At 73.4% G+C, this 56,790-nt stretch carries 50 protein-coding genes and 2 pseudogenes (2 of these 52 running past the window's edge); 22 read left to right on the forward strand and 30 right to left on the reverse strand.

Annotated features, from left to right (window positions below; translation table 11 throughout):
• On the forward strand, positions 1–148 hold the 3' portion of the coding sequence (gndA, locus tag MF406_RS17185; RefSeq protein ID WP_256463908.1) for an NADP-dependent phosphogluconate dehydrogenase. The gene continues 1,406 nt to the left of window position 1, outside the view; only the last 148 of its 1,554 coding nucleotides appear in the window; the start codon falls outside the window, past its left edge; the stop codon is at positions 146–148.
• Positions 149–246: 98 nt separating this feature from the next.
• On the opposite strand, the gene purD is transcribed toward gndA, so the two are convergent.
• Together purD and MF406_RS17195 are read right to left on the reverse strand one after the other, a co-directional pair.
• On the reverse strand, positions 247–1,521 hold the full coding sequence (gene purD, locus MF406_RS17190) for a phosphoribosylamine--glycine ligase (RefSeq protein ID WP_242895820.1): 1,275 nt from the start codon (positions 1,519–1,521) through the stop codon (positions 247–249).
• A 118-nt stretch (positions 1,522–1,639) separates the two neighbouring features.
• Positions 1,640–2,182 carry a putative immunity protein gene (locus MF406_RS17195; protein WP_242895821.1) on the reverse strand — a complete coding sequence of 181 codons (543 nt, stop codon included), beginning with the start codon at positions 2,180–2,182 and terminating at the stop codon, positions 1,640–1,642.
• 246 nt (positions 2,183–2,428) lie between these two features.
• Here MF406_RS17195 and MF406_RS17200 point away from each other — a divergent pair, with 246 nt between their 5' ends.
• Entirely contained in the window at positions 2,429–2,728 is a 300-nt protein-coding gene (locus tag MF406_RS17200; RefSeq protein WP_242895822.1) for a DUF2249 domain-containing protein, read from the forward strand.
• A gap of 510 nt (positions 2,729–3,238) precedes the next feature.
• On the opposite strand, the gene MF406_RS17205 is transcribed toward MF406_RS17200, so the two are convergent.
• Positions 3,239–5,227: a phosphoenolpyruvate carboxykinase (GTP) gene (locus MF406_RS17205; RefSeq protein WP_242895823.1), complete on the reverse strand. Its 1,989-nt coding sequence runs from the start codon at positions 5,225–5,227 to the stop codon at positions 3,239–3,241.
• Between the two features lie 124 nt (positions 5,228–5,351).
• Here MF406_RS17205 and MF406_RS17210 point away from each other — a divergent pair.
• Positions 5,352–6,471 (forward strand): annotated as a pseudogene (locus MF406_RS17210) (helix-turn-helix domain-containing protein).
• Between the two features lie 133 nt (positions 6,472–6,604).
• Here the strand turns inward: MF406_RS17210 and MF406_RS17215 are convergent.
• Positions 6,605–7,891 (reverse strand): adenylosuccinate synthase, encoded by a 1,287-nt coding sequence (locus tag MF406_RS17215; RefSeq protein WP_242895824.1) that lies wholly within the window; start codon positions 7,889–7,891, stop codon positions 6,605–6,607.
• A gap of 429 nt (positions 7,892–8,320) precedes the next feature.
• Between MF406_RS17215 and MF406_RS17220 the strand changes: the two genes are divergently transcribed.
• Positions 8,321–8,680, forward strand: a complete 360-nt coding sequence (locus tag MF406_RS17220) for an STAS domain-containing protein (RefSeq protein WP_242895825.1) — start codon at positions 8,321–8,323, stop codon at positions 8,678–8,680.
• A gap of 258 nt (positions 8,681–8,938) precedes the next feature.
• On the opposite strand, the gene MF406_RS17225 is transcribed toward MF406_RS17220, so the two are convergent.
• Positions 8,939–11,158, reverse strand: coding sequence for a SpoIIE family protein phosphatase (locus MF406_RS17225; RefSeq protein ID WP_242895826.1), 2,220 nt, complete (start codon positions 11,156–11,158; stop codon positions 8,939–8,941).
• Between the two features lie 105 nt (positions 11,159–11,263).
• Between MF406_RS17225 and MF406_RS17230 the strand changes: the two genes are divergently transcribed.
• Positions 11,264–11,857, forward strand: a complete 594-nt coding sequence (locus tag MF406_RS17230; protein WP_242895827.1) for an STAS domain-containing protein — start codon at positions 11,264–11,266, stop codon at positions 11,855–11,857.
• A gap of 80 nt (positions 11,858–11,937) precedes the next feature.
• On the opposite strand, the gene fbaA is transcribed toward MF406_RS17230, so the two are convergent.
• Both fbaA and MF406_RS17240 read right to left on the reverse strand, forming a co-directional pair.
• Positions 11,938–12,960 (reverse strand): class II fructose-bisphosphate aldolase, encoded by a 1,023-nt coding sequence (gene fbaA, locus MF406_RS17235; protein ID WP_242895828.1) that lies wholly within the window; start codon positions 12,958–12,960, stop codon positions 11,938–11,940.
• A 190-nt stretch (positions 12,961–13,150) separates the two neighbouring features.
• On the reverse strand, positions 13,151–13,801 hold the full coding sequence (locus MF406_RS17240) for a TrmH family RNA methyltransferase (RefSeq protein WP_242897864.1): 651 nt from the start codon (positions 13,799–13,801) through the stop codon (positions 13,151–13,153).
• A gap of 484 nt (positions 13,802–14,285) precedes the next feature.
• Here MF406_RS17240 and MF406_RS17245 point away from each other — a divergent pair, with 484 nt between their 5' ends.
• A complete protein-coding gene (locus MF406_RS17245) occupies positions 14,286–15,059 on the forward strand; it encodes an HAD-IIA family hydrolase (RefSeq protein WP_242895829.1) in 774 nt (257 codons plus the stop codon).
• A 1-nt stretch (position 15,060) separates the two neighbouring features.
• Here MF406_RS17245 and MF406_RS17250 read toward each other — a convergent pair whose 3' ends face one another.
• The 3 genes from MF406_RS17250 to MF406_RS17260 all read right to left on the reverse strand — a co-directional run bounded on the left by MF406_RS17250 (position 15,061) and on the right by MF406_RS17260 (position 17,175).
• Positions 15,061–15,678, reverse strand: coding sequence for a LemA family protein (locus MF406_RS17250; protein ID WP_242895830.1), 618 nt, complete (start codon positions 15,676–15,678; stop codon positions 15,061–15,063).
• A 132-nt stretch (positions 15,679–15,810) separates the two neighbouring features.
• Positions 15,811–16,380: an orotate phosphoribosyltransferase gene (gene pyrE, locus MF406_RS17255; protein WP_242897865.1), complete on the reverse strand. Its 570-nt coding sequence runs from the start codon at positions 16,378–16,380 to the stop codon at positions 15,811–15,813.
• Between the two features lie 12 nt (positions 16,381–16,392).
• Positions 16,393–17,175, reverse strand: coding sequence for an SDR family oxidoreductase (locus MF406_RS17260; RefSeq protein WP_242895831.1), 783 nt, complete (start codon positions 17,173–17,175; stop codon positions 16,393–16,395).
• A 38-nt stretch (positions 17,176–17,213) separates the two neighbouring features.
• Between MF406_RS17260 and MF406_RS17265 the strand changes: the two genes are divergently transcribed.
• Positions 17,214–17,999 carry an exodeoxyribonuclease III gene (locus tag MF406_RS17265; RefSeq protein ID WP_242895832.1) on the forward strand — a complete coding sequence of 262 codons (786 nt, stop codon included), beginning with the start codon at positions 17,214–17,216 and terminating at the stop codon, positions 17,997–17,999.
• A complete protein-coding gene (locus MF406_RS17270; protein WP_242895833.1) occupies positions 17,996–18,709 on the forward strand; it encodes a septum formation family protein in 714 nt (237 codons plus the stop codon). The genes MF406_RS17265 and MF406_RS17270 overlap by 4 nt, the downstream gene beginning before the upstream one ends.
• An 81-nt stretch (positions 18,710–18,790) precedes the next feature.
• Here the strand turns inward: MF406_RS17270 and MF406_RS17275 are convergent, their stop codons facing one another.
• Both MF406_RS17275 and clpB read right to left on the reverse strand, forming a co-directional pair.
• Positions 18,791–19,603 carry a serine hydrolase gene (locus tag MF406_RS17275; protein ID WP_242895834.1) on the reverse strand — a complete coding sequence of 271 codons (813 nt, stop codon included), beginning with the start codon at positions 19,601–19,603 and terminating at the stop codon, positions 18,791–18,793.
• 110 nt (positions 19,604–19,713) lie between these two features.
• Complete coding sequence (gene clpB / locus MF406_RS17280; protein WP_242895835.1) at positions 19,714–22,392, reverse strand: ATP-dependent chaperone ClpB; 2,679 nt, start codon at positions 22,390–22,392, stop codon at positions 19,714–19,716.
• Between the two features lie 225 nt (positions 22,393–22,617).
• Here clpB and MF406_RS17285 point away from each other — a divergent pair, with 225 nt between their 5' ends.
• Positions 22,618–24,540, forward strand: coding sequence for an HNH endonuclease signature motif containing protein (locus MF406_RS17285; protein ID WP_242895836.1), 1,923 nt, complete (start codon positions 22,618–22,620; stop codon positions 24,538–24,540).
• A gap of 183 nt (positions 24,541–24,723) precedes the next feature.
• Here the strand turns inward: MF406_RS17285 and MF406_RS17290 are convergent, their stop codons facing one another.
• The gene (locus tag MF406_RS17290) at positions 24,724–26,172 is read right to left on the reverse strand and encodes an amidase (RefSeq protein ID WP_242895837.1); all 1,449 of its coding nucleotides are present in this window, start codon (positions 26,170–26,172) and stop codon (positions 24,724–24,726) included.
• Positions 26,173–26,220: 48 nt separating this feature from the next.
• Here MF406_RS17290 and MF406_RS17295 point away from each other — a divergent pair, with 48 nt between their 5' ends.
• The 4 genes from MF406_RS17295 to MF406_RS17310 all read left to right on the forward strand — a co-directional run bounded on the left by MF406_RS17295 (position 26,221) and on the right by MF406_RS17310 (position 30,007).
• Positions 26,221–26,661 (forward strand): VOC family protein, encoded by a 441-nt coding sequence (locus tag MF406_RS17295; protein WP_242895838.1) that lies wholly within the window; start codon positions 26,221–26,223, stop codon positions 26,659–26,661.
• 161 nt (positions 26,662–26,822) lie between these two features.
• Positions 26,823–27,005: an antitoxin gene (locus MF406_RS17300; protein WP_242895839.1), complete on the forward strand. Its 183-nt coding sequence runs from the start codon at positions 26,823–26,825 to the stop codon at positions 27,003–27,005.
• 137 nt (positions 27,006–27,142) lie between these two features.
• Positions 27,143–29,473, forward strand: a complete 2,331-nt coding sequence (locus MF406_RS17305; protein ID WP_242895840.1) for a prolyl oligopeptidase family protein — start codon at positions 27,143–27,145, stop codon at positions 29,471–29,473.
• A 90-nt stretch (positions 29,474–29,563) separates the two neighbouring features.
• Positions 29,564–30,007 (forward strand): HIT family protein, encoded by a 444-nt coding sequence (locus MF406_RS17310; protein WP_242895841.1) that lies wholly within the window; start codon positions 29,564–29,566, stop codon positions 30,005–30,007.
• Between the two features lie 34 nt (positions 30,008–30,041).
• Here the strand turns inward: MF406_RS17310 and MF406_RS17315 are convergent, their stop codons facing one another.
• From MF406_RS17315 to MF406_RS17355, 9 genes are all read right to left on the reverse strand, one after another.
• The gene (locus tag MF406_RS17315) at positions 30,042–30,764 is read right to left on the reverse strand and encodes a creatininase family protein (protein ID WP_242895842.1); all 723 of its coding nucleotides are present in this window, start codon (positions 30,762–30,764) and stop codon (positions 30,042–30,044) included.
• 9 nt (positions 30,765–30,773) lie between these two features.
• On the reverse strand, positions 30,774–31,688 hold the full coding sequence (locus MF406_RS17320; protein WP_242895843.1) for a phosphotriesterase: 915 nt from the start codon (positions 31,686–31,688) through the stop codon (positions 30,774–30,776).
• 16 nt (positions 31,689–31,704) lie between these two features.
• The gene (locus tag MF406_RS17325; RefSeq protein WP_242895844.1) at positions 31,705–32,967 is read right to left on the reverse strand and encodes a PTS ascorbate transporter subunit IIC; all 1,263 of its coding nucleotides are present in this window, start codon (positions 32,965–32,967) and stop codon (positions 31,705–31,707) included.
• Between the two features lie 2 nt (positions 32,968–32,969).
• Complete coding sequence (locus MF406_RS17330) at positions 32,970–33,251, reverse strand: PTS sugar transporter subunit IIB (protein ID WP_242895845.1); 282 nt, start codon at positions 33,249–33,251, stop codon at positions 32,970–32,972.
• A gap of 4 nt (positions 33,252–33,255) precedes the next feature.
• Entirely contained in the window at positions 33,256–33,699 is a 444-nt protein-coding gene (locus MF406_RS17335) for a PTS sugar transporter subunit IIA (protein ID WP_242895846.1), read from the reverse strand.
• Positions 33,689–34,453, reverse strand: a complete 765-nt coding sequence (locus MF406_RS17340) for a GntR family transcriptional regulator (protein ID WP_242895847.1) — start codon at positions 34,451–34,453, stop codon at positions 33,689–33,691. Before MF406_RS17340 ends, MF406_RS17335 begins: the two co-directional genes overlap by 11 nt.
• Positions 34,454–34,771: 318 nt before the next feature.
• A complete protein-coding gene (locus tag MF406_RS17345; RefSeq protein ID WP_242895848.1) occupies positions 34,772–36,364 on the reverse strand; it encodes a GMC family oxidoreductase in 1,593 nt (530 codons plus the stop codon).
• A 327-nt stretch (positions 36,365–36,691) separates the two neighbouring features.
• Entirely contained in the window at positions 36,692–38,608 is a 1,917-nt protein-coding gene (locus tag MF406_RS17350) for a glycoside hydrolase family 2 protein (protein WP_242895849.1), read from the reverse strand.
• Positions 38,609–38,836: 228 nt separating this feature from the next.
• A complete protein-coding gene (locus MF406_RS17355) occupies positions 38,837–39,931 on the reverse strand; it encodes a LacI family DNA-binding transcriptional regulator (protein ID WP_242895850.1) in 1,095 nt (364 codons plus the stop codon).
• Positions 39,932–40,043: 112 nt separating this feature from the next.
• On the opposite strand from MF406_RS17355, the gene MF406_RS17360 reads away from it, so the two are divergent.
• From MF406_RS17360 to MF406_RS17375, 4 genes are all read left to right on the forward strand, one after another.
• Entirely contained in the window at positions 40,044–41,138 is a 1,095-nt protein-coding gene (locus MF406_RS17360) for an ABC transporter substrate-binding protein (RefSeq protein ID WP_242895851.1), read from the forward strand.
• A gap of 33 nt (positions 41,139–41,171) precedes the next feature.
• Positions 41,172–41,405 carry a hypothetical protein gene (locus MF406_RS17365; RefSeq protein WP_242895852.1) on the forward strand — a complete coding sequence of 78 codons (234 nt, stop codon included), beginning with the start codon at positions 41,172–41,174 and terminating at the stop codon, positions 41,403–41,405.
• A gap of 33 nt (positions 41,406–41,438) precedes the next feature.
• Entirely contained in the window at positions 41,439–42,419 is a 981-nt protein-coding gene (locus tag MF406_RS17370) for a carbohydrate ABC transporter permease (protein WP_242895853.1), read from the forward strand.
• A gap of 76 nt (positions 42,420–42,495) precedes the next feature.
• On the forward strand, positions 42,496–43,386 hold the full coding sequence (locus MF406_RS17375; protein WP_371744679.1) for a carbohydrate ABC transporter permease: 891 nt from the start codon (positions 42,496–42,498) through the stop codon (positions 43,384–43,386).
• Between the two features lie 76 nt (positions 43,387–43,462).
• On the opposite strand, the gene MF406_RS17380 is transcribed toward MF406_RS17375, so the two are convergent.
• The 4 genes from MF406_RS17380 to dnaK form a co-directional block, all read right to left on the reverse strand.
• Positions 43,463–43,912: a heat shock protein transcriptional repressor HspR gene (locus tag MF406_RS17380; RefSeq protein WP_256463909.1), complete on the reverse strand. Its 450-nt coding sequence runs from the start codon at positions 43,910–43,912 to the stop codon at positions 43,463–43,465.
• 89 nt (positions 43,913–44,001) lie between these two features.
• Entirely contained in the window at positions 44,002–44,982 is a 981-nt protein-coding gene (locus MF406_RS17385) for a DnaJ C-terminal domain-containing protein (protein WP_242895854.1), read from the reverse strand.
• A gap of 99 nt (positions 44,983–45,081) precedes the next feature.
• The gene (locus tag MF406_RS17390; RefSeq protein WP_242895855.1) at positions 45,082–45,831 is read right to left on the reverse strand and encodes a nucleotide exchange factor GrpE; all 750 of its coding nucleotides are present in this window, start codon (positions 45,829–45,831) and stop codon (positions 45,082–45,084) included.
• Complete coding sequence (gene dnaK / locus MF406_RS17395) at positions 45,828–47,690, reverse strand: molecular chaperone DnaK (RefSeq protein ID WP_242895856.1); 1,863 nt, start codon at positions 47,688–47,690, stop codon at positions 45,828–45,830. Before dnaK ends, MF406_RS17390 begins: the two co-directional genes overlap by 4 nt.
• Before the next feature lie 498 nt (positions 47,691–48,188).
• On the opposite strand from dnaK, the gene MF406_RS17400 reads away from it, so the two are divergent.
• The 5 genes from MF406_RS17400 to MF406_RS17420 all read left to right on the forward strand — a co-directional run bounded on the left by MF406_RS17400 (position 48,189) and on the right by MF406_RS17420 (position 54,021).
• Positions 48,189–49,310, forward strand: coding sequence for a type IV toxin-antitoxin system AbiEi family antitoxin domain-containing protein (locus MF406_RS17400; protein ID WP_242895857.1), 1,122 nt, complete (start codon positions 48,189–48,191; stop codon positions 49,308–49,310).
• Positions 49,311–49,397: 87 nt separating this feature from the next.
• Positions 49,398–50,246, forward strand: coding sequence for a nucleotidyl transferase AbiEii/AbiGii toxin family protein (locus tag MF406_RS17405; protein ID WP_242895858.1), 849 nt, complete (start codon positions 49,398–49,400; stop codon positions 50,244–50,246).
• A gap of 110 nt (positions 50,247–50,356) precedes the next feature.
• The gene (locus MF406_RS17410) at positions 50,357–50,947 is read left to right on the forward strand and encodes a hypothetical protein (protein ID WP_242895859.1); all 591 of its coding nucleotides are present in this window, start codon (positions 50,357–50,359) and stop codon (positions 50,945–50,947) included.
• Positions 50,928–52,121 (forward strand): ImmA/IrrE family metallo-endopeptidase, encoded by a 1,194-nt coding sequence (locus tag MF406_RS17415; RefSeq protein ID WP_242895860.1) that lies wholly within the window; start codon positions 50,928–50,930, stop codon positions 52,119–52,121. Before MF406_RS17410 ends, MF406_RS17415 begins: the two co-directional genes overlap by 20 nt.
• A gap of 1,051 nt (positions 52,122–53,172) precedes the next feature.
• Positions 53,173–54,021, forward strand: a complete 849-nt coding sequence (locus MF406_RS17420) for an NmrA family NAD(P)-binding protein (RefSeq protein ID WP_242895861.1) — start codon at positions 53,173–53,175, stop codon at positions 54,019–54,021.
• A 26-nt stretch (positions 54,022–54,047) separates the two neighbouring features.
• Here MF406_RS17420 and MF406_RS17425 read toward each other — a convergent pair.
• The 4 genes and pseudogenes from MF406_RS17425 to MF406_RS17440 all read right to left on the reverse strand — a co-directional run.
• Positions 54,048–54,245: pseudogene (locus MF406_RS17425) on the reverse strand (WhiB family transcriptional regulator); the annotation flags it as partial.
• A 436-nt stretch (positions 54,246–54,681) separates the two neighbouring features.
• The gene (locus MF406_RS17430; protein ID WP_242897868.1) at positions 54,682–55,878 is read right to left on the reverse strand and encodes an APC family permease; all 1,197 of its coding nucleotides are present in this window, start codon (positions 55,876–55,878) and stop codon (positions 54,682–54,684) included.
• 68 nt (positions 55,879–55,946) lie between these two features.
• Positions 55,947–56,342: an arsenate reductase ArsC gene (locus tag MF406_RS17435; RefSeq protein ID WP_242897869.1), complete on the reverse strand. Its 396-nt coding sequence runs from the start codon at positions 56,340–56,342 to the stop codon at positions 55,947–55,949.
• A 115-nt stretch (positions 56,343–56,457) separates the two neighbouring features.
• Positions 56,458–56,790, reverse strand: partial view of an ABC transporter permease gene (locus tag MF406_RS17440; RefSeq protein ID WP_242895863.1) — the 3' end only. 522 nt of this gene lie beyond the right edge of the window; 333 of the gene's 855 nt are visible here — the last part of the coding sequence; its start codon lies beyond the right edge, outside the window — the gene reads right to left on this strand; the stop codon is at positions 56,458–56,460.

Here is a 56,790-nt window from a genome sequence, read left to right on the forward strand (position 1 = left end):
CGACGGCGTGCGGGCCGAGCGCCTGCCGGCCGCCCTGATCCAGGCCCAGCGGGACTTCTTCGGCGCGCACACCTACCGCCGGGTGGACGCCGACGGCGTCTTCCACACCCGGTGGTCCGGGGACCGCGGGGAGGAGCGGCAGGACTGAGGAGGCCGGGCGGCGCCGTAGAACGACGGCGCCGCCTGTGCCCGCCGGCGTCGGCGCGAACGGGCCGCCGTCGTCGGTGAGCCGCGCCGGCGCTGGCGTCAGCGGCCGGCGGCGATGTCCGTCCGCAGCTGGGCGCCGGGCAGGTCGATGCGGGCGGCGCCGGCGTAGGCGGCGGCACGCGCGGCGGCGAGGTCGGCGCCGATGCCCACCACCGACAGCACCCGCCCGCCGGCACTGACCAGCCGGCCGCCGTCGTCCCGCGTGCCGGCCTGCAGGACGTGCACGCCCGGGACCTCCTCGGCCGCGCCGACGCCGGTGACCGGGTCCCCGGTGCCGACCTGCCCGGGGTACCCGCGGGCGGCGAGGACGACGGTGACCGCCGCCGCGTCGTGCCAGCGGGGCTCCGGCGCCGCGCCGAGCCCGCCGGTGGCCGCGGCGCGCAGGAGCTGGGCCAGCGGGGAGGCGAGGCGGGCCAGGACCACCTGAGTCTCCGGGTCGCCGAAGCGGACGTTGAACTCCACCACCCGCACCCCGCGCGAGGTGAGCGCGAGGCCGCAGTAGAGGACGCCGGTGAACGGGGTGCCGCGGGCCGCCATCTCGCGGACGACCGGCCGGGCCACCCGGTCCAGCACGTCCTCGACCAGGCCGGGCGGCGCCCACGGGAGCGGGGAGTACGCGCCCATGCCGCCGGTGTTGGGCCCGGCGTCGCCGTCGGCGAGCCGCTTGTAGTCCTGGGCGGGCGCCAGGGGGACCACGTCGGTGCCGTCGCACAGGCAGAAGAGGGAGACCTCCGGGCCGTCCAGGAACTCCTCCACGACGACGGCGGGCGCCCCGCCCGTCGTCGGGTCCCCGCCGTCGCGGGCCAGGCAGGCCCGGGCGTGGCCGAGCGCCGCGTCCCGCTCGGGGGTGACGACGACGCCCTTGCCGGCGGCCAGCCCGTCGTCCTTGACGACGTAGGGCGGGCCGAAGGCGTCCAGGGCGGCGGCGACCTGGTCCAGGTCGGTGCACACGTGCGCCATCGCCGTCGGCACACCGGCCGCGGCCATCACGTCCTTGGCGAAGGCCTTGGAGCCCTCGAGGCGGGCGGCCGCGCCGGTCGGGCCGAAGCACGGGATCCCGGCGGCCCGCACGGCGTCGACGACCCCGGCGACGAGCGGGGCCTCCGGGCCCACCACCACCAGGTCCGCCGCCATCCCCTGGGCCGCGGCCGCCACCGCCGCGCCGTCGAGGACGTCGAGGTCGAGGTTGGTGGCGACGGCAGCGGTGCCCGGGTTGCCCGGCGCGACGACCAGGGCGGTGGTGGCGGGGTCGGCGGCCAGGGCCCGGGCCAGGGCGTGCTCGCGCGCGCCGGACCCGATCAGCAGGATCCTCACGCCGGCGAGGGTAGCGGGCGGTCGCGGCGGCCCGCGGCGGCGCCCACCGGGGCCGGCGCCCGGCCGCTGGTCCGCCGGTCCTTGGGGGCATCGGGCTCTGGGCGGGGAGCCGGCCGGCCTACGGATGCTGCCGCAGCACGGCGTCCAGCGTCTGCATCAGCACGCCGAGCCGGCTGGTGCTCCGGGGCGCCGCGGGGTAACGCCGCAGCACGTCGATCACGGTTGGCGTGGCGCGCCGGCGGGCCTCGTCGATAGCCACCACCGCCGCGGTGCTGCTGTTGCTCGCACCCAGCTCGGCGACGCGGACAGCGGCGGCTGCCGCACGCAGGATGTGGCCGACCTGGGTCGCCTTGGCGATCGGGTGGAGGTAGGCGGCTGCGGCAGCGTCGCCGGCAGCCAGGGCGGCAAGCCGGGCGGGCTCGGTGGCCGCCTCCTTGGCCGCTCGGTGCGCGTCAAGCGCGGTGACGCGCTGCAGCCTCGTCCGGTCCGCGCCGCTCGCGAAGTCCCGGGCGGCATCGAGCGCCACGCGGGGCCGGGGGTCGTCCGGGTACACGTCCTCGAACGCTGGTAGGACCGGCTCCGCGCTCTCCAGGGCGTACCGGGCGACGGCCCGGAGCTCCTTGAGCGTCAGGTCAAAGTCGCCGGTGCCGGGTGTCGTCATGCCTGTGGTCCTTCTCGGCGTGCTCGTCGTGCTCGCGGTGATCGTCGTGGCGCTGCTGCAGGGCCGGCGCGCGCACCGGACGACCGCCGGCGGGCGACCGGCGTCCGGGTCTGCCGCAGCCCGCGGTCAGCGTCGGGGCCTGCCGCAGCCCGCGGTCAGCGTAGGCGTTCACACCGCCACTTTTTCACGGAATTCTCCTTGTCTACCGTGGACGTGGACCATCCCCGAGCACGAAGGACCACTCCCATGGCTGCTGAGCCCATCGAGATCCGCACCGCCGCCCCGCACTCCGGGTGCACCTGCGGCCAGGACGCAGGGATCCCCGTCCTCGACGTGCGTCCGGTGCCGCACGCGATCCGGCACGCGACCGTGTTCGGGGCGCTCGGCGCCATCGCGCCCGGCTTCGCGCTGGACCTCGTCGCCCCGCACAACCCGCTGCCCCTGCTGGCCCAGATCGAGCAGCGCGAGCCCGGTGCCTTCACCGTCGAGTACCTCGAGGAGGGGCCGGAGGCCTGGCGGCTGAGGCTGACCCGCGCGGCCGCGTAGCGGCGCGGCGGCTGGGTGGCAGCATGGCAGGCGCGCCGTCACCGGCCTGGTTTCCGCCCGTCCATGCGGGCCGCGAGGTTCCGGGGAGGCTCCGGAGTAGATTCGGGGCACCACGATCCACTTCCGCAGTAGATGCGAGTGCGCGGCATCCGCTCCGGAGTAGATATCGGGCACATGGCACGCATTCTCTACTCCGCAGGCGATCCCGGTCACCGCAATGAGCTCCGGAGTGGATACCAGTGACCAAAATCCACTCCGGAGTGGATCTCAGCCCTATAGCGCATGCAATCCACTCCGGAGGCAGTTTTCGTCACGGGCGCGGGTGCGCTGTCCACAGGCGCGGGTGCGCCGTCCACAGGCACGGTCTACGGCGCCCCCGGTTGGTCAGCCCACCCCGGCTTGGTCAACCTGCCCCCGGCTTGGTCAACCTGCCACCGACTCGGTCAGCTGGGCCCGGGGCCGGTCCCGCCGGTGAGCCCACCCCCGGCCAGCCAGCCCCGCCCGGGCCGGTCAGCCCTGCGCCGCCAGGCCCAGCCGGTCCCGCAGCGCGGCGAGCTGGCGGGTCATCGCCTCGGGCAGCCGGTCCCCGAGCATCGCGAAGTACTCCTCGGTGAGGTCCGCCTCCGCCGACCAGCGGGCGGGGTCGATCGCGAACAGCTCGGCGAGCTGGTCGTCGGTGAGGTCCAGGCCGTCGAGGTTGAGGTCACCCGGCTCCGGCAGGCGGCCGGCGGCGGCGTCGCGCGCCCCGACCTCGCCGGCCACCCGGCGCAGCGCCCACTCCAGCACCCGGGAGTTCTCCCCGAAGCCGGGCCACAGGTACTTGCCGTCGGCGCCCTTGCGGAACCAGTTCACCTGGAAGATCCGCGGGGCGCGGGAGCCGAGCCGCTCCCCCATCGCCAGCCAGTGCGCCCAGTAGTCGCCCATGTTGTAGCCGCAGAAGGGCAGCATCGCGAAGGGGTCCCGGCGCAGCTCGCCAACCGCCCCCTCGGCCGCCGCGGTCTGCTCGGAGGAGACGGTGGCACCGATGAAGACGCCGTGCTCCCAGTCGTAGGCCTCGGCGACCAGCGGCACGTTGGTCGCCCGGCGCCCGCCGAACAGGATCACGTCGATCGGCACCCCGGCCGGGTCCTCCCACACCGGGGCGATCGACGGCGCCTGGTCGGCCCGGACGGTGAACCGGGAGTTGGGGTGCGCGGCCGGGGTCCCGCTGGCCGGGGTCCAGTCGTTGCCCTGCCAGTCGATCAGGTGCTCGGGGACCTCCTCGGTCAGCCCCTCCCACCACACGTCGCCGTCGTCGGTCAGCGCCACGTTGGTGAAGATGACGTCGTGGTCCAGGGCGGCGACCGCCGTCGGGTTGGTCGACTCCCCGGTGCCCGGCGCGACCCCGAAGAAGCCGGCCTCGGGGTTGATGGCGTGCAGCCGCCCGTCCGGGCCGGGCCGCATCCAGGCGATGTCGTCGCCGATCGTCTCCACCGTCCAGCCGGGGATGGTGGGCCGCAGCATCGCGAGGTTGGTCTTGCCGCAGGCCGAGGGGAAGGCCGCGGCGAGGTGGTAGACGCGCCCGTCCGGGCCGGTGAGCTTCAGGATGAGCATGTGCTCGGCCATCCAGCCCTCGTCGCGGCCGAGGACGGAGGCGATGCGCAGCGCGTAGCACTTCTTGCCGAGCAGGGCGTTGCCGCCGTACCCCGACCCGTAGGACCAGATCTCCCGGGTCTCCGGGAAGTGCACGATGTACTTGGTGTCGTTGCAGGGCCAGGGCACGTCGGGGCGGCGCTCGCCCGTGCCGTCGAGGAGCGGGTAGCCCACCGAGTGCACCGCCGGGACCCAGTCCGCCCCCTGCTCGATCTGGGCCAGGGCCGCGGCGCCCATGCGGGTCATGATGCGCATGGAGGCGACGACGTAGGGCGAGTCGGTGATCTCCACCCCCAGGCGGGACAGCGGCCCGCCGACCGGCCCCATGGAGAACGGGACGACGTACATGGTCCGTCCGCGCATGGCGCCGGCGAAGGCCGCGGCCAGCTCGGCGCGCATCACGCCCGGCTCCGCCCAGTTGTTCGTCGGCCCGGCGTCGACCTCCCGCTCGGAGCAGATGAACGTGCGCGACTCCACCCGCGCGACGTCGGAGGGCGTCGAGCGCGCGAGGAAGCTGCGCGGCCGCCGGGCCGGGTCGAGCCGGACGAACGTGCCCGCCGCCACGAGCTCGTCGGTGATGCGGTCGTACTCCTCCGGGGACCCGTCGCAGACGTAGACCCGATCCGGCAGCGTCAGGGATGCGATCTCCTGCACCCAGCCGGCGAGGGCGGGGTCGGTGATCGGCAGGCCGTCGACGGCGATCGCGGCGGTCTGCGCCGGGGCGCCGGCCTGGGTGCCGGTACGGCCCGGGGCCGGCGTGGGGGCCTGCCCCGGCGCGGCAGCCTCGTCCCGCGCGGGACGCTCAGCCGGCGCGGCCGCCCGGGTCCCGCCGTCGGTCTGGGTCCGGTCCGTCTGGGTCGTGGTCATGCTGCTGTCCTCCGGGATGGGCGCTGGGCGTGGCGGGGTTCCCTTCAACCTTCGGCGCATGCCTCGCCTCCCTTCAACCCGGTCGACGGGAAACTTCTGCAGAAGTTTCGCTATCGTCAACCGCATGGCCGAGCCGGCGTCCTCCTCCCAGCGTCCCAGACCGGGCACCGATCCGCTGGTGCTTGGCCGGCGCATCCGGCACGCGCGCACCGCCCGGGGGCTGACGCTGCGCCAGCTGGCCGACGCCGTCGGCTCCACCACCAGCCAGCTCTCGCTGGTGGAGAACGGCCGGCGGGAGCCGCGGCTCTCCCTGCTCACCGCGATCGGGGAGGCCCTGGGCACCTCGGCGGCCTCGCTGCTGAGCCCGGAACCACCCCCGGACCGGCGCGCCGAGCTGGAGATCGCGCTCGAGCGGGCCCAGCGCGGGCCGCTGTTCGCCGCCCTCGGGGTGCCGCCGGTCCGGCCCGGGCGCCGGCTGCCGATGGACGCCCTCACCTCGCTGGTCGCGCTGCACGGCGAGCTCGAGCGGCGGGCGCGGGCCGCGATCGCGACCCCGGAGGAGGCCCGCCGGATCAACACCGAGCTGCGCCTGGAGATGCAGGCGCGGGACAACTACCTGCCGGAGATCGAGGCGCTCGCCGAGGAGCGGGTCCGCGCCGTCGGCTACGTCGGCGGCGCCCTGACCCACCACATGGTGGCGCAGATGGCCGAGCAGCTGGGCTTCACCATCATCCACGTCGACGACCTGCCGCACTCCACCCGCACCGTGACGGACCTGGAGAACGGGCGCATCTACCTCCCGCCGGCCTCGATCCCGGGCGGGTACGGGCTGCGGTCGCTGGCGCTGCAGGCCATGGCGCACCGGCTCTTCGGGCACGAGCGCCCCCGGGACTACGGCGACTTCCTGCGCCAGCGCCAGGACACGGCCTACTTCACCGCCTGCTGCCTGGTGCCGCGCTTCGCGGCGCTGGAGTTCCTCGAGCGCAAGAAGGCGGCCAAGGACCTGGCCATGGAGGACTTCCGGGACGCGTTCGGGGTCACCCACCACTCCGCGGCGCAGCGGTTCACCAACCTGGCCACCGTGCACCGCCGCGCGCTGGCGGGACCGGTCGTGGCCCAGTGCCAAGATGCACGCCCACGTGCTCAGCCCGCTGCCGTCGGGGACCTTCCCCGGGGTGGACGACACCGAGGTCTACGACTTTCTCGCCCGGCACGCGCCGGGCGGCGGGGACGCCGGGGACTGAACGGGCGGGCCCAGCGAGCGGTCGCCGTCGGCCCGAACGGCGGGGAGGCCGGGGACTGAGCGGGCCGGCCCGGCGAGCGGTCGCCGTCGGCCCGAACGGCGGGGAGGCCGGGGACTGAGCCGGCGCCCCGGCGTCAGCCCAGCAGGTCGTGCCGGACGATGGTCGCCGACCGGTCGGCGCCGACGCCGATCGCGGAGATCCGGCAGCCGCTCATCTCCTCCACCGCCAGGACGTAGCGCTGGGCCGCCGGCGGCAGCTCGCCGAAGCTGCGGGCGCCGGTGATGTCCTCCGTCCAGCCGTCGAGCTCCTCGTAGACCGGGGTGGCGTGGTGGAAGGCGGACTGGTCCGGCGGCATCTCGGTGTGCCGGACGCCGTCGACGTCGTAGGCCACGCAGACCGGCACCTTCTCCAGCCCGGTGAGCACGTCCAGCTTGGTCATCACCAGGTCGGTCAGCCCGTTGACCCGGCTGGCGTAGCGGGCGACGACGGCGTCGTACCACCCGGTCCGCCGCGGCCGGCCGGTGGTCACCCCGTACTCCCCGCCGGCCTCCCGGAGGAAGGTCCCCTCCTCGCCGAGCAGCTCGGTGGGGAAGGGCCCCTCCCCCACCCGGGTGGTGTAGGCCTTGGTCACCCCGACCACCCGGTCGATCCGGGTGGGGCCGACGCCGGAGCCGGTGCAGGCGCCGCCCGCGGTGGCGGAGGAGGAGGTGACGAACGGGTAGGTGCCGTGGTCGACGTCGAGCATCGTCGCCTGCCCGGCCTCGAAGAGGAGGGTCTTGCCCGCGTCGAGGGCCTGGTTGAGCAGCAGCGCGGTGTCGGCCACCATCGAGCGGAGCCGGTCGGCGTAGCCGAGCAGCTCGGCCACGATCTCCTCGGGGTCCACCGCGCGGCGGTTGTAGACCTTGACCAGCATCTGGTTCTTCTGGGTGAGGGCGCCCTCGACCTTCTGCCGCAGGATCGAGGCGTCGAAGAGGTCCTGGACCCGGATGCCGACCCGGCTCATCTTGTCCGCGTAGGTGGGGCCGATGCCCCGGCCGGTGGTCCCGATCTGCCGCTTGCCGAGGAAGCGCTCGGTCACCTTGTCCAGCGTGCGGTTGTAGGACGGGATCACGTGCGCGGCCGCGGAGACGAGCAGCCGGGAGGTGTCCACCCCGCGGGCGGCGAGGTCGTCGAGCTCGCGGAAGAGCACCTCCAGGTCCACCACCACGCCGTTGCCGATCACCGGGACGACCCCGGGGGAGAGGATGCCGGACGGCAGCAGGTGCAGGGCGTACTTCTCCTTGCCGACGACGACCGTGTGCCCGGCGTTGTTGCCGCCGTTGAACTTCACCACGTAGTCCACGCGGGCGCCGAGCTGGTCGGTCGCCTTGCCCTTGCCCTCGTCGCCCCACTGCGCCCCGACGACCACCACGGCTGGCATGCGTTCCGTCCTCTCGCTCCCGCGTCGACGCACGTCCGCGCCGCCCCGAGGCTACCGGAGCGTCTCGGGAGGGACGGGGGGTCGGCCGCGGGGCCGGCGACGGCGGGCGACAGCGAGCGGCGGTGGCGAGCCGACGGCGGGGCGACGGCGGGGTTGCGACGGCGACGGTGAGCCCATGGCGGGCCGACGGCGGGGCGATGGTGGAGCGACGGCGGGCCACGGGGATGGCAGGGGGCTGGCGACGGCGGTGGCGGCGGGTGGCGGCCGAGTGACGGCGGGGCGACGGCCGGGTGACGGAGGACCGTCCGGAGCCGGATCGCGTCACGGCCGCGCCACGCCGGCTTCACGTGTGCACGATCGCGTCAGGAGCGTTACGGTCGGTACCGGTCGATACAGCATTACCACGGCCGGAAGGAGAGGACGCCGACCATGATCGAGATCTCGGCGTCTGCGACGACGGCGACCGTCACCGTTGCGGGCGAGCTGGACCTCGCCGAGCGTGCGCGCTTCCCCGAGGTCACCGCACGGGTCAGCGGGCTGCGCCGCCAGCTCCTCGTCGTGGACATGTGCGCGGTGACCTTCATGGACTCCACCGGCGCGGCCTTCCTGATGGCCCTCGCGGACGCCGCGGCCAAGCGCGGCGGGGCCGCCGTGCTGCGCGGCGCCGGCGAGCGGGAGCTGTTTGTCCTGGAGATCTGCGGCGCGCTGGAGATGTTCCGGCTCGACCCGGGCCACCGGTGCACCGCCCCGGCCGACGACGCCTGGGCGCAGGACCGCGTCCGCGTCTGAGCCGGCGTCAGCGACTGAGCCGGGTCACGATCTGGGCTGCGTAGCTGCCCGAGATCTCAGTTCCGGCGGGCCGCCGTCGGCGACCGGTCCGGCGGGGGTTGCTGCCCTCGATACCGGACCGCCGTGCGAGCCGACCGCCGTCGGCAAGCCCACCACCGTCCGCAGCGACCGCCGTCAGCAAGCGGACCGCCGTGCGAGCCGACCGCCGTCGGCGACCGCACCGCAGGGACGACGGCAGCCCGCCGCGGTTACCCAGGATCAGCTCCGCCCGGCCAGGCCCCCGTCCTCGGTGCGCAGCCGCGCCCAGACGACCTTGCCGTTCGGCGTCGCGCGCCAGCCCCAGTCGGCCAGCCGGTCCACGATGTGCATCCCGAACCCGCCGACCCGGGAGGCGTGCCGCTCGCGGGTGACCGGCGGGGCGGGGTTGGCGTCCTCGACCTCGATCCGCAGGCCGTCGCCGGTGTCGTGCAGGTAGAGCCCGACCCGGCCCCAGCCGTGCATGACGGCGTTGGCCATCAGCTCGGAGACCACCAGCTCGGCGGCCCCGGCGTGCGGGATGCCCCAGGCGGCGCAGGTGCGGCGGACCGCGTGCCGCGCCCGGCCGATGGAGGCCGGGTCCACCGGCAGCCGCCAGCGGCGCCGGCGCGGGGCGGCGACGTCGGGCTCCTGCTCGGGCCCGCCCGGCACGTGCAGGACGACCATCGCGACGTCGTCCTCCGGGGCGTCGGCGAGCTGGAGGAGCTCCTCCCCCACCCCGGCGGCGTCGGGGGCGCGCACGGTGGACAGCAGCGCGGCGAGCTCCTCCATGCCCTGCCGCATGGCCCGGTCCCGCCGCTCGACCAGCCCGTCGGTGTACAGCACGACGACGTCGCCGGGCAGCACCTCGACCTCCGCCGTCTTGCGGGCACCGGTGCCGAACCCGACGAGCGAGCCGCCCGCCCCGTCCAGGTAGGTGACCTCGCCGTCGCGGGCGAGCAGGCCGGGCAGGTGGCCGGCGCGGGAGTAGGCCAGGTGCCACACGTCCCCCTCGGGGGTGAGGGTGGCGTAGATGAGGGACGCCGGGCGGGGCATGCGGATCCCGGTGAGCAGGGTGTCGACCCGGCCCAGCACGGTGCCGGGGTCGACGAGCTCGGCGGCGTAGGCGCGCACCACCGACCGCAGCTGCCCCATCGCGGCCGCCGCCTCGACGTCGTGGCCGACGACGTCGCCGATGACGACGGCGACGACGTCGTCGCGGACGTTGATCACGTCGTACCAGTCCCCACCGACCTGGGCGTGCTCGGCGTTGGGCGCGTAGTAGGTCCACACGTCCAGGCCGGCGACCTCGTCCTGCTCGGGCAGCATGGCCCGCTGCAGGGTCTCGGCCAGGCGGTGCTCGCGGGCGTACAGCTGGGCGTTGTCCATCGCCATGCCGACCCGGCGGGCGACCAGCTCGAGCACGGTGTCGGTGTCGTCGCGGAGGATGAGCCCGTCCTGCCCGGGGTCGGCACCGTCGGCGGCCAGCTCCGGCCGGCCCTGGGTGTGCGGCAGGGCGACGAGCAGGGCGAGGGTGTCGCGCCGGCCCAGGGTGGGCAGCACGAGCATGGTGCGCGCGGCGTAGGGCAGGCCCTCGAGCCGGGGCAGGACCTCGGCGACGAGGTCGGCGGTGACCGTGCCGGGCTTGACCGGGGTGTCCAGGTCGATCCGCAGGATCCGCATGGTGGCGCGCTGGAGGAGGTCCAGGACCGGGTCCTCGGCGGGGTCCGCGGCGCGCGGGCGGCGCGGCGCGGCCGGCGGCTCCTCGTCCAGGCCCTCGATCTGATGCAGCGTCCGGCCGACGGTGAAGAAGCCGCTCCAGGCCACGACCCGGCTGGTCAGAAGGTCGGCGATGGTGCGCAGCACGTCGCCCGCCTCGACGTCCTGGAGCACGTCGGAGATCCGGGCCACCAGGCTGAGGCTACGGCGGGCGCGGCGTTCGATCTCCAGCCGGGTGCTGCGCAGGCGCGCGTCCTCGACGTCGGCGGAGACGTCCCGGGCCACGCACACCCACAGCTGCTCGGACCCGGGCGGCGCCTCGTCGGCGGGCAGCCGGGCCATCTCGAGCGCGGTCCAGTACCCCGTCCCGTCGGCGCGCCGGGCGGGGACGACGACGGAGCCGGAGTCGCCGTCGGCGAGGGCACCGGCCAGGACCCGGGCGGCCTCCGGGCTCATGCCCGGCATCTCGGCCAGGTCGGCGCCGGTCACCAGCAGGCTGGCCCGGCTGAACCCGGTCAGCCGGGTGAGGGCCTCGTTGACGGCGACGATGCGCCAGCCATCGGGCTGGACCGAGACGACGGCGACGGCGTTGGGCAGGTTCCACAGCACGGTGAGCGCCCAGTGCTCGGCCGCCCGGAAGCCCGGCCGGCCGCTGGGGGCCGCCGGGGCGGCGTCGGCGAGCAGGTCGACGGCACCGGCGTGACCGCCTCCGCGCGGGGCGGCGGCGCCGTTCGATGACTGCACAGATTGCCCTTCTGCCATGGTGATCGTCTAGCGTTCCCTACCAGGTGCCACGTCCGCCACTCGAGCGTCGGCGCCACTCGGACCGCCGGAGCGGAGGGAGAACCCGTGGGTGACCTGCACGACCCCGGCACGCCATCGGGAGCCGACCGGCCCCTGACCCCGACGAGCCACCCCGGGCCTGGGCAGGGCGGGGCCGGGCAGGGCGCCGAGCCCGGGCGGGACACCGAGGCCGGACGGGGCGCCGAGCCCGGACGGGACGTCGAGCCCGCACGGGACTCCGGGCCCGCACGGGACGCCGAGCCCGGGCAGCCCGCCGGGAGCAGGGCCGGCGCCGACGGGGAGGCTGGCTCCGTGCACGTCATGGTCTCCGCCACCCGGACGCGGCTCGTGCTCTCCGGCGAGATCGACGTCACGCTGGAGGCGGACCTGGCCGACGCCGTCGCCGACGCCGAGCGGGCGGACCAACCGGTGGAGGTCGACGCCCGGCACGTGACCTTCATGGACTCCTCCGGCGTGACCGTGCTGGCCCGGCTCGCGCACCGCTGCCCGGGCCGCCTGGCGCTCATCCAGCCGCCCGACGTCGTGCGGTTCCTGCTCGAGGTCACCCGGATCGGGGAGGTCGTCGACGTCCTCGACGAGGACCCCGGCTTCCCGGCGGTCGCCCGGCCCGGCGGCGGTCTGCCGCCCGACGCCGCCTGACCGCGTCACGCCCTCCGAGCCTCGAACCGCAACGAGAACCGCCCGCCCGGCGGACCGGGCGGGCGGTGTGATGAGCTGGCTCAGGCCATCTTCTGGCCGGCCGAGCGCAGCTGCTGGCAGGCCTCCACCACGCGGGCGGCCATGCCGGCCTCGGCGGCCTTGCCCCAGGCGCGCGGGTCGTAGGCCTTCTTGTTGCCGACCTCGCCGTCGACCTTGAGCACGCCGTCGTACTTCTTCAGCATGTGGTCCGCGACGGGCCGGGTGAAGGCGTACTGGGTGTCGGTGTCGACGTTCATCTTCACGACCCCGTTGTCGACCGCGAGGGCGATCTCCTCGGCGGAGGAGCCGGACCCGCCGTGGAAGACGAGGTCGAAGGGGCGCTCCTTGCCGACCTCGCGGCCCACCGCCTCCTGGATCTCCCCGAGGAGCTCCGGGCGCAGCCGGACCGACCCCGGCTTGTAGACGCCGTGGACGTTGCCGAAGGTCAGGGCGGTGAGGTAGCGGCCCTTCTCGCCGGTGCCGAGGGCCCGGACGGTGGCCAGGCCGTCCTCGGCGGTGGTGTAGAGCTTCTCGTTGATGGCGGCCTCGTGGCCGTCCTCCTCCCCGCCGACGACGCCGATCTCGATCTCGAGGATGGTGCGGGCCCGCTGGGACAGCTCGAGCAGCTCCTCGGCGATGGTCAGGTTCTCCTCCAGCGGCACGGTAGAGCCGTCGAACATGTGCGACTGGAAGGTCGGCTGCCGGCCGGCGGCCACCTCCTCGGCCTCCAGGGCCAGCAGCGGCCGGACCCAGCTGTCGAGGTTCTCCTTGACGCAGTGGTCGGTGTGCAGGGCGACGGTGACGCCGTAGTTCTTGGCGACCTCGGTGGCGTAGCGGGCCAGCGCGACCGTGCCGGTGACGCGGTCCTTGATGGTCGAGCCGGAGGCGTACTCGCCGCCGCCGACGGAGACCTGGAGGATGCCGTCGCTGCCGGCCTCGGCGAAGCCCTGCAGCGCTGCGGTCACGGTCTGGGAGGACGTCACGTTGATGGCCGGGTAGGCGAACTTGCCAGCCTTGGCCCGGTCGATCATCTCGGTGTAGGTCTCGGGGGTGGCGATGGGCACGGTTGCTCTCCTGTTGTCGCAGACGGGTACCCCCCGATCCTCCCACCATCGCCGGCGTGGGGCGCAGGACGAACGGTCGGGGCGGGTCGGCCGGCCGATGGGGGTCGGCTCGCAGCGACCGTGGGTCGGCTGATATCGGCCGACGGCGGCTGGTACGGCCGACGGCGGCTGGTACGGGCCGGGAGTCGGCTCACGCCGGCCGGGCGTGCTGGAGCAGCCAGCAGTGCATGGCGACGGCGGCCGCGGCACCGGCGTTGAGGGAGCGGGTGGACCCGTACTGGGTGATGTGCAGGACCTCCGCGCAGCCGGCCAGCGCGGCCGGGGACAGGCCGGCGGACTCCTGCCCGAAGATCATAACGCACGCCGCCGCCAGCGGCCGGTGCTCGATGGGCCGGGAGCCGGGGACGTTGTCGATGCCCAGCACGGGCAGGTCGGCCGCCGCGGCCCAGGCGAGCAGGCCGGCGACGTCGTCGTGGTGGTGCAGGTGCACGTAGCGGTCGGTGACCATCGCCCCGCGCCGGTTCCACCGCCGTCGGCCGACGATGTGCACCCCGGCGACGCCGAAGGCGTTGGCGGTGCGGACGACCGACCCGATGTTGAGGTCGTGGCCGAAGTTCTCGATCGCCACGTGCAGCGGGTGCCGGCGGGTGTCGAGGTCGGCCACGATCGCCGGCACCGTCCAGTACCGGTAGCGGTCGACGACGTTGCGGCGGTCCCCCTCGGCGAGGAGCCGGGGGTCGTAGCGCGGGTCGGCGGGCCACGCTTCGGGCCCGCCGGGCCAGGGGCCGACGCCGACCGTCCGGCCGGCGGCGCTGCCCGCCTCGTCGGCGCTGCCCGCCAGGTGGTCCTGGCCGTCGGCGCTGCCCACGAGGTCGTCGGCGCTGCCGGCCAAGTCGTCGGCGCTGCCGGATGGGTCGTCAGCGTTGCCGGCCGGTTCGTCGGCGCTGACCGCTGTCGGCTCCTCGGGCTCGTCCACGCCGCTCCTTCCTTCTCGGCGGGCGGTGCCGCCGCCACCTCCGCACACGACTGCCCGAGACGAAACCCGAGGGCTTCCCGCGATCGACGCGGGCCGCGAGGACGCGGCGCCGCTCCGGAGCGGAAAGCCCGTGCCATGTGCCCGACATGTGCTCCGGAGGGCCGCCGCCCTCGTGCTGCGCGCCGTCGACCCTAGCGGCAGGCTGGCCCGGGGCTGAGCTGGCCGGGGACGCCCGAGCGGCCGCTGGCCGCCTGTCCGCGCGACGGCACAGGTACAACGGCCGGGCACCGCGCCAACCGGCCGACGCGACCGCCCCGATATGCTCGTGCAGACCACCTGAGGAGCCGTGATGACCGAGCCGATCCAGAGCTGGCTGACGGACATGGACGGGGTGCTGGTCCATGAGAGCAAGGCGCTGCCGGGCGCCGCGGAGTTCGTCGGGCGGCTCACCGAGGCCGGCCGCCCCTTCCTGGTGCTGACGAACAACTCGATCTACACCCCCCGGGACCTCTCCGCCCGGCTGGCCGCGTCGGGCATCGAGGTGCCCGAGGAGCGGCTGTGGACCTCGGCGCTGGCCACCGCCACGTTCGTGAGCCAGCAGATGCCGGGCGGCAGCGCCTACGTCATCGGCGAGGCCGGCCTGACCACCGCGCTGCACGAGGCCGGGTACGTCCTCACCGACGTCCGCCCGGACTACGTCATCCTCGGCGAGACCCGGACGTACTCCTTCTCCGCCATCACCCGGGCGATCCGGTTCATCAAGGGCGGCGCCCGGTTCATCGCGACCAACCCCGACTCCACCGGCCCGTCCGAGGAGGGCCCGCTGCCGGCCACCGGCGCCGTCGCCGCGCTCATCACCAAGGCCACCGGCCGTGAGCCGTACTTCGTCGGCAAGCCGAACCCGGTCATGCTCCGCGCGGGGTTGAACCGGATCGAGGCGCACTCGGAGCAGACCGCGATGGTCGGGGACCGGATGGACACCGACATCCTCGCCGGCATGGAGGCGGGCCTGCGGACCTACCTCGTCCTGACCGGCTCCACCCGCGCCGAGGACGTCGAGCGCTACCCGTTCCGGCCCACCGAGGTCCGTTCCTCGATCGCCGAGCTCATCGACCTGATCTGAGCTACGGCGCGCCGTCCCCGACCGGTTGACGGGCCCCGCGGCCGCGGAACGTCACGGCCGGCGCGGTGCGCACGGCCGGGTCCGCGGCGGTGAAGTACTCCGCCCGGTGGGAGCTGGTCACCGCGGCCACGAGGGCGGCGGGGAAGGCCTCCACCCGGGCGTTGAGCTCGCGGACCCGGGCGTTGTAGAACCGCCGGCCGGCGCCGATCCGGTCCTCGGTGTCGGTCAGGTCCTCCTGCAGCGCGCAGAACTCCTCGTCCGCGACCAGGTCCGGGTGGCGGGCGGCGACAGCGAAGAGCCGACCCAGCGCCGCGGTGAGGACGTTCTCCTGCTGCGCCTGGCGGGCCGGGCCGGCACCGGGGGCGGCGGCGTCGTCCCCCGCCCGGGTAACGCCTGCCAGCACGTCGGTGACCGTCGGGTCCTGGAGGTGCGCCCGGACTGCCGCCACAAGGCTGGGGACGAGGTCGTGCCGGTGGCCGAGCTCGACCTCGAGCTGGGCCCAGGCCTCGACGACGGCGTTCCGCAGCTTGACCAGCCGGCTGTAGGTGAGGACCGCCCACCCGAGCACGACCACCACCGCGACGCCGACGACCAGGAGGACCAGTGCTAGCTCGTCCATGAGGTCTCACCCTCTCGCTGCCGGTGCCGTGATTGAACCACGCCCCCGCCCCGCGCACCCGGGATCTGCACCGTCGGGCCGAGAGCCGTCGCCGCCCAGCCGGCCCACGCCGTCGGGCGGCCGCGGCCCGGCTCAGCCCAGGCCCAGGTCCGCCAGACCCAGCGCCGCCAGGTAGGGCACCCCGGTGCCGGACTCGATCGCCTCCTTGGCCCCGGTCGCCCGGTCCACCACGACGGCCACCGCGACCACCTCCGCACCGGCCTCACGCAGCGCGGCGACGGCGGTGAGCGGGCTGCCGCCGGTGGTCGAGGTGTCCTCCAGCACGACCACCCGCCGCCCGGCCACGTCCGGGCCCTCGATGCGGCGGCGCAGGCCGTGGGCCTTGGCCTCCTTGCGCACGACGAAGGCGTCGACGGCCAGCCCGCGAGAGGCGGCGGCGTGCAGGACCGCGGCGGCGACCGGGTCCGCGCCCATGGTCAGCCCGCCGACGGCGTCCACCTCCCCCGGGCCGAAGCCGGCCTCCTCGAGCAGGTCGAGCATCACGTGCCCGACCAGCGGGGCGGCGGCGTGGTGGAGCGTGGCGCGACGCATGTCCACGTAGAAGTCGGAGGTGCGGCCCGAGGCGAGGGTCACCTCCCCCCGCACGACGGCGAGCTCGCGGACGAGCGCGGCGAGCTCGGCGCGCGGGGTGTCGTTCGTGATCACCCGGGCAGCCTAGCGACGGCGCCGCAGCGCCCGGCCGGACGTCCGCGGCCCGAGGAGGGAGCGCACCAGCGGGCGCGGGGCGTGCCGCAGCACCAGGGCCGCGGCCCGGTACCGGGCCGAGGGGATGACGACGACCCGGCCGCGGCGCACCCCGGCGAGGGCCTCGGCGGCCACCTGCTCGACGTCGGTCCAGCCCACCGCCGGCCAGGTGCTGGCGTCCAGGCCGGCACGGCGGTGGAACTCGGTGCGCACCAGGCCCGGGCACAGCGCCGTCGCCGTCACCCCGGTGCCCGCCAGCTCGGCCGCGAGCGCCTCGGTGAAGACGAGCACCCATGACTTCGCCGCCGCGTAGGTGCCCATCGCGGTGAAGGCGGACATGGAGGAGACGTTGAGGATCGCGCCCCGGCCGCGCCGGACCATCGCCGGGGCGGCCGCGTGCGAAAGCTCCAGCACGGCGCGCACCATGACCTCGAGGGCGTTCTCCTCCACGGCCAGGTCGCCGCCGACGAACAGCTGACCCGGGCTGAACCCGGCGTTGTTGACCAGCAGCCCCACCGGCCGGGTCGGCTGGCGCAGGCGGTCGGCGACGGCGGCCCGCCCGGCCGGGTCGCCGACGTCGGCGGGCAGCACCTCGACGTCCACCCCGGCCGCCGCGCGGACCTGGCGGGCGACGTCGTCCAGCCGGGCGGCGTCCCGGGCGACCAGGACGAGGTGGTGCCGGGCGGCCGCGAGCTGCCAGGCCAGCTCCAGCCCGATGCCCGACGTCGCGCCCGTGACCAGTGCCGTTCCCATGCGGCCAGGGTACGGGCGGGCCGGTACCGTCAGCGCCCATGAGGCTCGCCACCTGGAACGTCAACTCGATCCGGACGCGCGTGGACCGGGTGCTGGCCTTCCTCGAGCGGTCCGGCACCGACGTCCTGGCCATGCAGGAGACGAAGTGCCGGGACGAGCAGTTCCCGGACCTGGCGTTCGAGGCCGCCGGGTACGAGGTGGTCCACCACGGCCGCAACCAGTGGAACGGCGTCGCGATCGCCTCCCGGGTGGGGATCGCCGACGTCGCCGCGGGGTTCCCGGGCATGCCGACCTGGGGCGACCCGCCGGAGGCCGAGGCGCGGGCGCTCGGCGCCACCTGCGGCGGGGTGCGGGTGTGGAGCCTGTACGTGCCGAACGGGCGCGCGGTGGGCGACCCGCACTACCGGTACAAGCTGGACTGGCTCGCGGCGCTGCGGGCGGCCGGCGGGGCCTGGCTCGCCGCGGACCTGGCCGCGCGCATCGCGCTGGTCGGGGACTGGAACATCGCCCCCCGGGACGAGGACGTGTGGGACATGGCGGCCTTCGCCGGCGCCACGCACGTCTCCGAGCCGGAGCGGGCGGCGTTCCGGGCGCTGGAGGACGTCGGGTTCACCGAGGTGACCCGCCAGCACGTGCAGCAGTACACGTACTGGGACTACAAGCAGCTGCGGTTCCCCCGCAACGAGGGCATGCGGATCGACTTCGTGCACGCCTCCCCCGAGCTCGCCGCGCACGTGGTCGGCGCGCAGATCTACCGGGACGAGCGCAAGGGCAAGGCGGCCAGCGACCACGTCCCCGTCCTGGTGGAGGTGGCGTCGCCATGACCACCCCCTGGCCCGGCCAGGTCACCTCCGGGCGGCCCTTCGGCCAGTCCTTCGGCTCCGGGCAGCCGCTCAACACCCCGCCCGCCCCGCCGCCGACGACGACGGCGGGCCGCGGGCTCGGGCTGCTCGCCGTCCCGGTCGCGGTGCCGCTCGGGCCGCTGGGCTTCGTCCTCGGGCTCATCTCCTACACCCAGGCGCGGCGCGGCCGCGGACCCACCCGGTACGGCATCATCGCCATGGTCGTCGGCGCGCTGAGCACCCTGCTGCTGGCGCTGGTGCTGCTGCTGGCCGTGGCCGGCGGCGTCTTCACCATGGTCGCCCAGCCCAGCGAGGGCCGCGGCAGCGAGGTGCCGGTGGGCGCGATGGCGGTGGGCGACTGCGCGCAGCAGGTCGGCGGGGACTCCCCGGTGGTGCACCTGGTGGACTGCGCCCAGCCGCACCAGGGCGAGGCCTACGCCGAGGTCCAGCTCGGCTCCGGGTCCTACCCCGGCGCCGACCCGCTGGCGCAGCAGGCCGGCGAGGCCTGCCAGGCCACCGCCGAGGAGATGCTCCCGGCCGGGGTGGACACCACCGACCTGTCGGTGGCGCCGATCGTCCCGGACCGCCGGAGCTGGGAGGAGGGCGCCACCTTCGCCCGCTGCCTGCTCCTCGACGTCACCGGCCCGAACCTCACCGGCAGCCTCGTCGACGGGACGCTGGAGGTGCACTGACGCGAGCTGCGCCCGGGCGGTGGCAGGCTGAGCGAGCGCTAGGAAGCGCGGCGTCCCGCGCTGCCGGCGCGGAGCCGGAGCTCACCGCCCGGCGTGCGCGGCCAGGACGGCGTCGGTCAGCCGGGGCCAGACCTCGGCGGCCCAGCCGCCGAACGGCCGGGCCCCGAGGAACGCCGTCGCCAGCCGGGCGTCCGGGTCGACCCAGAGGAAGCTGCCGGACTGCCCGAAGTGCCCGAACGTGGCCGGCGACGAAGTGCTGCCGGTCCAGTGCGGGGACTTGTGGTCGCGGATCTCCAGGCCCAGCCCCCAGTCGTTGTGCTGCTGGCGGCCGTAGCCGGGCAGCACCCCGGACAGGCCGGGGAAGACGACGTGGGTGGCCTCGGCGAAGAGCTCCGGGCCGAGGAGCGTCGGGGCGAGGAGCTCCCGGCCCAGCCGGGCCAGGTCCTCGGCGGACCCGGTGGCGGCGTGCGCCGGGGAGCCCTCGATCAGCACGGTGGACATGCCGAGGGGCTCGAGCACGGTCTGCTCGGCCCAGGTGGTGAAGTCGGTGCCGACCCGCTCGGCCACGTGCTCGGCGAGCACCTCGATGCCGAGGTTGGAGTACACGCGCCGCCGGCCCGGCTCGCCGAGGACGGCGCCGGCGTCGAACGGGAGCCCGGAGGCGTGGGCGAGCAGGTGCCGCACGGTCGAGCCGGGCGGCCCGGCGGGCTCGTCCAGGCTCACCATCCGCCGCTGCACCGCCACCAGCGCGGCGACGGCGGAGACGAGCTTGGTGACCGAGGCCCACGGGAACACCGTGGCCGGCTCCCCGTAGGTGTCCACGACGGCGTCCGCCCGGGTGACGACGACGCCGACGGGGAAGTCCAGGTCCGACAGGTCTGCGAAGGCACTCACCGGCTCAGCCTGCCACGCCGGCCAGGACGACGGCGGGGCCGGCCCGGCTGCTGCCGGACCGGCCCCGTCTGTGGTCGCCTCGGGCGGCGCTGGCCGCCGTCGCCGTCGGCTCAGGCCGCGCTGGCCGCCGTCGGCGCGGACCGCTCGGCCGGCACCGGGACGAGCACGAGGCCGGGCCGCTCCCCCGCGGTGCCGGACTGCGCCAGCGCCACTGCCGGGTCGACGTCGGGCCGGTCCACCACGACCGTGTCGCCGTCGGCGACCGTCCCGGCGAGCAGCAGCTTGGCGAGCTGGTCACCGATCTCGCGCTGGACCAGCCGCCGCAGCGGCCGGGCCCCGAAGGCCGGGTCGTAGCCCTCCAGGGCGAGCCACTCGCGGGCGGAGTCGGTGACCTCCAGGCGCAGGCGACGGTCCGCCAGCCGGTCGGCGAGCCGCTGGATCTGCAGGTCCACGATCCGGCTCAGGTCCTCGATGCTGAGCGCGTCGAACACGACGACGTCGTCCAGCCGGTTGAGGAACTCGGGCTTGAAGTGCGCCCGGACCGCCGACATCACCGCCTCGCGCTTGGCCTCGTCGCTGAGCGAGGTGTCCACGAGGAACTGCGAGCCCAGGTTCGAGGTGAGCACGAGGATGGTGTTGCGGAAGTCCACCGTCCGGCCCTGGCCGTCGGTGAGTCGGCCGTCGTCGAGGACCTGGAGCAGGAGGTCGAAGACCTCCGGGTGCGCCTTCTCCACCTCGTCCAGCAGCACCACCGAGTACGGCCGGCGCCGGACGGCCTCGGTGAGCTGGCCGCCCTCCTCGTACCCGACGTACCCGGGCGGGGCGCCGACCAGCCGGGCGACCGAGTGCTTCTCGGAGTACTCCGACATGTCGACGCGGACCATCGCCCGCTCGTCGTCGAAGAGGAAGTCCGCGAGGGACTTCGCCAGCTCGGTCTTGCCCACGCCGGTGGGGCCGAGGAAGAGGAAGGAGCCGGTGGGCCGGTCGGGGTCGGAGACCCCGGCGCGGGAGCGGCGCACGGCGTCGGAGACGGCGCGCACGGCGGCCCGCTGGCCGACCAGCCGCTCGCCGAGCACGTCCTCCATCCGCAGGAGCTTCTCGGTCTCGCCCTGCAGCAGGCGGCCCACGGGCACCCCGGTCCAGGACGCGACCACCTCGGCGACCTCCTCGGCGGAGACCTTGTCGGCGATCATCGGCTCCTGCCGGCTGGTGTCCTTGGCGTTGGCGGCCTCGGCGGCCTCGGCGTCGGCGATCTCCCGCTCCACCGCGGGGATCTCCCCGTAGAGGAGGCGGGAGGCCCGCTCCAGGTCGCCCTCGCGCTGGGCGCGCTCGGCCTCGGTGCGCAGGGCGTCGAGGCGCTGCTTGAGATCACCGACCCGGTTGTGGCCGGCCTTCTCGGCCTCCCAGCGGGCGGTCAGCGCGGCGAGCTCCTCCTGCCGGTCGGCCAGGTCGGCGCGCAGCCGCTCCAGCCGCTCGGCGGAGGCCTCGTCGTCGGACTCGGAGAGGTAGGCCTCCTCCATCTTCAGCCGGTCGACGGCGCGGCGGAGCGTGTCGATCTCCTCCGGGGAGGAGTCCAGCTCCATCCGCAGCCGGGAGGCGGCCTCGTCGACGAGGTCGATGGCCTTGTCGGGCAGCTGCCGGCCGGTGATGTAGCGGTCGGAGAGGGCGGCGGCGGCCACCAGGGCGCCGTCGGAGATGGTCACCTGGTGGTGCGCCTCGTACTTCGGGGCGATCCCGCGCAGGATCGCCACGGTGTCCTCCACGGACGGCTCGCCGACGAAGACCTGCTGGAAGCGGCGCTCCAGGGCCGGGTCCTTCTCGATGCGCTCGCGGTACTCGTCCAGGGTGGTGGCGCCGACCAGGCGCAGCTCGCCGCGGGCGAGCATGGGCTTGAGCATGTTGCCCGCGTCCATGGAGCCCTCGGCGGCACCGGCGCCGACGACGGTGTGCAGCTCGTCGATGAAGGTGACGATCTCGCCGTCGGAGTCCTTGATCTCCTGCAGGACGGCCTTGAGCCGCTCCTCGAACTCGCCCCGGTACTTCGCCCCGGCCACCATGGCGGCCAGGTCCAGGGCGACGAGGCGCTTGTTGCGCAGGGACTCGGGCACGTCGCCGTCGACGATCCGCTGGGCCAGGCCCTCGACGACGGCGGTCTTGCCGACGCCGGGCTCGCCGATGAGGACGGGGTTGTTCTTGGTGCGGCGGGAGAGGACCTGGACGACGCGGCGGATCTCGGCGTCCCGGCCGATGACCGGGTCAAGCTTGCCCTCGCGGGCGGCGGCGGTCAGGTCGTTGCCGTACTTCTCCAGGGCCTGGAAGGTGCCCTCGGGGTCGGGGGAGGTGACCTTGGCGCTGCCCCGCACCCGCGGCAGGGCGGCGAGCAGGGCGTCCCGGTCGGCGCCGGCGCCGCGCAGGATCTCCCCGGCCGGGCTGGTGGAGGCGGCCAGGGCCAGGAGGAGGTGCTCGGTGGAGACGTACTCGTCGCCGAGGTTGTTGGCCTCGGTGCCGGCGTCGGTGATCATCGTCATCGTCGCCCGGGAGGTCTGCGGCTGGGCCACGGAGGACCCGCGGGCGCCGGGCAGGGCGGCCACGGCGGCGGTGACGCGCTGGGTCAGGGCGGCGCGGTCGGCGCCGACGGCGTCGAGCAGGGCGACGGCGACCCCGCCCGGCTGCTGCAGGAGCGCGGCGAGCACGTGCACCGGCTCGAGCTGGGGGTTGCCGGCCGCAGACGCGGCCTGGATCGCGGCGGCGACGGCCTCCTGCGACTTGGTCGTGAGCTTGGTGTCCATGGGACCTCCGGGGTCGGGTGTACGTCTGCTCGGATCAACTCCGCTGAAGTTGAGTCTATTCCACTCAAGTTGAGGGTGCAGGGAGTATGCCGACTGCCAGGGCGAGTACCGGGGGTCTCGTTCACGAGCCGTGGGCGGTCATTCGGCACCGCCGCCACGCGCAGGTTCGGCCTGCTGGGGACGGGGTCGTGGTCGATGTCGGTGGGTGCCGGTACCGTGATACACATGTTCGAGGAGGAGCGCGAGGTCGGTGCCGACGGGAGTGCCGACGGCACTGGGCCGGGCAACGTCTCCGGTACCACGGCCGCCACCGAGGTCGGCGTCACAGCCGCCACCGCCCAGGAAACCGGCGCGGAGACCGACACCGGCACCGAGACCGGCGCTGACGCGGACGCGGACGTCGCCGCGGTCTACTCCTCGGTTGGCGCTGACGGCGGAACCGCTGCCGAGACCGCCGCCGAGACCGCTGCCGACGCTGCCGCCGGGGCGGTGGGTGGGGTGCTGTCGCGGGCGCAGGATCTGATGGGGCTGGACCTGGCCGGCGTCCTGGACGGGGTGGACCCGGCCGGGCAGGGAGCCGCGGACCTGGTGGAGATGGCCTGGAACTGGTCCCGGGTGCTGTCCTGGGCCTACGCCCGCCGCGGGGAGGCCCTCGCCGAGCTGGCCGCGCTGGCCTCCCGGGAGTCCCCCGGGATGGCCCCGGGCGGGCACTGGGCCGGCGGGTACGTGCCGGTGGCCACCGAGGTCGGGATGCGGCTGGGCATCACCCGCCAGGCAGCGACGAGGCTGGTGCGCACCGGGGTGCTGCTCAACGGGATGCTGACCGGGACCGGGCTGGCCCTGGAGGGCGGGGCGCTGGACCCGGCCAAGGCCGAGCTGATCGCCACCACCCTGGCCGAGGTGCCCGGCCCGATAGCGCACGACGTGGAGGACATCGTGCTGCCGGGGGCGCTGGGCCGGACCCCGACCCAGCTCAAGGGCGACCTGGCCCGGGCGCTGATCACCGTGGACCCCGTCGACGCCGAGCGGCGGGCCAAGGCCGCCCGCGCGAGGCGGCGGGTGTGCCACCCCAAGGCGCTGGCCGACGGGATGGCCTCGATCTACGCGGTGCTCCCCGCGGGGGACGCGATAGCGGTGGACCTGGCCCTGGACGGCGCAGCCCGGGCGGCCAAGGCCGCCGGCGACAAGCGAACCATGGACCAACTCCGCGCCGACACCCTCACCGCCGTCGGCGTCAACGCCCTGATCACCGGCCAGATCGCCATCACCACCCCCAGCAGCAGCAGCGCCGAGGGTACCGGCGGGCCTGCGCCCGGCCCCGGCACGCCTGACCGGACCACGAGCGACCCGCCCACCGCAGCCATCGGTGGACGCGGCGGGACGGGCGCCAGCGCCGGCGAGACCGGCCCTGACCCCTCCGGACGGACCGGAGCAGGCCCCGAACCCGCTGGGGGTGACGCCGGCCCGCCCGGCAGCGGCCCGCCCGGCGCCCCGGCGCCCCCGAGGTCAGACCCGATACCGCCGCCCGGGACAGCCCCGCCGCAGCAGGGCACGTCACCGCCAGACCCTGACGCGGTCGAGCGGGCGGTGGAGCCGTTGCCGGCGATGCCGGTGGCCCCGGTGCGGGTCAACGTCACCGTCCCGCTGACCACCCTCATGGGCGGGCCGGAGCCGGGGCACCTGCACGGCTACGGCCCCATCGACGCCGCCACCGCCCGCGCCCTCGCCCTGGGCGGGACCTGGCGCCGCCTGGTCACCGACCCCCTCACCGGCACCGTCCTGGACCTCGGCCGCACCCGCTACCGGCCCCCCGCCGACCTCGCCGACCTCGTCCGTGCCTGGGATGGCACCTGCGTGCGCGGTGGCTGCGCCACCCCCGCCACCCGCTGCGAGCTCGACCACGACCTCCCCTGGGCCGCCGGCGGCACCACCTCCTTCCGGACCCTGTCCGCCAAGTGCAAGGTCGACCACCAGCTCAAGACCTGTGGGGACTTCATCGTCCAGCCCCACGGCCCGGGCACCTACGACTGGACCTCCCGCCTGACCGGCCTGACCTACCGCCGCCACCCCGACGGCGCCACCACCTACCAGCCCCTCAACCCCAACGACGACCCCCGCGGCACCCAGGACGACTCACCCCCGTTCTAGCGGCACGGTCGGCACCCGAGGGGCAGGCACCACGGCACAGGCCCAAGTGCCCGTCGGTCGCCTCTAGTCCGGTCGGTCGGCTCAGCCCTAGCACCCCGGCGGCCAGACCGGCGGCGTCCCAGCCGACGCAGCGGACGCCGTCGGCCCATCGCCCCCGCAGCCCGGGCCTGACCGCCGCGGCGCTCAGGCCGGCAGGTCCGGGGCGAACGCCGGCCACGGGTCGGCCGCCTCGAGCTGGGCCGCGAGGGCCAGCAGCGTCCCCTCCTGCCCGACCCGCGCCCCGAGCATCACCCCGAACGGCAGGACCGTGCCGTCGACCTCGGCCCGGTGCAGCGGCACCGAGATCGCCGGGCCGCCCAGGATGTTCCACATCGAGGTCCACGGCGTGTACGCCTTCTGCGCCGCAAAGTCCCCGGCCGGGTCGTCGTCGTCGCGCATCGCGCCGATGGGTGCCGGCGGCTGGGCCAGCGTCGGGGTGAGGACGACGTCGACGCCGGCCCAGACCAAGGCCGCCTGCCGGGCCAGGCGCTGGACGCCGGCGACCGCCTCGGCGTACTGCACGCCGCTGACCGACCGGCCGATCTCGCGCATCCACCGGCTCAGCGGCACGAGCAGCTCCTCGCGCTCCGGCGGGACCGGCGCCTGCAGCGCGCCCACCGCCCACAGCGGCATGAAGGCGTCCCACTGCTCGGGGGAGAACGGAACCGCGACGGGCTCGAGGTGGTGGCCCAGGTCCTGCAGCACCCGCCCGGCCCGCTCGACGGCGGCGAGCGTCTCGGGGTGGACGGGGGCGGCGGCGTCGTTGACCGGGTCGGTCAGCACGCCCACCCGCAACGGCGCCGGGTCGGCGTCGTCGGCCTGGCCGAACGGCTGGGCCGGCGCCGGCAGCAGGTAGTGGTCGCCCGGCCAGGGCTGGGCGAGGACGTCGAGGAAGGCGGCGGAGTCGCGGACCGTGCGGGTGAGGACGCCGTTGGCGGCCAGCGCGGCGCCGTCGACCTGGTGCGGCCCCGGGGAGACCCGGCCGCGGCTGGGCTTGAGTGCGACCAGCCCGCAGGCGGCGGCCGGGATCCGCAGCGAGCCGCCGCCGTCGCTGCCGTGGGCGGCGGGCACGATCCCGGCCGCCACCGCGGCCGCGGCACCGCCGCTGGAGCCGCCGGCGGAGCGGGTGCGGTCCCAGGGAGTGCGGGCCGGCGGGGCGACGTCGGGCTCGGTGTAGGGCGGCAGCCCCAGCTCGGGGGTGGTGGTCTTGCCCACCATGACGGTGCCCGCGCCGCGGAGCAGGCTGACGACGCCGTCGTCGACCGGCGCCACGAACCCGGCCAGGGCCGCTGAGCCGGCGCCCATCGGCAGCCCGGCGACCATGGTGAGGTCCTTGATGGGCACCGGCACGCCGAGGAAGGGGGGCAGGGTGCCCGGCTCCTCGGCCACGGCGCCGACGGCGGCGAGCTGCTCCTCGGCCTCGGCGGCCTGGGCGAGGGCGCGCTCCTCGGCGAGGTGGACGAAGGCGCCCACCTCCGGGCCGAGGCGACGGGCCCGGTCCAGGGTGTGCCGGGTGACCTCGGTCGGGCTGACCTCGCCGGCGCGGATCGCCGCGGCGAGGCCCAGGGCGTCGAGCTCGTGGATCTGGACCATGATCCCGAGGCTAGCCGCGAGGGGTGGCGCCGGGGCACACTCGCCGGCATGGCCAGACCCGTGCAGATCGTCATCGACGCCGCCTCCCCGGCCCGGCTCGCCGAGTTCTGGCTGGCGGCCCTGGAGAACCGTGGCTACGTGATCCCGGGCCCGCCCGGGAACTTCCCGGACTGGCCGGCGTTCCTCGCCGCCCAGGGGGTGCCGGAGGACCGGTGGGACTCGGCCTCCGCCATCGAGGACCCGGCTGGCGCGCAGCCGCGGATCTACTTCCAGCGGGTGCCGGAGCCGAAGACCGTCAAGAACCGGGTCCACCTCGACCTCCAGGCCGGCGGCGGCCCGACCGTGCCGCTGGCCGAGCAGCGCGAGCGGGTGGCCGCCGAGGTGGCCCGGCTGGTCGGGCTCGGGGCGACCCGGCTCGCCGAGCACACCGAGCTGGGCACTCACTGGGTCGTCATGCAGGACCCGGAGGGCAACGAGTTCTGCGTGTGACGCCGCGAGCCCGGCCACCGATGAGCCCGGCCGGCGACGACCTCGGCCACCGAGGAGCCCGGCCACCGACGCTCCACCGGTTGCGGGTCCCGGCCGGCGGGGTGAGTCTGGCAGCGCCGCACCGACCGGTGCGGCGATGTCTAGCCAGGAGGAGCGCAGCCATGTCGATGGGCGACCTCGGCAAGAAGGCGGGAGACCTCGCCAACAGCGAGCAGGGCGAGCAGAAGAGCGACGATGCCCTTCAGAAGGGCGGAGACGCGCTGAGCGAGAAGACCGGCGGGAAGCACGCCGACAAGATCGACAAGGGCGTCGACGCCGCGGACAAGAAGATCGGCAACGAGTAGGCCGACCAGCTCCGCGCGGCCGGGCCCCCGCGGGCCCGGCCGCCTGCTCTACCCACACGGTTCCGGCCGCCTGCTGTGCCCATTCGCGGGCGGTCGCGCCGGAACGCGGCGGGGGCACGGCGTGATGGGATGACGCCATGACATCGCGTCCCGGCCTGACCGGCTCCCCCGTCAGCACCCCGACCGAGACCGCGGACCCCCACGCCTGGCTGGAGGACGTCGAGGGCGCCGACCAGCTCGCCTGGGTCCGCGAGCGGAACGCCAAGGCGGAGGCCGCGCTCGCCCGGACGGAACGGTTCGCCGAGATCCGCGAGGGGATCCTGGAGGTCCTGGACTCCACCGCGAAGATCCCGGTGGTCACCCAGCGCGGGCCGCACCTGTACAACTTCTGGACCGACGCCGAGCACGAGCGCGGCCTGTGGCGACGCACCACCTGGGACTCCTACCGCACCGCCGAGCCGGAGTGGGAGGTGCTCCTCGACCTCGACGCCCTCAGCGCCGCCGAGGGCGAGAGCTGGGTATGGCACGGGGCCACGGTGCTGCGCCCGTCCTACCACCGGGCGCTGGTGCACCTCTCCCGCGGCGGCTCCGACGCCGACGTCACCCGCGAGCTCGACCTGACCACCCGCACCTGGGTCGAGGACGGGTTCACCCGCCCCGAGTCCAAGGGCGGCATGGGCTGGGAGGACAGCACGGGCGACGTCGTCTACGTGTTCACCGACGTCGGCCCCGGCTCGATGACGACGTCGGGCTACCCCCGCACCGTGCGCCGCTGGCGGCGCGGCACCCCGCTCGCCGAGGCGCCGGAGATCTTCGCAGGGCAGGCGGATGACCTCACCGTCTCCGCCGGGCACGACTTCACCCCGGGGTACGAGCGCGACGTCGTCGTGCGCGCGCTCGCCTTCTACGAGAGCGAGGTCTACCTCGCCGGCCCGGACGGGACCCTCACCCTCCTGGACCTGCCCCGCTCCAGCGAGCCGGACTTGTACCGGGAGTGGCTGACGGTCGAGCTGCGCGAGGAGTGGACGGTCGACGGGCGGCGCTACCCCGCCGGGGCGCTGCTGGCGATCCGGTTCGTGGATTTCCTCGCCGGGAACCGGGACTTCACCGTCCTCTTCGCCCCCTCGTCCACGACGTCGCTGGTCGGCGCGTCCTGGACCCGGCACCACCTGGTGCTCACCGTCCTGGACGACGTGCGGCACCGCCTGGAGGTCCTCACCCCGCCGAGGTCGGGCGGTCCCGGTGGGTCGGCCGACGGCGCCGCTGACGTGGCCGCCGACGGCGCCCCCGACCTGGGTGCCGATCGTGCCGCTGACCTGGCCGTCGCGGGCCATGCCGACGACGGCGCCACTCACGCTGGTTCCGATCGTGCCGCTGACCTGGCCGTCGCTGACGATTCCGGCGACGGCGCCGCCCATCCGGGTGCCGACGGCGCCTCCGCTGCCGGGTGGCGCCGCCGCCCCCTCGTCCTCGGCGGGCCGGACACCGAGCTGGCCACGGTGGCCGTGGCCGCCGTCGACCGGGACACCGAGGACGCCCTCTGGGTGACCACTACCGGCTTCCTCTCCCCCACCGCGCTCGCCCGCGTCGACCTCGACGCCGACGGCGCCCCGGCCGCCGTCGAGCCGCTGAAGTCCCTGCCGGCGTTCTTCGGCCCGACCGGACTGACGGTCTCCCAGCACTTCGCCGTCTCGGCCGACGGCACCCGGGTGCCGTACTTCCAGGTGTCCCGGGAGCGGGCCGACGGGGAAGGCCGCGCCGGGCCCGCCCCGACCCTGCTCACCGGCTACGGCGGGTTCGAGATCCCGCGGCTGCCGACCTACTCCGGCGCGGTGGGCCGGTCGTGGCTGGCGCGGGGCGGGACGTACGTGGTGGCGAACATCCGCGGCGGCGGGGAGTACGGGCCGCGGTGGCACCAGGCGGCCCTGAAGGAGAACCGGCACCGGGCCTACGAGGACTTCGCCGCCGTCGCGCAGGACCTGATCGCCCGCGGCGTCACGGACGCCGCGCACCTCGGCACCCAGGGCGGGTCGAACGGCGGGCTGCTCGTGGGCAACATGCTCACCGGCTACCCCGAGCTGTTCGGCGCCATCGTGTGCCAGGTGCCGCTGCTCGACATGAAGCGGTACTCCCACCTGCTCGCCGGCGCCTCGTGGATGGCGGAGTACGGCGACCCGGACGACCCCGAGCAGTGGGAGTTCATCCGGGGCTTCTCGCCGTACCACAACCTCGACCCGGCGCGGGACTACCCGCCGGTGCTGTTCACGACGTCGACCAAGGACGACCGGGTGCACCCCGGGCACGCCCGCAAGATGGCCGCGCTGATGCTCGCCACCGGCAAGGACGTCACCTACTACGAGAACATCGAGGGCGGCCACGGCGGCGCCGCGACCAACGCCCAGGCGGCGCACATGCAGGCCCTGGCCTACGAGTTCCTGTGGCAGCGGCTCGGTGGGCCGGCCGGGTGAGCGGGCTCGGCGCGTGACCGGTCGCGTAGGACTGCCCGGGCGCGTGACCGGTCGTGCGGGCCGGCCCGGGGGCGTGACCGGTCCGGCCACGTGAGCGGAGGTAGGCCGGACGACGGCGGCTGCCTGTTCTGCCGGATCGTCGCCGGTGAGGAGCCGGCCAGCGTCGTGCACGCCGAGGCCCGGATGATCGCCTTCCTCGACGCGTTCCCGGTCAACCCCGGGCACGTCCTCCTCGTGCCGCGCCGGCACGCCGTCGGGCTGGCCGACCTCGACCCCGCCGACGGGGTGGCGCTGTGGCGGGTGGCGCACCGGCTGGCCCCGCTGCTCCGGGCCGAGCCGTGGGGCGAGGGCGTCAACCTCCACCTGTCCGACGGCGCGGCCGCACACCAGGAGGTCATGCACGTCCACCTGCACGTCATCCCGCGCCGGCGCGGGGACGGGCTGCGGATCGTGCAGGACAACCCGGCGTCCCGGCCGCGCCGGGCCGAGCTGGACGAGGTGGCTGGGCGGCTGCGCGGGGCGCTCGGCGCGTAGGCCGGGATCCCCTCCGTCGTTGGTCGTGTTCTTGTCAGCGGGCTCTGGCCTTCTGAATGATGCGTACTGACTCCTCGACGAGGGCGTCGAACATCGCCCGGCCCTTGGCCGCCGTCGCGAGCGTGGGGTCGCCGAAGACCCCGCTCTCGCTGACGTTGCCCAACTGCTCGGCCCCGTAGGCGTACTCCTCCGAGAACGGGGGGTACTCGCGGACGGCCTTGGCCATGTCGACGAGATCCGGCCGCGCGTCGAGCAGCAGCGACGTCTCGAACTCGCAGGCGTGGATCATCCCGTGCCACGTCTCCGACTCGAGGTGCTCAGCGAGGATCTCACTCAACTTCGGGTAGAAGAGGCGCAGCACCGGGAAGGACGAGCGGGCGGCGTGGTCGCGGACGACATACTTCATGGTGGTCACGTTCGACTCGTGACCGTCGGCGATCACGAGCATGCCGAAGCCGCTCCGCTCGGCGCTCTCCACGACGTCCCCGAGGTAGGCCTCGAGTGTTCGGTGCCCCACCGTCACAGTTCCGGGGGTGTCCTTCCACACCCAGGAGTAGCCGAAAGGCACCGTCGGGAGCACAATCCCGTCCACCCGGTCCCCGATCCGACGCGCGTACTCCTCAGCGAGGAAACTGTCGGTCCCGAGCGGCAGGTGGTGACCGTGCTGCTCGGTGGCCCCGATCGGGAGGATCGCGATGGGCCGCTCGGCCATCCGGGCCGCGAGCTCGTCCCGGGTCATCTCTGCCAGCAGAGTCATTCAATCTCCCTAGAAGGCACCGAGCCAGGTGGCCGGGTTGTCGTGGAAGAACTTGTCCACCACATCTGCCGGTATTCCCTCGTCCACCAGCCGCGGCGCGAACACCGTCTTGATGAATCGAAGCCCAGGCCCGCCGCCGTAGCCCTCGAGGTAGCTCTGCCGACCCATGTCCCCGGAGATGAGGAGCTTGTCGGCGAAGCCGTGGTCGACCACGCTGCGGATGAGTTCGACGCGCACACTGTCCGGGTAGTACTTCACCTTCCCGGGGCCGTCAAACTCGACGTACGCCCCCCGATCCAGGAGACGGAGGTGGTAGTACGGGTCGGCGTTGCGGTCGGAGTGGCCGACGCAGACCCGTTCGAGCGGCAAGCCCTCGGACTCGAGGATGTCGAGCATCTCCATCCCCATCGTCCCGGCCTCTGTGTGCAGCCACACGGGCGCTCCGGTCTCCAACGATGCGCGAGCGGCGGCGACCGTCGTCTTGCGCTCCAGGGGGTGGATGACGTTGTACCAAGACCCGCCCTTGATCAGGCCGGCTCTCGCATCGCTGCCGTCCATCCCCTCGGTGAGGTCCTTCACCATGCGCTCGACCAAGAACTCGACCGAGACGATCTCCACCCACCTCGGGTAGTAGACGTGCTTGTTGAATCCAGTGAGCCCAAGGACGTGGACGCCAGAGTCCTGCGCCAGGCGCTTGAGGACGGCGCCGTTGCGTCCGTAGTCCAGCGGCGAACCGTCTACCACGGTCCCCCCGCCCACCGACCGGAACAGCTGCAGCTCGTACAGCGAGGACTCGTAGGTGGTGAGTTCAAGGTCCCGATCTGGTTGGGACGCTGGGGGGCTGCACCACAGGTGCTCGTGCGGATACGTGAAGCCAAGGTCGTTCGCGTCGATGTCGCCGAGGACTGTGCGTACCTTTGCCATGAGATCTCCCTCTTGTCTAGACGCCGAACAGCAGGCCCACCGCGCGCATGAGCGCGACCACGAGGATCGCGTCCGGCGAGGCGAACCACAGGCCGGTGATGCCGTAATCGTCGAGGCCTACGAGTGGGTAGGCGACGGCAACGATGAACTGGAACAGGAAGCCGAGCAGGAACCCTGCGATGACCGCACCACGACGTCCGCCCATCGCGTTGCCGAATACACCGGCCGCTGCGCCCATGAAGAACAGGCCGATCACGGACGGCAGCACGACGACGGTTGTGAAGGTCGACAGCACGGTGGCGACCAGCCCGCCGACGACGGCCATGATAAAACCGATCGTCGTCGCGGTGGGGGCGAAGGCGTAGAAGATGGGCACGTCGAGGGCGGGCTTGGCGCCGGGGACGAGCTTCTCGCTGATGCCCTTGAAGGCGGGGATGAGCTCGCCGAGGAACATCCGCACCCCCTGGAGAAGGATGAGGATGCCGACGACGAACGTCAGCGCGTTGAGGACCACCATGAGGGGGGCCGGCTGTTCGCCGCTGAGCTCCGCCACCAGCTCCGGGCTGGCGAAGGCGGCAGCGACACCGTACACGAGGACCATGACGATGCTCATGAGCACCGACATCTCCTTGAGGAAGTCCAGCTTGGGGCTGATCTTCACGTCCTCGGTGGTCCTCTCCTTGTTGCCGAGCTTCCCGCCGATCCAGCCGGTGGCCCAGACGAGCGAGGAGCCGTAGAACCCGAAGGCCACGTTGTCGTTGCCGGTGACCTTGCGGACGAAGGGCTGGGCCAGGGCGGGGAACACGACCGAGGTGACGCCCTGGATGACACTGCCCACCCCCACGGCGGCCCAACCGCTCACACCCATCTGGTCGAGCACGATCGCGATGGTGGCTGCCATCGAGAACATCATGTGGCCGGTCAAGAAGATGTACTTCAGCGGTGTCAGCCGCGCGAACACGAGGTTGAGGAGGAAGCCGAAGACCAGGATGAAACTGGTCTCCATGCTCAGGACGGCCTGGACAGCGGCAGCAATTGCATTGTCCTCGGCAATCACACCTTCGAGGCCGAAGGCGTCCTCGAACATCTGGCTGAAGGGCACCAGGCTGTCGACGATGATCCCAGAACCGGCCTGGAGGATCATGAAGCCGAGAATCGTCTTCAGGGTTCCCTTGATGACGTCCGACGCCGCCCGCCGCATGGCGATCAGCCCGACCAGCGCGACGAAGCCGATGATGAAGGCAGGAGTCGAGAGGAAGCTCGTGATGAAGCCGAGCATGGCTACTTCACGTCACTCTGCTTGATGAAGTCAAGGAACTTGGCCTCGATCTCGGCCTTGTCGAGGATGTTGCTGATGCCGATGACAGGGACGTCGATGTCACTGAGCTCCTTGACGATCTCGCTGGACCCGAAGATCGCGTCGCAGTCGCGTCCTTTTACACTCGACATGTCGAGGGCCTCGCCCTGGACGTCGACGCCGTGCTTGCGTCCGATCTCCTGGATGTCCATGAGGAGCATGAGGCTCGTGCCGAAGCCCATGCCGCAGGTGGTGATGATCTTCATTGGTTCAGCCTTCCTGGAGGGGGTTGAACAGTTTGACGACCGTCTTAGGGTCGTCGGCCTGAAGGATCGTGGTGACCGCAGCGTCGTCCATGAGCACAGCGGAGAGCCTTCGCAGGACCGCGATGTGCGCATTGGCGTCCACACCGACGAGCGGGATCACCACGCTGACCGGGTCGTTGTGGGGGTGCCCGAAGGGCACCGGCTCGACGAGTCGCACCACGGCAATGCCCTCGCGCAGTGCACCGTTCTCGGGACGTGCGTGCGGCATGGCGATGTGCGGGGCGAGCACGATGTAAGGCCCGAGCTCGTGGTAGGCACGGACCATGGCATCGAGGTAGTCGGCTGTGGCCCGCCCGGCCTGGACGAGCAGCTGGCCGGCAAGCGTGATGGCGTGCTCGGCGTCGTCGGCGTGGGCATCGAGCAGGACGAGGGACTCGTCAATCTCCACGGGAACTCCCCTGTCGGCGTGGTGCGGGTTGGGCGAGACGGTTTCGTCCGCCCGTGAGCTGCGCGTGGTACTGGTACCGGTCGCCGCGGGCCACCATGTCCACGACCTCTACCGGGACGTCATGACTGTCGAGCGTGCGGCGGCGGACGTTCAGGACGGATGCGCCCTCTTCGATGTCCAGCAGAGCGGCCTCGACGGCCGTCGCTTCGCGGGCTCGGATCGTCTCCTCGCCCGAGACGAGCTCGAGTCCATAGGTGGCCGCCAACTCGTCGTAGAGCGAGTCCCCCTGCAGCCCGCGCTCGACGAGGCCGGGCACGGCACGCTCGTCGAGGAAGTTGACCATGATGGCGATGGGTGCGTCGCTGACGTGTCGGACGCGGGAGATGACGACGACGCTGTCGTCACGCTTGATCCCGAGCTCAGAGGCGATGCGGCGGCCAGCCTTCTCCCGTCGCAAGACCACATGGCTGCTCGAGGTGGGGACTCCTCGTTGGCGCATCTCGTCGGTCCAGCTGTAGACCCGACCGACATCCTGTGTCTCTGAGCGGGCGCGGACCTGCGTGCCACGGCCTTGACGCTTCTCCAGGTAGCCATCGCTGACGAGCGTCTCCACCGCCCGGCGCACGGTGGCGCGACTGACCCCGAACTCCTGCTCGAGCTCGGGCTCGGTCGGGATCATCTCGCCCACGCGCATCTGCGCGATGCGCGCGAGGAGCTTCTCCCGGACCTGCCGGTAGAGCGGCAGTCGCGCCATGGATGCTCCCACCCTAAACAACATGATGTGTGTCACCGGCGACACTAGGTCATGCGTATGTTTGAGGTCAACAGGCAAGGCGATCGACAGCACGGGCAGTGCCGGAACCACGTGGGCGTGCAGGCGTCGTCGGACAGCCCGGCAGGAGACAGCTGAGCTCTCCTGCGGGGTTCAGCTGGGTCCGCGGGCAGCGACGGGAGGTACGAGTGACCTCGTTGCTGGACTGGTTCCTTGACCGGTCTCCGCTCGACCCGACGTCTCTGTTGGGTCGTCCACGGTCCTGGCCGAGTCAGCGCGCCGACCAGGACGGTTGAGGGCTCAGCGCTCGGCCAGGATCCGCTCGGCGGCGAGCCACGCGAGCGCCATCGTCGGCGCCGCGGTGTTCCCGGCCACCTGGACCGGCAGGACCGAGGCGTCGACGACCCGCAGGCCGTCCACGCCGCGCACCCGCAGCTCGGGGTCCACCACGTCGTCGTCCGCCGGGCCCATCGCCGCCGACCCGACCGCGTGATAGATCCCGCCGCCGGTGTCCAGGGCGTAGTCGACGACCTGCTCGGGCGTCGAGACCGCGGGCCCCGGGTACTCCTCGTCGAGGACGTAGTCGGCCAGGGGCCCGGCGGCGAAGACCTCGCGCGCCACGCCCAGGATGGTGCTGGTGGCCCGCCGGTCGCCGTCGTCCTGGAGGAACCGCGCGTCGATGAGGGGGGCGTTCTCCGGAAGGCGGCCGGACAGGTGGATCGAGCCCTGCGTGGTCGGGCGGATCTGGTAGCCCAGGAACATCACGCCGGAGTGGCCCGCGAGCTTCATCGCCTCGCTGGTCGTGTCCAGGGCCATCGGGACGAAGATGCCGTGGATGTCGGGCCGGTCCAGGTCGGGGGAGGACTTGAACTGGCAGACCAGGTCGTACCCGCCGGTGGCGATCGGCCCGCTGCGGGTGAGGAGGTACTTGAACCCTTCCCAAGCTTGCTTAGGCACCGTGTTCAGCTGCTGGGTCGGGCCGATCTGCCGCTTCAGCCGCACCTGGACGGTGACGCCACGCTGCTCGATGACCCGCTCGCCGACGTTCGGGCTCTCCACCACGACGTCGACCCCGGCGCCGTGCAGCACGTCCGCCCGCCCGATGCCGGAGCGCTCCAGCAGCAGCGGTGTCTCGACGGTGCCGGCCGAGAGGATGACCTCCTTGCGGGCCCGCAGGTCCAGGGTCTGCCCGCCCTGGCGGGCGCGGACGCCCACGACCCGCGTGCCGTCGAGGATCAGGTAGCCGGCCCGGGTGCGGGTGAGCACGGTGAGGTTGCGGCGCCGGCGGACGGGCCGGACGAAGGCGCGGTAGGAGCTGGTGCGCAGGCCGTTTTTGATCGTGGACGGGGTGAAGCCGATGCGCTCGGTGTCGTGGGCGTTGGCGTCCGCCACCCGGTCCCAGCCGTAGCTCTGCGCGGCCGCCAGGATGGCGCCGACCACCTCGTCGTCGTTCTCGGTCACCGACACCCCGAGCGGGCCGCCCGCGCCGCGTAGCGGCGAGGCTCCGAGGTTGTGGTCCTCGATAGTCCGGTAGGCGGCGAGGAAGTGCTGCCAGTCCCACCCGGGGTTGCCCCGCGCCGCCAGGCCGTCGAAGTCCGCCTGGGCGCCGCGGGTCCACATCATCCCGTTGACGGCGGTGGAGCCGCCGAGCACCTTGCCGCGCGTCCAGGTCTCGACCTGCCCGCGCGGCCCGATGGGCCGGGTGGGGTAGTGGTAGGTGTAGCGGTCCCCGCGCAGGGTGAAGAAGAACCCCTTGGGGATGTGGAGCAGGGGGTTGGCGTCGCCGCCCCCGTACTCCAGGAGCAGGACGGAGCTCGTCGGGTCCGCCGAGAGCCGGTTGGCGAGCACCGACCCGGCGGCACCCGAGCCCACGACGATGTAGTCGACCTCCATGGCGATTCCGCACACCCCTCTGTCTGCTGGGACCGTCGTCCTGCACCCTTCGTCGAGAGCCGCCGACTGCTCCACGCTACTTGTGTCTAGCTTCCCTGGGTTCGTACGGAGAGGAGGCGTGGCCCTCGATGATCGACGAGATCACCGGGCCATCCCGACCCGGTGGTCTCGTGCCCGGCTGATGCCGTGCGGCGGGCGCCCTGACCGTGTGGGAGCTTCCCGACGGCGCCCAGCACCCTAGAGGGTCGCCCCGCACCCTGGAGAGAGGGCTGCCGCCGGCTACGGGCGCCCGGGTCGGGCTGTCGCCACCGGGTCCGGCGCTGACGATCACGAGCGTCCCGCCGTGGCCAAGGATCGTCCGGCACCGGCTCGGTCGCTGGCCTCGACGGCGGCAACCTGCTCCTGGACCGCGCGGATGCGCGCCACGTCGAGCTTCTCGGTGCGGTCGAACCGGTAGACGCCGTTCTGCTCCTGGAACACGTCGGTCAGCTGGGTGTAGCAGTAGCCGAACATGAGCGAGTCGCCGAGCAGGGCGTTCGTCAGGCCCGCGAAGCGCGCGTGGAACTCATCCTCGTCGGCAACGCGACGCCCGTAGCCCCACGACTCGCCGCGCACGTTCCCGGCGGCCGTGGCCGCCTCCTCGGGGTTCCACCAGATACCGCCGTACTCGCTCACGAAGTACGGCTGCCCGCGGTACGGCAGCGACCAGACCGAGCCGTCCTCGCGCCGGTTCTCCCACGGCTTGCCGTCCGCGAGACCGCCGACGAGCTCGGCGAACCGCTCGACGTCCTGCTCGTACAGGTGGGAGTCCCACACGTCCGTCTCGAGGACGCGATGGGAGTAGCCGCTCGCGTCGATCACCGGCCGCGACGGGTCCGCGAGCTTCGTCGCCAGGAACATCGCGCGCGTGACGTCGTCGAGCACGGTCATGCGGTCGTGCAGGTCCTGGAACGTCTCGTTGAGCGGGCACCACCCGACGATCGACGGGTGCGAGTGGTCGCGCTCGAGCGCCTCGAGCCACTGCGTGACGAACGACGCCGTGGGCTTCTGGTAGTCGCCCCTCGTGCCCTGGCCCGACGCGCCCCAGTCACCGAACTCGCCCCACACCAGGTAGCCGAGGCGGTCGGCGTGGAAGAGGTACCGCTCCTCGAACACCTTCTGGTGCAGGCGCGCGCCGTTGAAGCCGGCGGCGAGCCCGAGCTCGATGTCGCGCACGAGCGCCTCGTCGGCCGGGGCAGTCATGAGTGACTCGGGCCAGTAGCCCTGGTCCAGGACGAGGCGCTGGAACACCGCCTCACCGTTGATCCGCAACGCCTGGCCGTCGATCGACACCGACCGCAGGCCCGCGTACGAGCGCACGCGGTCCACGACCTCGCCCGCCGCGTCATGGACCTCGACGAGCACCCCGTAGAGATGGGGCTGGCCCGGACCCCACAGGTGCACCCGCTCGTCCGGCACGACGACGCGCAGCGCCGGTGCGAGGTCGAGGTCGGCGCGGGCGACCGCGCGCCCGACCTCACCGTCGGCGTCCGACACGCTCACGGTCAGGGTGTGGCCGCGGCGGTTGGCGGACAGCGGCACGACGACGTCGAAGGCCGAGCTCGCGACGTCGGGCGTGATCCGCGGGCGGCGCGCGTGCACGGCCGGGACGGGCTCCATCCAGACGGTCTGCCAGATGCCCGTCGTGCGGGTGTAGTTGCAGTGCGTGTTCGCGTACCAGGTCGCCTGCTTCCCGCGCGCCTGGACCGCGTCGCGCGGGTCGCGCGCGCGGACGACGACGGTCACCGTGTCCCCGGCGCTGGCGACGCCGTGCAGGTCGGCCGTGAACGGCGTGAACCCGCCGCGGTGGCGCGCGACCTCGACGCCGTCGACCCACACCGTGGTGTCGTGGTCCACGGCACCGAAGTGCAGCAGGACGTGGTGGTCGTCGCCGACCTCGGTCCACTCGGCCGGGATCGTGACCTCACGGCGGTACCAGACCGCCTCGAGGAAGTCCGTGTTCTCGACACCGGACAGCGCGGACTCCGGGGCGAACGGGACGAGGATGCTCCCGGCGAGCGGACGCTCGCGCAGACCGCGCTCGAGCCCGGAGTCGCCCTGGTCGATCTCGAACTCCCACAGCCCGTTGAGGTTGAGCCACCGCTCGCGGACCGCCTGCGGGCGCGGGTACTCCGGTCGCGGCACCTCTCCTGCCGTCGGTGCGCTCGGCGGGTCGAGCAGGTCGAGGGGCAGCGGCTGGGTCATGACGTCTCCATCGCGGTCGCCGATGATCGGGTGTCAGCGAGATCCGAACCTCGCACCCCCCGAAGTTACAACGTTGTACCAGGACAGTGCCAACACCACGCCTCCGCGGGCCGCGCGCCGCCCGCCCATGCAGCTGTGCCTGCGCTCCCCCAGGACCGTCGACGGCGCGCGAGCACAGGCACCAGCCGCCGACAACCCATTGCCTGAGCAGCGTGGACCACCCGTGCCTCAGCCACCCGGGCGCGAGCTCTCCCGCACCAGCAGCCGGTGCGGCACGACGGCGTCCATCGGCTCGCCAGGCCTGCCCTCCACCTGCGCGACGAGCCGCTCGACGGCGTGCTCGGCGATAGCCCGCACATCGGGCGCGACGGTCGTCAGTGTCGGGTTGGCGAACCGCCCGTCCTCGGTGTTGTCCCAGCCGACAACGGCGACGTCCTGCGGGACGCGCACACCGTTGGTCCGCAGCGCGTGCAGCGCACCGAGCGCGAGCAGGTCGTTCCCGCACAGGATCCCGTCGACCTCACCGATGCGCGCCAGAACGTCCTCGACGACGCGCGCGCCCGCGGCCCGGGTGTACAACGGCGCGGGGAGCACCCACTCGTCGCGCACCGGCAGGCCCGCCTCGCGGAGCGCCTCGGTGAACCCCCGCAGCCGGGGCGCCCCGGACCGCTCGGGCAGGCCGGGCTCGGCACCGAGGAACGCGAGCCGCCGGCGCCCACTCTCGAGCAGGTGACACGTCGCCTCGCGCGCCGCACGGACGTTGTCAATGCTGACGTGGTCCGTGTGCACGACGCCGGCGCGCGGGTCCGCGGGCCGCTCGCCCAGCAGCACCATCGGCGTGGTGCCGCGCAGGCCGTCGACGTCGGAGAGGCTGAGCTCGAGCGGGGAGAAGACGATCCCGTCGATGAGGCGGACGTCGAACCCGCGCGCCACGGCCTCCTCCGCCTCTCGGTGGCCGCGCGTCTCCTCGATGAACACGCGGTAGTCCCTCGCCGCCGCGGCCTCGATCACCGCATGCGCGAGCGTCGAGAAGTACGACGAGTCGATCTCCGGCACGGCGAGCGCGAGGATCTTGGTCCGGCCCTGTCGCAGCTGGCGCCCGGCGAGGCTCGGCCGGTAGCCGAGCTCGGTGATCACCCGCTCGACACGCTCGCGCGTCGCCGGGCCCACGCGCCCGGTGCCGTTGACGACGTTGGACACGGTCTTCCACGACACGCCCGCGGCCGCCGCGACGTCCTTGATCCCGGGCGGGCGCCGCGCCCGCCCGGCCAGCGCATCCGCAGGACCGCCCGTGGTCACGCCCTCGTCCTGTCGTTCTCCCACGGAGGCCCCCTCGTCTCGTCGCCCGACGTCGGCCACTTGACGACGGGGTGTGAGGTAGTACATGTTGATACAACGTTGGAACGCAACGTTGCACCGGAGCGAGGAGTCGAAGATGACCGCGCCACGAAGGGCGGGGCGGGCCCCGCTCGGCACCGCACCACCGGGCGTGTCCCGCCGAGGGTTCCTGCAGGCGGCGCTCGTCGGCGCCGGGGCGGTCGCCCTCGGCGGCACGCTCTCGGGCTGCGCGCCGGGCGCGAGCGCCGGCGACCGCACGACCGTCCGCATCTGGGACCTGTTCTCGGGCGCCGACGGCGAGCGGATGCAGTCCATGCAGGCCGAGGCGATGCGCGCGAACCCCGACGTCTCGGTCGAGTCGGTGACCCTCGCGTGGGGCTCTGCCTACTACACCAAGCTCGCCATGGCCTCCTCGGGCGGCCGCCCGCCGGAGGCCGCGGTCATGCACATGTCGCGCCTCGCGGGCTACGCGCCCGGCGGGCTGCTCGAGCCGTTCGACCTCGACGCGCTCGCCGACCTCGGGATCCGCGAGGAGAACTTCGCGCCCGCGGTGTGGAAGCGCGCCTCGTACGACGGCGAGCTCTACGCGCTCCCGCTCGACACGCACCCGTTCCTCACCTTCTACAACCGGGACATCGCGGGCCAGGCGGGGCTCATAGGTGCAGACGGTCTCCTGACGGAGCTCTCGTCGACCCAGGCGTTCCTCGACGCGGGCCGCGCGATGGCCGAGGTCACCGGCGACACCGGCATGGCGTTCGGGTACCTGCTCGACACCGCGCAGTCGTGGCGGCTCTTCTGGGGCCTGTACGCCCAGACCGGCGCCGGCTACGAGCTCAGGCCCGGTCGTCCGGCCGAGCTCGACGAGGGCGCCGCGACCGAGGTCGTGGAGTTCATGCAGGCGATGCTCGACGGCACGGTCGCCCCGCCGAACCAGGACTACCCCGGCGCGATCGCGAGCTTCGTCACCGGTCGCTCGGGTCTCATCGTCTCCGGCGAGTGGGAGCTGCCCGCGTTCCAGGCGGCCATCCCCGACGTCGGCGGCGCCCCATTCCCCACCCTGTTCGGCACGCCGGCGAACTACGCCGACTCGCACGCGTTCGTCCTCCCCCGCCAGGGCACGCCCGACCCCGCCCGGCGCGACGCCACCTACCGGATCCTCGCGAACCTGCTCGCCGAGGGCAGCCTGACGTGAGCCGGCGCCGGGCACATCCCCGCGTACCAGCCGGTGCTCTCCGACCCCGAGTACGCGGGGCTCACGCCCCAGCGCGACTACGCCCCGGCGGGCGACATCGTGGTGCTCGACCCGCCCGTGTGGTTCGCGGGCGCCGGGAGCGACTTTCAGGCACGCATGTGCGACGCCATGTCCAACGCGCTCCAGGGCCGGGCGACGGCCTCGAGCGCGGTGGAGCGGATGCTCCGCGAGATGAACCGCTTCCTCGAGACCCCGAACCCGGCCTGAGCCTGAGCCTGAGCCTGAGACGAGAGGACGACGATGACCGTCTCCAGCACCCCCGGCGTCGGGGCCACCACCCAGGGGACTGCGGCCGCCAGCAGCGCGTCCCCCACTCGCCGGCGGCCCGCCGCCGCCACGCCCGACCGTGCCAGGGGCACCCTCCGCTCCCGCGACCGCTCCGGCTACCTGTTCGTCGCGCCGTTCGTGCTCGCCGCCGCGCTCTTCCTCGGCTGGCCGATCGTGTCCGGCCTGTGGATGAGCCTGACGAACCGCAGCCTGACCGGCTCCGGCAACGAGTTCATCGGGCTCGCCAACTACGCCGAGGCGTTCGCCGACCCGCAGGTATGGCAGACGTTGTGGCACACCCTGCTCTTCACCGTCCTGACGACCGTGCCGCTCGTCGTGCTCGGCCTCGTCATGGCGCTGCTGGTGCACACCGGGCTGCCGGGCCAGTGGTTGTGGCGGACGTCGTTCTTCGCGTCCTACCTGCTGCCCGTCGCGGTCGTGACCGCGATCTTCGCGTGGGCGTTCCAGCCCGACATCGGCCTGTTCAACACCTGGCTCGGCAACCTCGGCATCCCACCCGTCGGCTGGCTCACCGAGGAGGGCGTCGCGATGCTGTCCGTCGCGCTCGTCACCGTGTGGTGGACGGTCGGGTTCAACTTCCTGCTCTACCTCGCCGCGCTCCAGGGCATCCCGGGGACGCTCTACGAGGCCGCGACGATCGACGGCGCGGGCGGCTGGCGGCGGCTCTTCTCGATCACCCTGCCGCAGCTCAAGAGCGTCACGGGCGTCATCCTCGTGCTCCAGCTCCTCGCGTCGCTCAAGGTCTTCGACCAGGTCTACCTGCTCACCGCGGGTGGCCCCAACGGCAGCACCCGACCGATCCTCGAATACATCTACGACACCGGGTTCACCAACTACCGCCTCGGCTACGCGTCGGCGATCTCCTACGTGTTCTTCGCGATCATCCTCGTCTTCACCCTCGTGCGGCTCCTGCCGAACCGGAAGGAGCGCTGACATGGCCAGCCTGACGGTCACCGAGCTCACCCGTCCTCACTCTCCCGCCGAGGCCGGCCCGGCCGGCGACGGCCGCATGACGTGGCGCGACCGCCGTCGCGCCCGGGCCGCCGAGAACCGGGCGATGACCCGCCTGACGCTCGGCACGAGCCGGTGGGCCCGCGGCCTGGCGCTCGCGGTGCTCCTCGTGCTCGCCGCCGCGTGGCTGGTCCCGTTCCTCTGGGGCGTGGACACCTCGTTCAAGTCCGAGACCGACGCGGCGACGAGCGCGACCTGGCTCCCGCCGTCGGGCTTCACGCTCGACGCCTACCGCGAGGTCCTCTCGCGCGGCGACGTCCTGCGGTGGACGTGGAACACGACACTCGTCGCGGCGGCCGTCACGGCGATCACGGTGCTCATCTCGGCGATGGCCGCGTACGCGTTCTCGCGGACCCTGTTCCGCGGCCGCAAGGCCCTCCTCGCGGTCACGGTCGCGGCGATCCTCGTCCCGCCGCAGATCCTCATCGTGCCGCTGTTCCAGCAGATGCAGGCCTTCGGCCTGGTGGACACGCTCGCCGCGGTGGTCCTGCCGCAGGTCGTCGCGCCCGTCATGGTGTTCATCCTCAAGGGCTTCTTCGACGCCATCCCCGAGGAGCTGCTCGACGCCGCACGCATCGATGGCGCGGGGCCGTGGCGCCTGTTCTGGACGATCGTGGTCCCGCTGTCGCGCTCGATCCTCATGGCCGTCGCGATCTTCGTGTTCATCGGCGCGTGGAACAACTTCCTGTGGCCGTTCATCGTCACCAACGACCCCGCGCTCATGACGCTCCCCGTCGGCCTGGCGACCGTGAAGAGCGCCTACGGCGTCCAGTACGCACAGACCATGGCCGCGGCCGTCGTCGCCGCGCTCCCCCTGCTCGTCGTGTTCATGCTGTTCCAGCGCCGCATCGTGCAGAGCGTCGCGACGACCGGGATGGGCGGGCAGTAGCCGTCCCGTCGGCACCGCTGCCGATCCCGTCGTGGCTCACGCACGCTCCCGGCTGCTCGCCGGCCAGCCACGGCGGTCAGCGGCGCGGCGGGCGCCACAGCACCAGCGCGCCGCCGCTGGCGGTCTCGACCCGGCGCACCCGGGTGCCGCGCGGCACGGCGACGACGTCGCCGGTGGGGTCGGCGGCGAAGATGCGGTGCCCGGGCTCGGCGGCCGCGCGGAGCCGGTCGTTCTCGGCGCGGACCCGGGCGAGCTCGCGCTCCAGGTCCGCGAGCTCGCGCTCCAGGTCCATGATCCGCTTGATGCCGGCGAGGTTGATGCCCTCGTCCTGGCTGAGCCGCTGCACCTGCCGGAGCAGCGCGACGTCGCCGAGGGAGTAGCGCCGTCCCCGGCCGGCGGTGCGGCGGGGCTCGACGAGCCCCAGCCGGTCGTACTGCCGCAGCGTCTGCGGATGCATGCCGGCCAGCTCGGCGGCCACGGAGATCGTCAGGATCGTCGCATCGTCGTGCGCGTCGGTGCTCGCCACCTGGCTCCTCCTCTCTCGCTACCGGTGCGCTGCCACCAGCGTGGTCCCTGCCGGCGGCGGTCGCGCTCCCACCAAGCTGTGCGCTGCCGTCAGCGGGCGGCCAGCGCCGCCAGGCCCTCCCGGGGGTTCGCCCCGTCGTTGGCCCGGGCGAACTCCTGCACCGCGGCCTTGGCCTTGGCCGACAGCCGCGACGGGACCACCACGTTGACGGTGACCAGCAGGTCCCCGCTGGCGGCGCCGCGGCGGCGCACGCGCAGCGTCCGGCCCGACGGCGTGCCGGCCGCGACCTTGACCTTCACCGTCTCGCCCTCGGGGGTGGGCACCTCGATGGTGGCGCCCAGCGCCGCCTCGTCGAAGGTGATCGGGACGGTCAGACGGACGTTCTTGCCGTCCAGGGAGAACAGCGGGTGCGGCTCGACGGCGACCGTGACGATGAGGTCGCCGGGCTCGCCGCCGTTGGTCCCGGGCTGGCCCTTGCCCCGGATCCGGATCTTCTGCCCGTCGTGCACGCCGGCCGGGATGCGGGTGGTGACCACCCGGCCGTCCACGGTCAGCTGCACGGTGGCGCCGGTCAGCGCCTGCCGGAAGGGCAGGGTGGCCGAGGCGACGACGTCGGCCCCGCGCTGGGGCCGCCGTCGGGAGCCGAAGCCGCCGGCGCTGCCGCCGAACATCCCGGACAGGATGTCCTCGAAGCCGCCGGTGGGCATGCCCTGCCCCTGGGTGGTGTAGCGGACCCGCGTGCCGCCCGGCGCGCCGGCGCCGAACATCCCGCCGAACAGGTCCTCGAAGCCGGCGCCGCCGCCGCCGGTCCCGGCGGAGAACCGGGGCCCGCCGCCGGCCATCGCGCGCAGCGCGTCGTACTGCTTGCGCTGCTCGGGGTCGGAGAGCACGGCGTAGGCCTCGCCGATCGCCTTGAACCGGTCCTCGGCCTTGGCGTCCCCCGGGTTCTGGTCCGGGTGGTACTTCCGGGCGAGCTTGCGGTAGGCCTTCTTGATGGCGTCGGCATCGGCGTCCTTGGCGACCCCGAGCGTGGCGTAGAAGTCCTTCTCCAGCCAGTCCTGTCCGGTCATCGCCCCTCACCTCCTCCATCGCGGCGTGCCGCGGCGGGAGACCCGCCGCGGCACCTGGCCTGCATCATGCCCGGTCCCCCGGGCCGGCTGCCCGCCACATCATGCCGGGCCGGTCACCGCCACCCGGGCGGCGCGCAGCACGCGCTCGCCCACGCGGTAGCCCGGCTGCAGCACCTGGCTGACCGTGGTGGCCGTGGCCTCCGGGTCGGTGCTGTGCATGAGCGCCTCGTGCACCTCGGGGTCGAACTCCTCCCCGACCGCGGCGAAGCGAACCACGCCGAAGCGCTGCTCCAGCGTGCCCTCCAGCTTCTCCGCGATCGCGGCGAACGGCCCGGTCAGGTCCCCGTGCTGGCGGGCGAGCTCGATCTCGTCGAGCACCCCGAGGAGCGCCTCGACGACGTCCTGCACGCCCTCCTGCCGGTGCACGGCGGCCTCTGCCTTGGCCCGGCGGACGTAGGCGTTGTACTCCTGCTGGACGTTGTAGACGTCGGCGTTGCGGCGGGCCAGCTGGTCGGCCAGGTCGAGCGCCTCGGCCTGGGCCTTGGCCAGCTCCCCGCTCGGGTCGGCCGCGGCCGGGGCACTGGTGGCGGGCGCCGCGCCGGCGGCGGCCGGGGCGCTGGTGCCCGCGGCGCCGCCGGCCGCCGTCGTCCCGTCCGGGCCGGCGGCCCCGGCCGGCGCCGTGGCACCGGTCTGGGCCGGGCCGGCCTGGGCCCCGCCGGTGGCCGCGCCCGCGGCCGCACCGGTACCGGCCGCCGTCGTGCGGGCCTTGCCGGTCTCCGGGTCGATCCGGCGCTTGTCGGTCACCACGGGCCTGTCGTAGCCCGCCTCCTCCGGGGTCTGTGCGGTCACTTGGCCTCCTCGTCGTCGACGATCTCGGCGTCGACCACGTCATCGTCTGCGCCGCGGGCGGCCTGGCCGTCCGGGCCGGGCTGCTCCTGCGCACCGCCCTGGGCGCCCTGCTGGGCGTAGAGGGCCTCGCCGATCCGCTGGCTCTTGGTGGTGAGCTCGGCCTGAGCCGTGCGGATCGCCTCGACGTCCTCGCCCTCGAGCGCCTTCTTCACCGCGTCGACGGCGCCGCGCACGTCGGTGGCGACGTCCTCGGGCAGCTTGTCGGCGTTGTCGGTGAGGAGCTTCTCGGTGGCGTACACCTGCTGCTCGGCGGTGTTGCGCAGGTCGGCCTCCTCCCGGCGGCGGGCGTCCTCGGCGGCGTGCGCCTCGGCCTCCTTGACCATCCGGTCGATCTCGTCCTTGGGCAGGGCCGAGCCGCCGGTGATGGTCATCGACTGCTCCTTGCCGGTGCCCCGGTCCTTGGCCGAGACGTGCACGATGCCGTTGGCGTCGATGTCGAAGGTGACCTCGATCTGCGGCATCCCGCGCGGCGCCGGGGCGATCCCGGTCAGCTCGAAGGTGCCCAGCGGCTTGTTGTCCCGGGCGAACTCGCGCTCGCCCTGGAAGACCTGGATGAGCACGCTCGGCTGGTTGTCCTCGGCGGTGGAGAACACCTCCGACCGCTTGGTCGGGATGGCCGTGTTGCGCTCGATGAGCTTGGTCATCACCCCGCCCTTGGTCTCGATGCCCAGGGACAGCGGGGTGACGTCGATGAGCAGGACGTCCTTGCGGTCACCGCGGATGACGCCGGCCTGCAGGGCGGCGCCGACGGCGACGACCTCGTCCGGGTTGACGCCCTTGTTCGGCTCCTTGCCGCCGGTGAGCCCGCGCACGACGTCGGTCACGGCCGGCATGCGGGTGGAGCCACCCACGAGCACGACGTGGTCGATGTCGGAGACGGAGATGCCGGCGTCCTTGATGACGTTGTGGAACGGAGTCTTGGTCCGCTCCAGCAGGTCCGAGGTCATCTCCTCGAAGGCGGCGCGGGTGAGCCGCTCGTCGAGGTGGATCGGGCCGGACTCGCTCATCGAGAGGTACTGCAGGGAGATGTTGGTGCTCGTCGTGGAGGAGAGCTCCTTCTTGGCCTGCTCGGCCGCCTCCCGCAGGCGCTGCAGGGCGATGCGATCCTTGGCCAGGTCCACGCCGTCCTTGTTCTTCACCTGCTTGACGAGCCAGTCCACGATCCGCTGGTCCCAGTCGTCACCGCCGAGGCGGTTGTCGCCGTTGGTGGCGCGGACCTGGATGGTGGAGAAGTTGTCCTCGTCCTTGCCCACCTCGAGCAGGGACACGTCGAAGGTGCCGCCACCGAGGTCGAAGACGAGGATGAGCTCGTCCTCCTTGCCCTTCTCCAGCCCGTAGGCCAGGGCGGCCGCGGTGGGCTCGTTGATGATGCGCAGGACGTTCAGCCCGGCGACCTGCCCGGCGTCCTTGGTGGCCTGCCGCTCGGCGTCGTTGAAGTAGGCCGGCACGGTGATGACCGCGTCGGTCACCGGCTCGCCGAGGTAGGACTCGGCGTCCTTCTTCAGCTTGCCGAGGATCCGCGCGGAGATCTCCTGCGGGGTGTACTTCTTGCCGTCGATCTCCTTGGTCCACGGCGTGCCCATGTGCCGCTTGACCGAGGTGATGGTCCGGTCCACGTTGGTCACGGCCTGCCGCTTGGCGACCTCGCCGACCAGCACCTCGCCGGACTTGCTGAAGGCGACCACCGAGGGCGTGGTGCGCGCCCCCTCGGCGTTCGCGATGACGGTGGGCTCGCCACCCTCGAGGACGGCGACCACGGAGTTGGTGGTGCCCAGGTCGATCCCGACCGCTCGTGCCATGTGCGTGCTCCTTCGTCTCGGTGCCTGGCACGTCCGCGCCAGGTCTTGAGCCTGATGCACTCAAGTCTGACGCCCGGCGGTGAGATGTCCAAATCGAGCGTCGCAGACTTGAGTCTGCCTGGCTCAACTACCGAGGGTCCCCGATTGTTCCCGACGGCGGCCGGGCGGGTGGGGCGGCGCCCGGTCCGTGGGGTCGCTGGCTCCCGCGCTGCGGACGTCGAGCGCCGGCAGCTCGGCAGGCACAGGGCCGCGTCGAGATGCGACGACCACCGCCTGGCGCGGTGCGACCTTGGCACCGGTCAGCCGGGAGCTCGGGCAGGGTGCATGATGATCACCCCCGAGGGAGCAGCGGTCAGCCAGGGACATCTCGTCTCTGGCCAGGGCCCTCGGTGACAACTCCAGCAACGGCTCTGGCTAGAGCCCTTGGTGACGACGCCAGCAACGGCTCTGGCTAGAGACCTTGCTGGAATTGTCACCAGTTGGTGTTACATTTACAGCATGCGCATGTCCGGCCTTGCGACGCTCACCGAGCTCGCCGCCGGTCAGTGGGGGCTGGTGACCACGGCCCAGGCGCACCAGGCCGGGATCTCGCGCATGCAGCTAAGCCGCCTGGTCGAGGCCGGCATCCTCGATCGCGTCGCGCACGGCGTCTATGCCACGCCCGCAGTCCTGGGTGATGAGCTGCTCGGGCTGCGCGCCGCGTGGATCGCGCTGCAACCGCGGCGGGCCGTGGTCGAGCGCCTGGCGGATCCGGTCCGCGCCGGCGTCGTCTCGCACGCGTCCGCCGCGCAGCTGCACGGCCTGGGCGACCTGCTCGCCGACGAGCACGAGCTCACCCTGCCGACGCGCTACCAGTCCACCCGCCCGGGCGTACGGGTGCACCGCGGCACCCTGACGCCGGCCGACGTCACCCTGGTCGCGGGCCTGCCGGTCACCACCGCCGCGCGCACGGTCCGCGACCTGCTGGCCGCCGGGCACGACCTCGAGCACGTCGGCCAGGTAGCGGCCGACGCCGTTCGCCATGGCGCGGCCGACACCCGTGCGCTCGTGCGCGCGCTCGAGCCGGTCGTCCGCCGCTACGACGCGGCCGACGCGGCTGCGCTGACCGCCCAGCTGCTGCAGGCCGGCGGCCTGGCCCCGCGCGCGCTCGGTGACCGGCTGGTCGGGTCGGACGCCGGCGCCGACCTGGTCGCCCGCTCCCTCGGCGATCGCGTGGCCCGGTCCCCCGAGACTGCCAAGCTCGTCGAGGACCTCATCACCCTCGTGGGAACCGCAGCGAGCAGCCCCGGGCTGCGCGCCGGCCTGGGGAAGAGGGCCGAGCGCATCCGTGAGACGGTCGCGCCGGTCAACGAGACGCTCGCCGGCAAGCACACCTCCACCCGCGCCGCAGCGCGCGCCCGCCTCGCCGCCGCGATGCCGAGCCCCGAGACCCGCCAGAGAATCTCCGCCTGGCTCGAGGACCCGGACAACCAGACAGTTCTGCAGCAGCTTCTCCTTGCGCTGCAGGCCGCCGCCCGAGCCACCGCCGCCCCCAGCGCGCCCGACGCCGACGACGAGGACGACGACGTTGTGGAGGGTGAGGATCGGCCGCGAACGCGACCGGGTACCGCGATGGCGTGACGCTGGGGCGTGCGATCAGGGACCGTGCCCGCGCGGCCTCCAAGGCGACGGGGCGCCCGGCGAACGAGATCGTGCGCAGGTTCGTCTATGACCGGTTCCTCGCCCGCGTGTTCGCCGACCCCAGCGCCCCCCTGGGTGCTCAAGGGCCGCACAGCCGTGCTGGCGCGGGTCAATGACGCCCGGCACAGCAAGGACGTCGACCTCCTGAGCAGCCTCGGGGACATCGACGCCGCGCTCGAGGTGCTGCGCGCGGCCGCGGCCGTCGACCTCGCCGACCACTTCCGGTTCGTGATCCGCACCGTGCGCCCTTCCGGCGGTGCCGCCAAGCAGCCAGACGTCGCGGGCTACCGGGTGCAGGTCGACGCCTACTGCGGCACCCGACGGTGCGAGGCCTTCGGCGTCGACCTGGTCACCGGCTCGCTGATGACCACCGAGCCGGAGGTCGTGCGCTCGAGCCTGCCGCTGGAGGTGCCGGGCCTGCCGCCGCCGACCGTGCGTGTCTACCCCGTCGTCGACCACATCGCCGACAAGCTCGCCGCCACCCAGACCGTCTACACCGACGGCACCCGCTCCAGCCGCCCGCGAGACCTCGTCGACCTCGTCGTGCTCGCCCGCACCCAGCCCGTCGACGGCGAGAAGCTGCACAATGCGATCGTCGCCGAGCGCCTGCATCGCCGCCTGCCGGCCACCGAGACCTTCACCGTCCCGCCGGCCTGGGCCACGACCTACCCACCGCTGGCCGCCAGGACACCGCACTGCGACGGCCTGAACGACCTCGGAGCAGCGGTCCGCCTCGTCGCGGCGTCCTTGGAGCCAGCGATGAGCGGTGCCGCCGCCGGGCAGCGATGGGCACCGGCCGAGATGCGATGGTCACTCTGGCGCCCGGAGGGCCACATCGGCCGTTGCGGCACCTCCCCGCACGGACACGTCAGGTGAGACTGACACCTATCCGGGCAGCAGACCCGCTCTACCGCGACACGCGGGGCCGCCGCTAGCCATGTGACATCCGATGGAATACGCTCACGGTCATGTCACATCTTCGGGCGGTGTACGTTGCGGACCTCCACACGATCGCGGACGAGGTCCGCGAGGTTCTCTCCGAGCGCGGCCACCAGGTCGACACCGCACTCGAGCTGGATGAGGCCTTCCGTGCCACCGGGCGCGTTGAGTCCGAACTGCTGCGATCGCTCATCGCCGACGGGGTACGCCGCGGCGCCAGTTTGGTAGGTCACCACATCGACCGATCACGGGGCGCGGTCGAGATCACCATCTCCACCGGCACCACGCTCTGCGTCTTCCGGCTGCGCCGTGCTGAACGCCGCGCCGACGGCTCCTACAGCATTCCGACCAACAGCGCGGCCGCCTGGGGCACGCTCGACGAAGCGACGCTCGACATCCTCGAGCACTGGGTACTCGGCTTCACCGTCAACGACGGCGGATCCCTAGACGAGCTGTTCGCAGCCGAGGTGCTCGGTGTCGAGGGTGGAACACCGGGACACCTCAAGCTCGGCACGCCGATCCTGCTCGGCACCGGCACGCACGGCGGCCCGACGCGCAAGTTCGAGCCGCGCGCCGAAGGCCTCCCGGGCTTCGACGAGGACGACAACGAGTTCGGCGTTGGGCACGACGCCGGCTGACGAGAACGAAGATCAGGGAAAGACGACCACCATGAACCAAGCCACCGTTGGCGAGCGAGTCCGGCGCCTGCGTCTTGCCTCAGGGCTGTCACAGGCGGACCTCGCGATGGCAAGCGGACAGGCGTCCGGCTCGATCTCCATGCTGGAGAACGGCAGACTTCCGCTGACAGACGAGTTGTTGGGGGCCATCACACGCTCGCTGGACTGCGACCCGGCATACTTGGTGGCGGAATCACGCGAGCCCCTCACGACCAAGCCGTGGCTACGCGCCTACGCAGACGCGTCGAAGCGGGCTGTCGACCGGGCAGTGGCCGACAGCACGACCGCTGTCGACGTGATCCGCCGCCTCGGACTAGAGCAGCTCCCAGACACGCTCCCGCTGTTCGGCGGCGACGCCAACGACGACGACGCGATCGAGCAGTTCGCTCTGGAGGTCCGTGAAGCCGCCGGGCTCGACCGCGACGACGTTGTTCCCAACGCGATCCGAGCCACTGAACGACTGGGATGCGTCGTGCTGCCGATGGATGCCGAACTCGGTCGCCACCTTGGACTCTCGCTGCGGGTCGACTCGACTGCAGTCATCCGAGTCGCAAGACCGTCGGCTTCGCCAGAGCACCACATCCCAGGCGACAGGCAGCGCTTCACGCTCGCGCACGAACTCGGCCACCTCACACTCCACCACGCGAGCCCACCTCCCGACACTCCTGCGCAGGCAACCCGAATCGAGAAGCAGGCACACCGCTTCGCCGGAGCCTTCCTCGCTCCCGGGGACGCACTCCTCGCAGACCTGGACCGTTCAGGAGGGCGCGTCACCCTTTCGACCCTGTCGACCCTGAAGGCGACGTGGGGCATCGCGATCAAGGCGCTCGTAGTGAGACTCCAGCAACTGGGAGTGATCGACGCGGAGCACGCCAGGAGCCTCTACAAGCAGATCTCGGCCCGTGGCTGGAACAAGGGCGAACCCGTCGAGGTCGGCAACGAGGACGCGATCTGGATGGAACGAGCGCTGGCAAAGCGCGCTCGCTCGTCGAACGGCTTGGCGCTCGACATGCCTCACACCGTCGGACTCGGCCGCCGGTACTTCGACGCATGGACGAACTGGTCCCCAACTCCCGCTTCCGGACCAGCCGCAACGGTACTTGAATTCCGACGCCCCCGTACTCAACACCGGTGACGCCCTGGGCGTCACCGGTCCCACCTGCGCTCCGAGTCAGCACAGTCGCAAGCTCCGTGGGTGCCACGGCGCGTACGTCGCTGCTGAGCGGACGGAGCGCCGGGCTGGACTGATCCTGGACAACAACTCCCTCGACGAGCTTGGTGCAGCAGCCCTGTGCGACAGCAGCCGACCGCCGCGTCTGCCATCGGGCAGGTCAGCGCGACGGTCGGTGGAGCAGCCGGGTGATTCCCTACAGCCGTCGGGACGACGACGCCTCCGAGTTGCGCAGCTCCGGGCGCAATGCGCGCCATACCCCGCGGCACGACGCGTCCGATGGCCAGCCGACCGGCTACAGGTCGGGATCCCGCCTGGCACGGGATGGGGTCTGCCGGTACCTCTCTTCACGCGGACTGGTTGCCCTGGTGCGGCACTGGTGTTCTGGCTGAGCCCCCTTCCTCTGCTGTGGGCTTCCACGCGGCTTCTTGGGCCCCGCACTGCTCGACCCGCCGTGACACCGCGCGGCCGGAAAGGAAACTCCATGACCACCACGCAGACCTCCCCTGCGTCACCGACCATCGCGGGCGCGCCTGCTGCCTCCAGTCCGCCGGCGCGCCTGCCGCTGACGGTGTGGCTCCTGGGTGCCGTCGCGTTCGTGATGGGCACCACTGAGCTCGTCCTCGCGGGCCTGCTGCCCCAGTTGGCCTCGTCGTTCGACGTGACGCTCGCGCAGGCGGGCCTGCTCATCACGGTCTTCGCCGTCGGCATGATGATCGGGGCGCCGCTGATGGCGCTGGCCACCCTCAGCCTCAGGGCACCTCGAGCGCGCCCCACCGAACCTCGAGGCCGCCACCGCGATGGTCGACAAGCGGGTCGGTGTACGGGACGCCTCGGCGAGACAGCGGGCGTCTCATGCTGGTGTCAACGCCGAGCTGATCGCGTCGTTCGGTCGGGCCCGCCGGCGTCCACCGCCCGCTCGCCGTCGCACGGCCGACCCGCCGACCCGCCGCCCCGGTCGCCGTCGTGCGCACCATCCGCGACCATGGGCAGACGCCACCTTGCCGGAGGTCCCATGAGCACCCTCGTCGCCGTCACCGGGGCGACCGGCTACGTCGGCGGGCTCGTCGCCCGCCACCTCGACGCCGCCGGCACCGCCCAGCGCCTGCTCGTGCGCAACCCGTCCAGCCCTCGCCTGCCCGTCCTGCCGACGGCGGTCGGGGTCGCCGCCGCCGACTACGCCGACCTCGGCGCCGCCCGCGACGCCCTGCGCGGCGTCGACGTGCTGCTCATGGTGTCCGGGCACGAGAGCCCCACCCGGGTGCGGGACCACGCCACGTTCGTCGACGCCGCCGCCGAGGCCGGCGTGCGGCACGTCGTCTACACGTCCTTCGCCGCGGCGGCTCCCGACGCCACCTTCACCTTCGCCCGGGACCACTTCGCGACCGAGGAGCACATCAAGGCGTCCGGGATGGCGTGGACCTTCCTGCGCGACACGTTCTACCTCAACCTGCTGGAGCAGTTCGTCGGTGACGACGGCGTCATCCGCGGACCCGCCGACGACGGGCGGTGCGCGTTCGTCGCCCGGGACGACGTCGCGCGCGCCGCAGCCGCGGTGCTGCGCGACCCCGACCCCCACGCCCGGCGCACCTACGACCTCACCGGCCCCGAGGGCCTGAGCCTGACCGACGTCGCGCGCACCATCAGCGACGTGCGCCGGACGCCGGTCACCTTCCACGACGAGACCGTCGAGGAGGCCTACGCCTCCCGGGCGTCCTACGGCGCCCCCGACTGGCAGGTCGACGCCTGGGTCTCCACCTACACGGCAATCGCGAGCGACGTGATGGCCCGCCCGAGCGACGCCGTCGAACGGCTCACCGGCACGCCGCCCATGAGCCTCGAGCAGTTCCTCCGGACGCACTGAGCCTGCCTCGCCTCCGGCCGGCGGCCCTACCGAGGACCGTCCTTCCTGGGGCGGCCGCGGCCGCGCTTGTGCGCCACCACGACCCCGTTGACGAAGACCTCACCACCCCAGACACCCCACGGCTCGTGCCGCTCGAGCGCGCCGGCGAGGCAGGCACGGCGGACCGGGCACCTGCGGCAGAGCGCCTTCGCCAGCTCCACGTCAACGCTGCGCTCGGCGAACCACAGGTCGCCGGCGCCTGACGCCTGGCACGGGGTCGCCGGGGCGGGTGCGGTCCTCATCGTTCGTCTGGCGGCAGGACGCGACGGGAGGGTGAGCTGTTGCATGCCAGCTCCTTCGGGCAGGCTCGGGGCGGGTCGACCGGCTGGTGAGCCGGAGATCGAGGTCGTCGCCACTCTCGGCCCCCGCCATCCAGCGCGGGTGCGGTAGCGTTCAGCACGGCCGGAAACCTGGGCACTCTGTCGCATCCCTTGGCACGCTCTGCCGGGCCGAGGACGCGCCCTCCCAGCACCGGCGAGCCCACACGCGCACGTCATGCGATGGCGGTCATGCCATACATGTCATCCGCGAACTCGTCGTCGAACAAGCACGTCATAACTGCCGGGCTCTCCGCTGTTCGGAGCGGCGTCGTCGTGCGGTGGTGCGTCCGCGGAGAACTGGTCAGGAGCCCCTCGGCCGGTGCGGTCCGGTCCGCCAGCGGCGGAGCGCGACGCCGACGGCCAGCACGGCGATGCCCACGACGACGGCGGCCGGGGGCAGGGTCACGACGAGCGTGGCGCAGCCCAGGGCGCCGATCGCCTGGAGCGCCCGGGGGAAGCGGCGGTGCTCAGGGGCCTGGGTCCACGCGGCGAGGTTCGCGACGAGGTAGTACAGCAGCACCCCGAAGGAGGAGAACCCGATAGCACCGCGGAGGTCCACGGTGAGCACCAGCAGGCAGACGACGACGGCGAGGGCGACCTCGGCGCGGTGCGGCACCCGGTGCCGGGGATGGACGGCCGCCAGCCAGCGCGGCAGGTCGCCCTCGCGTGCCATGGCCAGGCTCGTCCGGCCGACGCCGGCGACGAGGGCGAGGAGCGCGCCGAGGGACGCGGCGGCGGCGCCGACCCGCACCACCGGCCCGGCCCACCCGGCCCCGCTCTGCCCGACCGCGGCGGCCAGGGGCGCCGTCGTCCTCGCGATGCCGTCGGCGCCCAGCGTGGTCAGGAGCGTGACGGCGACGACGGCGTAGACGAGAACGGTGATGCCGAGGGCGAGCTGGATCGCCCGGGGGATGGTCCGGGCCGGGTCCCGCACCTCCTCACCCATGGTGGCGATCCGCGCGTAACCGGCGAAGGCGAAGAACAGCAGGCCGGCGGACTGCAGGACGCCGTACCAGCCGCCGCGGGCACCGGCCCAGACGTCGACGCCCGACCACTGCGGGTCGCCGCCGGTCAGGCTCGCGGCGACGGCGGTGGTCAGGGCGAGCAGCACGAGCGTGACGAGGACCCGGGTCAGGCGGGCGGTGCGGGTGACGCCGCGGTAGTTGACCGCGGCGAGGACCGCGACCGCCCCGGCCGCGACCGGCCGCTCCCACCCCTCGGGTGCGGCGTAGGCGGCGAAGGTCAGTGCCATCGCCGCGCACGAGGCGGTCTTGCCGATGACGAAGCTCCAGCCGGCGAGGAAGCCCCACCACGGGCCGAGCCGCTCGCGCCCGTAGACGTAGGTGCCGCCGGATGTCGGGTACTGGGCGGCGAGCTGGGCGGAGGACGTGGCGTTGGCGTAGGCGACGACGGCGGCCACCACGAGCCCGACCAGCAGCGCCGCCCCCGCGGCCTGGGCCGCGGGCGCGAAGGCCACGAACACCCCGGCGCCGATCATCGAGCCCAGGCCGATGACCACGGCGTCGGCGGTGCCCAGGCGCCGCGCCAGGCGGTCGTGCTGCTGGCTCACGGACGGTCCCGCTCGCGGGGAACCCGTGCGGCCTCGGCCGGGACGGGCGGAATGCCCAGGCCGTCGAGGAGCCCGAGGACGCGAGCGCGGATCTCCTCGCGGATCGGGCGCACGGCATCGATGCCCTGCCCGGCCGGGTCGTCGAGCTCCCAGTCCTCGTACCGTGTGCCGGGGAAGACCGGGCACGCGTCTCCGCATCCCATGGTGACGACGACGTCGGAGGCCTGGACCGCGTCGGTGGTCAGCACCTTGGGGCGTTCAGCCCGGATGTCGATGCCGACCTCGAGCATGGCCTCGACGGCGACGGGGTTGATCTGGTCGGCGGGCATCGACCCGGCCGACCGGACCTCGACGGCCCCGCCCGACAGGTGCCGCAGGAAGCCCGCGGCCATCTGGGACCGGCCGGCGTTGTGGACGCAGACGAACAGGACGGAGGGGCGAGCGGCCGTCCGATGGGCGCTGGTCACGGGTGCTCCTTGGGCGCGGCGCCGTCGTGACTCGCAACCGTCACAGGTCCTTGCGCACGAAGGACACGGCGGCCAGCCCCCAGATCATCGCCACCCAGATCGCCGCCCACACCAGGTAGGCGGGCGTCAGCGGTGCCTCGCCCAGGAACGGGTTGCCCTCGAGCCCGCCGCCGAGCCGGGTCAGCGCCGGGTCCTGGAGCGCGTACATGGCTCCGCGCCACAGGCCGTCGGTGGGCAGGAGCATCCGCGAGACGGCACCCACGCGCGCGACGCCGTCGTTGCCGAGCGCCGCCCCGATGCCGCCGACGACGCCGGCGACCCAGGTAGCGCCGAAGAGGCCGACCGCGACCACGCCCGAGGCCATCGGCGAGAT

It is taken from the genome of Georgenia sp. TF02-10, assembly GCF_022759505.1.
Lineage (GTDB): Bacteria > Actinomycetota > Actinomycetes > Actinomycetales > Actinomycetaceae > TF02-10.

Excerpts from the sequence above, each read along its gene's own strand:
- MF406_RS17315 (WP_242895842.1), bottom strand. The coding sequence starts at position 30,764 with ATGACTCTGCTGGCAGAGATGACCCGGGACGAGCTCGCGGCCCGGATG.
- MF406_RS17295 (WP_242895838.1), top strand. The coding sequence starts at position 26,221 with ATGGCCAGACCCGTGCAGATCGTCATCGACGCCGCCTCCCCGGCCCGG.
- dnaK (WP_242895856.1), bottom strand. The coding sequence starts at position 47,690 with ATGGCACGAGCGGTCGGGATCGACCTGGGCACCACCAACTCCGTGGTC.
- MF406_RS17300 (WP_242895839.1), top strand. The coding sequence starts at position 26,823 with ATGTCGATGGGCGACCTCGGCAAGAAGGCGGGAGACCTCGCCAACAGC.
- MF406_RS17330 (WP_242895845.1), bottom strand. The coding sequence starts at position 33,251 with ATGAAGATCATCACCACCTGCGGCATGGGCTTCGGCACGAGCCTCATG.
- MF406_RS17345 (WP_242895848.1), bottom strand. The coding sequence starts at position 36,364 with ATGGAGGTCGACTACATCGTCGTGGGCTCGGGTGCCGCCGGGTCGGTG.
- MF406_RS17195 (WP_242895821.1), bottom strand. The coding sequence starts at position 2,182 with ATGACGACACCCGGCACCGGCGACTTTGACCTGACGCTCAAGGAGCTC.
- clpB (WP_242895835.1), bottom strand. The coding sequence starts at position 22,392 with ATGGACACCAAGCTCACGACCAAGTCGCAGGAGGCCGTCGCCGCCGCG.
- MF406_RS17205 (WP_242895823.1), bottom strand. The coding sequence starts at position 5,227 with ATGACCACGACCCAGACGGACCGGACCCAGACCGACGGCGGGACCCGG.
- MF406_RS17320 (WP_242895843.1), bottom strand. The coding sequence starts at position 31,688 with ATGGCAAAGGTACGCACAGTCCTCGGCGACATCGACGCGAACGACCTT.
- MF406_RS17290 (WP_242895837.1), bottom strand. The coding sequence starts at position 26,172 with ATGGTCCAGATCCACGAGCTCGACGCCCTGGGCCTCGCCGCGGCGATC.
- MF406_RS17285 (WP_242895836.1), top strand. The coding sequence starts at position 22,618 with ATGTTCGAGGAGGAGCGCGAGGTCGGTGCCGACGGGAGTGCCGACGGC.
- MF406_RS17430 (WP_242897868.1), bottom strand. The coding sequence starts at position 55,878 with ATGATCGGCGCCGGGGTGTTCGTGGCCTTCGCGCCCGCGGCCCAGGCC.
- MF406_RS17200 (WP_242895822.1), top strand. The coding sequence starts at position 2,429 with ATGGCTGCTGAGCCCATCGAGATCCGCACCGCCGCCCCGCACTCCGGG.
- MF406_RS17360 (WP_242895851.1), top strand. The coding sequence starts at position 40,044 with ATGACCGCGCCACGAAGGGCGGGGCGGGCCCCGCTCGGCACCGCACCA.
- MF406_RS17245 (WP_242895829.1), top strand. The coding sequence starts at position 14,286 with ATGACCGAGCCGATCCAGAGCTGGCTGACGGACATGGACGGGGTGCTG.
- MF406_RS17370 (WP_242895853.1), top strand. The coding sequence starts at position 41,439 with ATGACCGTCTCCAGCACCCCCGGCGTCGGGGCCACCACCCAGGGGACT.
- MF406_RS17420 (WP_242895861.1), top strand. The coding sequence starts at position 53,173 with ATGAGCACCCTCGTCGCCGTCACCGGGGCGACCGGCTACGTCGGCGGG.
- MF406_RS17250 (WP_242895830.1), bottom strand. The coding sequence starts at position 15,678 with ATGGACGAGCTAGCACTGGTCCTCCTGGTCGTCGGCGTCGCGGTGGTG.
- MF406_RS17435 (WP_242897869.1), bottom strand. The coding sequence starts at position 56,342 with ATGGCCGCGGGCTTCCTGCGGCACCTGTCGGGCGGGGCCGTCGAGGTC.
- MF406_RS17405 (WP_242895858.1), top strand. The coding sequence starts at position 49,398 with ATGACCGGTTCCTCGCCCGCGTGTTCGCCGACCCCAGCGCCCCCCTGG.
- MF406_RS17400 (WP_242895857.1), top strand. The coding sequence starts at position 48,189 with ATGCGCATGTCCGGCCTTGCGACGCTCACCGAGCTCGCCGCCGGTCAG.
- MF406_RS17340 (WP_242895847.1), bottom strand. The coding sequence starts at position 34,453 with ATGGCGCGACTGCCGCTCTACCGGCAGGTCCGGGAGAAGCTCCTCGCG.
- MF406_RS17215 (WP_242895824.1), bottom strand. The coding sequence starts at position 7,891 with ATGCCAGCCGTGGTGGTCGTCGGGGCGCAGTGGGGCGACGAGGGCAAG.
- MF406_RS17260 (WP_242895831.1), bottom strand. The coding sequence starts at position 17,175 with ATGGGAACGGCACTGGTCACGGGCGCGACGTCGGGCATCGGGCTGGAG.
- MF406_RS17220 (WP_242895825.1), top strand. The coding sequence starts at position 8,321 with ATGATCGAGATCTCGGCGTCTGCGACGACGGCGACCGTCACCGTTGCG.
- MF406_RS17265 (WP_242895832.1), top strand. The coding sequence starts at position 17,214 with ATGAGGCTCGCCACCTGGAACGTCAACTCGATCCGGACGCGCGTGGAC.
- MF406_RS17375 (WP_371744679.1), top strand. The coding sequence starts at position 42,496 with ATGACGTGGCGCGACCGCCGTCGCGCCCGGGCCGCCGAGAACCGGGCG.
- MF406_RS17350 (WP_242895849.1), bottom strand. The coding sequence starts at position 38,608 with ATGACCCAGCCGCTGCCCCTCGACCTGCTCGACCCGCCGAGCGCACCG.
- MF406_RS17305 (WP_242895840.1), top strand. The coding sequence starts at position 27,143 with ATGACATCGCGTCCCGGCCTGACCGGCTCCCCCGTCAGCACCCCGACC.
- MF406_RS17325 (WP_242895844.1), bottom strand. The coding sequence starts at position 32,967 with ATGCTCGGCTTCATCACGAGCTTCCTCTCGACTCCTGCCTTCATCATC.
- MF406_RS17270 (WP_242895833.1), top strand. The coding sequence starts at position 17,996 with ATGACCACCCCCTGGCCCGGCCAGGTCACCTCCGGGCGGCCCTTCGGC.
- MF406_RS17385 (WP_242895854.1), bottom strand. The coding sequence starts at position 44,982 with ATGACCGGACAGGACTGGCTGGAGAAGGACTTCTACGCCACGCTCGGG.